We start from the raw sequence: 55,922 nt of genomic DNA, 5'->3' as shown, positions 1-55,922 counted from the left end.
GGCGAGGGGTCCGGTGCCGTGGCGGCGCTGCCGTTGCTGATCTCGGCGGTGAAGGTGCTCGCGGAGATGGCGACGTTCGAGAGCGCCGGCGTGACGAACCGGGAAGACACGACCGCGGAGAACACGGCCCAAGAAAATACGGCGGGGTGAAGCTCGCGTTCTCCTGGCTGACCGTCCTGCCGCTCCGGGTCGACGACGTCGATCGCAAGGCGGCAGGACGGGCCATCGCCACCACGCCCGTCGTCGGCGTCGTGCTCGGCGCGTTCGTCGTCGGCGTGCTGGAACTGCTCGCGATGTCCGATGTATCGGCGCTCGTGGCCGGGTTCCTGGTCGTCGGCGTCGTCGCCCTCGCAACGCGCGGCATGCACCTCGACGGGCTGGCCGACGTCGCCGACGGGCTCGGTTGCTACGGGCCGCCGGAGCGTGCGCTGAAGGTCATGAAGGACGGCGGCGCGGGACCGTTCGGCGTCGTCTCGCTGATCGTGGTGCTGGGTGCGCAGGCCGCGGCGCTCCCCCACGCTCACTGGGGTGTCGTGCTGCTCGCATTCGCTACGAGCCGGGCGGCGTTCGGGATCTGCTGCATGCGCGGCGTGCCCGCGGCACGGCCTGAGGGGCTTGGTGCGCTCGTGGCCGGCACACAGCACCCGTTGCTGGTCATCGGTACGTGGGTGGTGCTCGCTGCTGCGGCGGTTCCGCTCGGGTGGCGTGCGGTCGTCGCCGTCGTCGTCGCGTTCGCGCTCGTGTGGCTGCTGGTGAAGCACACCGGAAAGCGTTTCGGCGGCATCACCGGTGATGTGCTCGGTGCTGCCGCCGAAATCGCGCTTCTGGCCGTGCTGGTGATCGCCTAGGAACGAAGCGTCGTCATCCAGCCGTGGGTGTCGGCGACGTGGCCGTGCTGGAGGCCGGTCAGGCGCTCGCGCAGCTTCATCGTCACCGCGCCGGTGCCGCCGTCGGCGATGTCGAACTCGCCACCGGCGTGCTTGACGTGGCCGACCGGCGTGATGACCGCCGCCGTGCCACAGGCGAAGACCTCGGTGAGCTCACCGGAGGCGTTGGCCTTCTCCCACTCGTCGGTCGAGATGCGGCGCTCCTCCACGGACAGGCCGAGGTCGGCGGCCAGCGCCAGCAACGAGTTCCGGGTGATGCCGGGCAGCAGCGTGCCGGTCAGCTCGGGCGTGACCACCTTGTCCCCGAAGACGAAGAACAGGTTCATGCCGCCCATCTCCTCGACCCAGCGGCGTTCCACCGCGTCGAGCCAGACGACCTGGTCGCAGCCCTTCTCGGCGGCCTGCGCCTGCGCCACGAGGGACGCGGCGTAGTTGCCCGCGAACTTGGCCGCGCCGGTGCCACCGGGGGCCGCGCGGACGTACTCGGTCGAGAGCCACACGCTCACGGGACGGACGCCGCCCGCGAAGTAGGAGCCGGCGGGAGAGGCGATCAGCACGTAGAGGTACTCGGACGCGGGTCGCACGCCGAGGCCCTTCTCCGTGGAGATCATGAACGGCCGCAGGTAGAGGGACTCCTCCTCGGCCGAGGGCACCCAGCGGTCGTCGACCGCGAGGATCTGCCGCACGGACTCCAGGAAGAGCTCGTCGGGAAGTTCGGGCATCGCCATGCGGCGGGCCGAGGCGCGGAAGCGCTCGGCGTTGGCCTCAGGGCGGAAGGACGCGATCGAACCGTCGGGCTGCCGGTAGGCCTTGAGCCCTTCGAAGATCGCCTGGCCGTAGTGCAGCACCATTGCCGCGGGGTCCAGTGCGAGGGTGGAGTACGGGCCGACTTCAGCGTCGTGCCAGCCCTTCTCGCGGTTCCAGCGGATCGTCACCATGTGGTCGGTGAAGTGCTGCCCGAAGCCCGGCTTGGCAAGTACCTCCGCTACGCGCTCCGGGGTCGCCGGGTGCGGGTGGGGAGTCCGGGTGAAAGGCAACTCGCTCGTCATGGGAGCACGGTAACCCGCAGGTGGGGATACGGAAAATCGTCTTCCCAAAACTCGGACGTCCTACTAGTTGAAGCTCGATAGAGTCCCCGGCCATGACCGAGCCGCAACGATCTTCAACGGGTGCCGACGTCCGCACCGTCTTACAGGCAGCACTGCTCGTTCTGGGCACCGGGATGACGCTTCTCGACGGCTGGGTGATCGGGGGTGTCGGTGGTGTGGTCGGCGCCGTGTTCGCCGCCGCGATCTTCCTGGCCTGTTACGGGGCGATCGCCAAGGAGAAGCCGTCCAGCAACGGCCGCGTCATCGGGCTTGCGGTGTGCGTTGCCGTGACGCTGCTCGTTTTCCTCTCAGTGACGCTGTAAGCCCGACAAGCCCCGTGCCCACGCCCAGGCCCGCGATCGAGATGAGCATCGCGGGCACCGGCAGGCTCATGGCCAGCAGCACCGAGAGCCCGAGCCCGAGACAGGCCGTGCGCATGGGCCACGTGCGGTCGTTCTGCAGCAGCACCCGGGCCGACGCGTTCGTGAAGGCGTAGTAGAACAACGTCCCGCAGGCCGCCACGCCCAGCGCCAGCCCCAGCGGCATCAGCACGACGGCGAGCGCGGAAGCGACGACCACGACGAGTGACAGCGCGCCGGGCCTGAGGCGGGTCGGCAGGTCGCCGTCCTCGGCCAGCCCGGTCAGCGTGCGATGCGCGGACGCGAGGACGAAGTGCAACGCGGCCACACCGGCCACCGCCGCGGCGATCTGCACCAGCGGCACCAGCGCGGCCGAGTCCGCCGCGACGAGCGCGTCCCGCAGCGGAGCCGGTGACAACGCGAGGCGCGCGCTGCCGAGCTGACGGAGCAGGCCCGCGCCCACGGCCAGGTAGACGGCGAACGACAGTCCGATCAGGACCGGGATCGCGATCTTCAGCGCGGCCGCCGAGTGCGGCTGCTCGCCGCGGTTCGGTGCGGTGATGCGTTCGAAGCCGGCGAACGCCATGAACATCAGACCGGCGACGCCGACGAGCTCGTTGACGGTGCCCGCCTCCCCCGCCGACGGCACGGGCGCGATCGAGAAACTCGCCGCGACGACCAGCGCCAGCACGCCGAGCACGACCACCGACACCAGCACGCTGACACCGGTGGTGAAGCGGAATCCGGCCGCGCCGAGCAGCGCCGTCGCGACGACGAGGGCCAGCGCGCCGATCATCGGCTGGTCGGGCACCACGTACGCGCCGAACATCAGCGCGACGGCCGCGGCCATGGCGCATCGGCCCAGCAGGTGCGCACTCGCTGTCATCCTTGCGGGCCACACGCCGAGCTGCGCGCGCACGTATCCGTAACCGCCGCCGATGTCCGGATAGGCACGGGACTGGTCAGCGGTCGAGAAGGCCGAGCACAGCGCGGCGAGCGCGGAGATGGCCAGCGCCGGGAGCACCCACCAGCCCGCAAGGCTTGCTGCGGGGGCGAATCCGGCGAAGACCCCCGCTCCGAGCACCGCGGGCAGACCGAGCGCGACCGTCGTGACGATCTCGCGAGGCGTGTGGGTCACGGGTACACGTTCTCAGATGCGGCATCCGGCCGTAACCACCCGGTCGACTGATGCGTGAAACGGGCGACTCGCCACTGTGCGCAACTGTCAACGTCACGGATTGCGGCGATCGTGGCGGGGCTGGGCATTAGTGGGACAGTCCGACCTTTAGCATGAGTCACGATTCCGAGCCACCCTCGCACGCACAACCCTGGAGCAGCACGTGACAGCCCCGAAGCTGGCCCTCACCGAGGGCGACCTGAGCACCACCGCCGCGGACGCAGTCGTCGTGGGCACCCTGCAGGGTGCGGACGGTCTGGAGCTCGCACCCGGTGCCGAAGCTGTCGCCGCCGCGTTCGACGGCGCGCTGCTCGACGTGCTCGGCACGCTGCGCGCGTCCGGCAAGGCGGACGAGCTGGTGAAGGTGCCGACGTTCGGCAAGATCGCCGCTCCGCTCGTGCTGGCCGTCGGCCTCGGCAAGACCGCGGGCGAGGAGCAGGTGCGCCGGGCGTCCGGTGTCGCCGCCCGCGCACTGGGCGGCAAGAAGCGCGCGATCAACACGCTCGCCGCACTGCACGTCGGTGCCGCCGCCGAGGGCACGCTGCTCGGCGCCTACTCGTTCACCGAGTACAAGTCCGACAAGGGCGAGGGCCCGGTCGCGAAGGTCGACCTGCACGCCGCCGGTTCCAAGGAGAACAAGGCCGCGCTGAAGGCCGCCGTCGCGATCGCCGAGTCCGTCGCCATCGCGCGTGACTTCATCAACACGCCGCCGAACGACCTCTACCCCGCCTCGTTCGCCGCCCGCGCGGAGAAGCTCGCCACCGCCGCCGGTCTCGACGTCGAGGTCCTCGACGAGAAGGCCCTCAAGAAGCAGGGCTTCGGCGGCATCCTGGGCGTCGGAGTGGGTTCGACGCGCCAGCCGCGCCTCGTGCGCATCTCGTACAAGGGCACGAAGGCCGTCAAGAAGGTCGCCCTGGTCGGCAAGGGCATCACGTTCGACACCGGCGGCATCTCGATCAAGCCGGCCGCGGGCATGGACGAGATGACCTCGGACATGTCGGGTGCCGCCGCGATCGTCGCCACGATGGTGCTCGCCGCGAAGCTCAAGTACCCGCTGGAGATCATCGCGACGATCCCGATGGCGGAGAACATGCCGTCCGGTGACGCGTACCGCCCCGGCGACGTGCTGACCATGTACGGCGGCAAGACCGTCGAGGTGCTCAACACCGACGCCGAGGGCCGCCTGATCCTGTCCGACGCCATCGTGCGCGCGTGCGAGGACGGCCCGGACTACCTGATCGAGACCGCGACGCTGACCGGCGCGCAGGTCGTGGCCCTGGGCAAGCGCACCTCGGGCGTCATGGGCTCGGACGAGTTCCGCGACCGCGTGGCCGCCATCGGCACCGCCGTCGGCGAGTCGGCGTGGCCGATGCCGCTGCCCGAGGAGCTGCGCGCGGACCTCGACTCGCGCCTGGCGGACCTCGCGAACGTCACCGGGCACCGGTGGGGCGGCATGCTCGCGGCCGGTCTGTTCCTGCGCGAGTTCGTGGCCGAGGGCGTGCAGTGGGCGCACATCGACATCGCCGGCCCGGCGTTCCACACGGGTGGCCCGTACGGCTACACCTCGAAGGGCGGCACCGGTGTTCCGGTGCGGACCATCGCGGCCGTGCTGGCGGACATCGCGGCCAACGGCTGAGTCCTGCTCTTCACTGAACGGGCGGAGATCCTTCGGGGACTCCGCCCGTTCCGCGTCTCAGGGCCACGGGAGCACGGTCAGCTCCGGCCATTGGGCACGCCACCTGGACGTTTTGGTCTCGTAGACGTGGCGGGGAGCCAGTACGGGGTTGGGGCGCACGACGAGGTTGAACACGTCCGCGAGGCCGTGCGGCGCGTAGACCCGCCACCGCCCGTCAGGCTCTGATCGGACGCCGACACAACACGTCGTGGCGGCGAACGAGTCGATGGCCGCTTCCGTCGAGTCGTGGGGCGGGCAGGGCACCCCGAACTTCTCCTCGTACCAGAGGTGGACGCGCGCCTCGTTGCGGATCTCGACGGTCGCGGGCACGCCGGCGAACCGCTCGCGACCGGCCTGGATCACGGCGTCCTCGGCTTCCCAGGACAGGTCGGACGCGTCGAAGTAGAACAGGTCGTAGTCGAGGACGCCCTCGGTAGCGGGCCTGCCGGTCACGACGTTCCACACCGTCTGGAACAGGCACCCCGCCGTCAGGTACCAGCCCGGCAGACGCAGTTCGGCCGCTCCGGCGAGGACCTCGGTCAGCACCTCGTTGTGCCCGAGGACGTCCCGCAACGCCTCGACCTGTTCGTCGACGGGCAACCGGCCGAGTCTCATCCCGGTCCCAAGTAGACGATCATGGTGCACAAAGGAGCGTTCACCCCAATTCCTTGTTCTGCCGAGGGAATGAGCGTCGAAATCCAGTCCGATGTGGACTGTTGCCGACAGGCCCGAAGTGAGAGGAGAATTTCCGCATGGGGACGCATCAGTACGAGGCCGACGTCGTTTGGACCGGGAACACCGGAAGCGGGACCTCCGGGTACAAGTCCTACGAGCGCGCGCACGAGATCCGGATCGAGGGCAAGGAGACGATCCTCGGGTCGTCCGACCCGTCGTTCCGGGGTGACCGCAGCCGCTACAACCCCGAGGAACTGCTGGTCGCGTCGCTCTCGCAGTGCCACATGCTCTGGTACCTGCACCTGGCGTCGACCAACGGCGTCGTCGTGACCGGTTACCGCGACCACGCGACCGGCACCATGGCCGAGCACCCGGACGGGTCCGGCCGGTTCACCGAGGTGCTGCTCAACCCCGTCGTGACCGTCGCGGACCCCGCCACCAGGGAAACGGCGCAGGCGTTGCACGAGAAAGCGCACTCGCTGTGCTTCATCGCGGCGAGCGTCAATTTTCCCGTGCGGCACGAACCGACCGTGGAGATCTAAAGATCGCCCGAGGCTTTTTTGCGCGCCGTGTAGTCGCGCATGCGCTTCGGGTAACCCACGATGCCCGCGTCGTAGATCGGCATGCCGAGTTTGCGCGCGAACGACCTCGCGGCGTCCGGCGACGCGACCCGGCGGCGGGTCCACTCCCCGTCGTGAGCGACCAGGACCACAGTGGTTTCGGTCACCGTGGTCTTCGGCTCCACATAGGCCTCGACGCCGTGACGGCTCTTCGTCCACTGTTCGAGATGACTCGTGTCCTGGCCGGAGGCGGTACGTAGCACACCTGGGCGTGGCTTCCTGCGGAAACGATCGAACAGCCCCATCGAGCACCTCCTGTGCTTCCCTCCACCATGGTGCCAGGTAAGGGTGTTATGAGTAGGTGAATGATCAGGATCGGGCATGGTGTCCCATGCCGGATCACCACGCTCCGGCAACTAGTGACAAGATGGCCGAGTACCTCGCGCGCACCCGCGCGTAGTAAGTAATCCCGAGGAGATCCGAAGTGACTTCGCCGGAACTGGAGTCGGCCACCAACGCCGATCTCGTCATCCTCGGCGGTGGTTCAGGTGGCTACGCCTGCGCGTTCCGCGCGGCAGAGCTCGGCCTGTCCGTCGTCCTGGTCGAGAAGGACAAGCTGGGTGGCACCTGCCTGCATCGCGGTTGCATCCCGACCAAGGCGCTGCTGCACGCGGCCGAGGTCGCGGACAACGCTCGCGAGGGCGACCAGTTCGGCGTGAAGAGCTCGCTCGAGGGCATCGACATCGCCGGCGTCAACTCGTACAAGGACGGCGTGATCTCGCGGCTCTACAAGGGTCTGCAGGGTCTCGCGAAGGCCAACAAGGTCACCTTCGTCGAGGGCGCGGGCACGTTCGTCGGCCCGAACACCGTCGAGGTGAACGGCCAGCGCTACACGGGCCGCAACGTGGTCCTCGCGACCGGTTCGTACGCCCGCAGCCTGCCCGGTCTGGAGATCGGCGGCCGGGTCATCACCAGCGACCAGGCGCTCAACCTGGACTTCATCCCGGAGAAGGTCGTCGTCCTCGGTGGCGGCGTCATCGGCGTGGAGTTCGCGAGCGTGTGGCGTTCGTTCGGCGCCGAGGTGACCATCGTCGAGGCCCTGCCCCGCCTGGTCCCGGCCGAGGACGAGTACGCGTCCAAGCAGCTGGAGCGCGCGTTCCGCAAGCGCGGCATCAAGTTCAAGACCGGCGTGAAGTTCACCGGCGCCACCCAGTCCGACTCGGGCGTGTCGATCACGCTGGAGAACGGCGACGTCCTCGACGCCGACCTGCTGCTCGTCGCGGTCGGCCGCGGCCCGAACAGCGCGGGTCACGGCTACGAGGAGGCCGGCGTCCAGATCGACCGCGGCTTCGTCGTCACCGACGAGCGCCTGCGCACGAACCTGCCGAACGTCTACGCCGTCGGCGACATCGTGCCCGGCCTGCAGCTCGCGCACCGCGGGTTCCAGCAGGGCATCTTCGTGGCCGAGGAGATCGCGGGCCAGAACCCGAAGGTGATCGACGAGGCGGGCATCCCCCGCGTCACCTACTGCAAGCCCGAGGTCGCCTCCGTCGGTCTCTCCGAGGCCGCCGCGAAGGAGAAGTACGGCTCCGCCGAGGTCTTCATCTACGACCTCGCGGGCAACGGCAAGAGCCAGATCCTCAAGACCGCCGGTGGCGTGAAGCTCGTCAAGGCCCCCGACGGCCCGGTCGTCGGGATCACCATGGTCGGCGAGCGCGTCGGCGAACTCATCGGTGAAGCACAGCTGATCTACAGCTGGGAGGCTTACCCGGAGGACGTGGCTCCGCTGATCCACGCCCACCCGACCCAGACTGAAGCCCTCGGCGAGGCCTTCCTCGCCCTGGCCGGCAAGCCGCTGCACGTGCACGGCTGACCGTTCCCCACACAAAGTCAGCCACACGAGAGCACGAGGAGTCAGCGAACAATGGCCTTCTCCGTCCAGATGCCCGCACTCGGTGAGAGCGTCACCGAGGGCACGGTCACCCGGTGGTTGAAGCAAGAAGGCGACCGGGTCGAGGTGGACGAGCCGTTGCTCGAGGTGTCCACCGACAAGGTCGACACCGAGATCCCGTCCCCGGCGGCCGGCGTCCTGCAGAAGATCGTCGCGCAGGAGGACGACACCGTCGAGGTCGGCGGTGAGCTCGCGGTCATCGGTGACGGCGACGCCGCACCGTCCGAGCCCGCGCCCGCCCCGGCCCAGGAGTCCGCTCCCGAGCCGCAGCAGACGCAGCCGTCCGCGCCGCAGCCGTCCGAGGAGGCCCAGGAAGCTCCGGCTCCCGCGGCCCCCGCCCAGTCCAGCGGTCCGGCCGAGGGCACCGACGTCACGATGCCCGCGCTCGGCGAGTCCGTCACCGAGGGCACCGTCACCCGCTGGCTCAAGCAGGTCGGCGACAGCGTCGAGGTCGACGAGCCGCTGCTCGAGGTCTCGACCGACAAGGTCGACACCGAGATCCCGTCGCCGGTCGCGGGCACGTTGCTCGAGATCAGCGCGGGTGAGGACGAGACCGTCGAGGTCGGCGGCAAGCTCGCCGTCATCGGTTCGGGCAGCCCGGCTCCGGCCGCCGCTCCCGCGCAGGAGCCCAAGCCCGAGCCGAAGCAGGAGTCCGCTCCGGCACCGGCTCCGAAGCAGGAGTCCGCACCTGCTCCGCAGCAGGCCGCTCCCGCGCAGCAGCCGGCTCCGGCCGCTCCGGCTCCGCAGTCCACTTCGGACGACGCGAACGGCACGCCGTACGTCACTCCGCTCGTGCGCAAGCTCGCGTCGGAGAACGGCATCGACCTGGGCTCGCTCAAGGGCACCGGCGTCGGTGGCCGCATCCGCAAGCAGGACGTGCTGGCCGCCGTCGAGGCCAAGAAGGCCCCGGCTCCCGCGCCCGCCGCCGCTGCTCCGGCTGCCGCTCCCGCCTCCCGCACCTCGGCTCCGGCCCCGGTCGACAACTCGGGCAAGCGCGGCACCGTGCAGAAGCTCCCGCGCCTGCGTCAGATCGTCGCGCAGCGCACGCGTGAGTCACTGCAGATGTCGGCCCAGCTCACCCAGGTGTTCGAGGTCGACGTGACCAAGATCGCCCGGCTGCGCAACCAGGCCAAGAAGGCGTTCGAGGCTCGTGAGGGCGCGAAGCTCACGTTCCTGCCGTTCTTCGCCAAGGCCGCCATCGAGGCCCTCAAGGCCCACCCGGTGCTCAACGCGTCGATCGACGAGGAGCGCAAGGAGGTCACCTACCACGGTGCCGAGCACCTCGGTCTGGCGATCGACACGGAGCGCGGCCTGCTCAACGCCGTGATCCACAACGCCGGTGATCTGAACCTGTCGGGCATCGCCCACAAGATCGGTGACCTGGCGGCGCGCGCCCGCTCGAACAAGCTCACGCCGGACGAGCTCACGGGTGGCACGTTCTCGCTGACCAACCTCGGCAGCAACGGCGCGCTCTTCGACACCCCGATCATCCAGCAGCCGCAGGTCGGCATCCTGGGCGTCGGCGTCGTCAAGAAGCGCGCGGTCGTCATGACCGACGAGGACGGCAACGACACCATCGCGATCCGCTCGATGATGTACCTCGCGCTCACCTACGACCACCGCCTGGTCGACGGTGCCGACGCGGGCCGCTTCCTCACGACGGTCAAGAACCGTCTCGAGGAGGGCGCGTTCGAGGCCGACCTCGGTCTCTGAACGCGGAGCAGCACTGATATCCGATATATTGGATATCGACTGATCGTGTGACCTGAAGGCCACCCCGGTTTGCCGGGGTGGCCTTCGGCACATCCTGGGTCAGTTGTGCCAAGTGTGGCTGTGCACGCGGTGCGTGAGTGGGGAACGATCTATCTATGCGAGTCGTCATCGCGGGATCGTCGGGCTTGATCGGAACGAGCCTGGTGGCGTCCATGCGCGCCGCCGGCCACGAGGTGCTGCGGCTGGTGCGCCGCAAAGCCGCCGCACCCGACGAACGCGGCTGGGACCCGTACGCCGGGCGCATCGACGACGGGACGTTCGACGGCGTCGACGCCGTCATCAACCTGTGCGGCGCGGGCATCGCCGACAAGCGGTGGGACGACGCGCGCAAGCAGGTGCTGCACGACAGCCGGGTCGTGCCGGCCGAGGTGTTGTCGGCGGCCTGCGTCGAGCACGGGGTGCCGGCGCTGGTGAGCTCGTCGGGCGCCCACTTCTACGGCGACACCGAGTCGCGCCTCGCGGACGAGGAAGCGCCGGGCGGCCACACCTTCATGTCGCGGCTGACCCAGGACTGGGAGGCGGCGACGTCCGTGGCGCAGGAAGGCGGTGTGCGGGTCGTGCTCATGCGCACCGCTGTCGTCATCTCTCCCTCGGGCGGTGTGTTCGGCCGGTTGAAGCCGGTGTTCCAGTTCTTCCTGGGCGGCAAGCTCGGCAGTGGCGAGCAGTACTTCCCGTGGGTGTCGCTGGACGACGTCGTGTCCGCCTACCGGTTCGTCGTCGAGCACGACGAGATCCGCGGGCCGGTGAACGTCGCGGGCCCGGCTCCGGTGACGAACGCCGAGTTCACCAAGGCGGTCGCGACGGCGCTGAGCCGGCCGGCGCCGTGGACGGTGCCGGCGTTCGCGCTCAAGACGTTGCTCGGCGGTGAGATGGCGCAGGAGCTGCTGCTCAGCGGTCCGGGCCTGACGCCGAAGACGTTGGAGCGGCACGGGTTCCACTTCCTGCACCCCACGCTGCCGGCGGCCCTGAACGCGGCGGTCGCATGACGCGTGCGGTGGCGGCGGTGCTGGTCATCTCGTGGATCCTGCTGGGACTTCCCGAGGTGACCGGGCTCGACGTGTGGGTGCACGACGAACTGCCGCGACCCGAGTGGCTGCGCACGACGGCGTTCGCGGTGAGCCTGGTGATGGGACCGACGATCGGCTGGGCGTTCGCGGCGGTGTTGTTCGTGCTGGCCTGGCGGCGGCGGGACCCGCGGTTGTGGAAGGCCCTGGCGTTGCACGGGCTGTGCTGCGCGACCTTGCTGACGCGGTTCCTGTTCGACCGCGTGCGGCCCGTCGAGTACCACCTGCCGAGCTACCCGAGCGGGCACACGGTGGCGGTCGCGTCGGTCGGTTTCACGATGGTCGTCCTCCTGAGGCGCGGTGTGCTGTGGGCGGTGCTCGCGGTGCTGGTGGCGGGGTTCGCGAGGATCGTCCTGGAGATGCACTGGGTCACCGACGTCGTCGGCGCCGTGCTGGGTGTGACCGGCGTCGGACTTTTGGCGGCCATGGTCCTGGGGTTGGTAACGTCGGGTCGTGAACTCGTGCCGGACCTCGTCAGACCCCGTCGTCATCCGTGAGCTGGGGCTCATCGACTACATGGCGGCGTGGGACCTCCAGAAGGAGATCGCGGAGGCGCGCGCGGCCAGCGGTGGTACCGGCACCGGCCCGGACACCCTCCTGCTGCTCGAACACCCGCCCGTCTACACCTGCGGCCGGCGCACCCTCGACGAGGAGCGCCCGCGCGGTGGCGACACCCCGGTCATCGACGTCGACCGCGGCGGCAAGATCACCTGGCACGGACCGGGCCAGCTGGTCGGCTACCCGATCGTCAAGCTCGCCGATCCGATCGACGTCGTGGAGTACGTGCGTCGCGTCGAGCAGGGCCTGATCGACGTGTGCGACCGGCTCGGCGTGCACACCGGCCGGATCGAGGGCCGCAGCGGCGTGTGGCTGCCCGCCGACGACCGCGGCCCGGAGCGCAAGGTCGCCGCCATCGGCATCCGCGTGCAGCGCGGAGTGACCATGCACGGCTTCGAGATCAACTGCAACGCGAGCCTCGACGCGTTCGGCGACATCATCCCGTGCGGCATCAAGGACGCGGGCGTCGCTTCCCTCTCGCACGAGCTGGGCCGCGACGTCACCGTCGCCGAGGTCCTGCCGCTCGCCCGTGACGCTGTGCTCGCGGCGCTCGACGGAACGCTCCCCCTGACGGACCGCACTTTGGCCCGCACTGGCCCCGTCGCTCCGGGTATCACCTTCGCTAGCATTCCGTAGCCCCGCGGCGGGAACCTGCGGGAATTCGGAGGAGGGTGCGTCGTGAGGTTGTCCCGACGCCAGTTGTTCACGGCTGCCGGCATAACGGCGCTGGCAGGTGGAATCAGTTCGAACGGAGCGGTGGCGGCGGCCGCTCCGGTGCGGACGTGGAGCGGTGAGATCCAGGTCAGCGACTGGGAGCAGTACTACCTCGGCCTGGACGGCGGAGCGCACCAGAAGGCACTGAGCGCATTGGGCATCGCACATCGCGATGGCGTCCGTGCCGACGAGCAGTACCTGATGGTGCCGGTCGAGTCCGTGCGGCGGGCCGCGCTGGAGTTCGGCGACCACGCGGCCGCCGACGTGGTGCGGGCCCGCTTCGGCCTCGACTCCCCGTCGATGCTCGGACGTGGGTTGAAGCTGGTGCTCGGGCAGGGCGGGCTGGAACAGCGCTACCTCGACGAGCCCGCGCTGCAGCTCCGGTACATCGGACATCGGCGGCGGTTCGCGAACTACGTCCTGCCGATGCCGTCAGCAGTTCGCAAAGCGCTCGCCTGATGTCCAGTACGCGACAGATCAGAGTTGGGGCGCCACGTCCGACGCGATCTCGGTGATGTGGTCGAGGTCGGACAGGTCCAGGACCTGCAGGTACACCCGCTGCGCACCGGTCGCGTCACGCCACGCGCCGATGCGGTCGACGACCTCGGCGGGAGTGCCGGCCAGACCGTTCTCCTTGAGCTCGCCGACCTCGCGGCCGATCGCGGCGGCACGGCGGGCGACGTCGGCGTCGGTGCGGCCGACGCACGCGACGAGCGCGACCGAGCGGATGATCTCCTTCGGGTCGCGGTCGATCTCCTCGCACGCGGCGTCGACGCGGGCGAACTGCTCGACGGCGGCGTCGATGCCGACGAACGGCAGGTTGAACTCGGTGGCGTAGGACGCGGCCAGGGCAGGGGTGCGCTTGGCGCCCATGCCGCCGATCAGCACCGGGACGCGCTCCTGCGCCGGCTTCGGCAGCGCGGGCGAGTCGGTGAGCGTGTAGTGCTTGCCCTCGAACGAGAAGGTGCCGCCGACCGGGGTCTCCCACAGGCCGGTGATGATCGCGACCTGCTCCTCGTAGCGGTCGAAGCGCTCCCCCAGCGGCGGGAACGGGATGCCGTACGCGCTGTGCTCGGCCTCGTACCACCCGGCGCCGATGCCGAACTCCACGCGGCCGCCCGACATCTGGTCGACCTGGGCGACGCTGATGGCCAGCGGTCCGGGGTGGCGGAACGTCGCGGCGGTCATCAGCGTGCCCAGGCGGATCGTGGACGTGTCGCGGGCCAGCCCGGCGAACGTGATCCACGGGTCGGTCGGGCCGGGCAGACCGTCGGCCGAGCCCATCTGGAGGTAGTGGTCGGAGCGGAAGAAGGCGCCGTAGCCGGCGTCCTCGGCCGTCCTGGCCACCCGGAGCAGGTCGTCGTAGCTCGCCCCCTGCTGGGGCTCGGTGAAGATGCGCAGTTCCACGAACCTGAATCTAGTCCGCGGAAAAGCGTGGTGCAGGCACGGCCGCCCCTTCGGAGGTGAACACCCCGCGCGCGACCAGGTGCGGATGTGAGGCCGCCTCCTCCAAGCTCAGCACCGGGGTCACACAGGCGTCGGACGACGCGAACACCTCCGACCACTCGTCGCGCGTGCGGGTCAGGAACGCCTCGGCGAACGTCTTGCGCAGCAACGGCCAGGAGTCCCGGTCCATCTGCTCGGGCAGATCCGCGGCGGTCAGGCCCAGACCGGCCAGCAGCAGGGCGTAGAACTGCGGCTCCAGCGATCCCACCGCGACGGACCGGCCGTCCGCGCACTCGTAGATCGAGTAGAACGGGCACCCGCCGTCGAGCAGGTTCGAGTCCGGCGCGTCCTCCCACACCGACTGCGCCTTCATCGACCAGATCATCTGCGCGAGCGACGCCACCCCGTCTACGATCGCCGCGTCGACGACCTGGCCGAGTCCGGTGCGCTGCCGTTCCCACAACGCCGCCAGCACGCCCAGCACCAGGTAGAGCGAGCCGCCGCCGAAGTCGCCGACCAGGTTGAGCGGCGGCTTGCCGATGGCGTGCAGCACCCCGGTGACCGACAGGTAGTTGATGTCGTGCCCGGCGCGCTGGGCCAGCGGACCGTCCTGGCCCCACCCGGTCATCCGCGCGTAGATCAGGCCGGGATTGACCGCCAGGCAGTCGGACGGCCCGAGCCCGAGCCGTTCCAGCACGCCGGGGCGGAAGCCCTCGATCACCACGTCGGCCGACGAGATCAGCGCCAGGACCGAGGACCGTCCCTCGGGGGATTTCAGGTCCGCGGACACCGAACGCCTGCCGCGCAACAGGAAGTCACGGGATGCGTCCGGCACCACGGACAGTCCGCCGGACGGACGTTCGACGCGCACGACCTCCGCGCCGAGGTCCGCCAGCAGCATCGCGCCGTGCGGGCCGGGGCCGATGCCGCCGAACTCGACGACCTTCAGCCCGCCGAGAGGCCCCATCAGGCTTCGGCGGAGGCTTCGAACGACAGGCGCGGGTTGAAGATCGCACCCGTGGACTCGGCCAGGCCGCGCATCGCCTTGGCGTGGTTGCCGAAGTCCGGGTGGGCCAGTGCCGCGCGCAGGGCGTCGGCGCTCTCCCACAACGCGATGTTGATGTACGACGCCGGGTCGTCCAGCTGCCGCGAGAGCGTGTACTTGATCAGGCCCGGCTGCTCGCGCAGGAACGCCGCCGTCTCGTCGAAGGCCTTCTCGAACTCCTCGGGGTCACCGGTGAGCGTGAAGCGGTTGAGGAAGGTGATCATGAGGTGGCTCCTCCAGAAACGGTGTCAGGCCAGTGGTGTGGCCCGGCGACCTTCTGGGCCACACCACTGAAAAACCATGCCCACCGCCTCTTGAGACGTGCTCAAGGAACGCCCGCCAAGCTCTGTTTCATGCGCATCATCGATCTGTCTTCCCACATTGACGCATCCGCGTACGAAGCGGACCCGGTGACGCACGAGGTGCTCACGGCCGCCCAGGGTGCCGAACACATGGCCGAGCAGCTCAAGGCGCGGCTCGGCATCGAGTTCGACGTCTCCGTGCTGCGGGACTCCGAGTTCCTGACGCTGGACCGGATCAGCCTGACCTCGCACACCGGAACGCACGTCGACGCGCCGTCGCACTACGGCTCGAAGACCACGTACGGCAACGGAATCCCGCGCCACATCGACGAGATGCCGCTGGAGTGGTTCCACAACCCCGGCGTGAAGCTCGACGTCCGCGGCCACGGCACCGGCGTCATCGGCGTGGAGGTGCTGGAGAAGGAGTTCGCCCGCATCGGCTACACGCCGAAGCCGATGGACATCGTCATCCTCGACACCGGCGCCGCCGAGCACGCGGGCACCCAGACCTACTTCACCGACTACACCGGACTCGACGGTCCCGCCACGAACTTCCTGCTGGACCTGGGAGTCAAGGTGATCGCCACCGACGCGTTCAGCCTCGACGCGCCGTTCCCGGACATCGTCAAGCGCTACCTGGCGACCAAGGACGAGAGCGTGCTGTGGCCCGCGCACTTCGCCGGCCGCGACCGCGAGTACTGCCAGATCGAGCGCCTCGCGAACCTGGAGGCGTTGCCGGACTTCGGGTTCACCGTCGTCGCGTTCCCCGTCAAGATCAAGGGCGCCGGCGCCGGTTGGACCCGCGCGGTCGCCCTGCTCGACGACTGGTGCTCAAGTGAGAGCTGAATCACCGTACTTACCTTCGCAGGTATGGAAAACAGCGATTGGCCACCGGAGAACGAAGACCACATCGTCCGCGGCATCGACTAGAAGCAGTTAAAGGGCCGCCCTCCAGGAGAGGGCGGCCCTTTTATATCGCCGAGTCACACCAGACGAGCACGGGCGGCGTCGACGGTGTCCGAGGAATCCAGCAACGGCAACACCTGCGAGGCACCGGACCGCACGGCCTTTGTGCGGCGCGCGAACGATGTCAGGGTCTGGCCGGGTCCGGCCTCCACCAGCAGCACGTCGTACATCGCCACGAGCTCGTTCAGCGCCGGTCCGAAGTAGACGGCGTCGGTGAGCTGACGCGTCCAGAACCGCGCGGACAGCGCGTCCTCCTCGGTCATCAGCTTGCCCGTGTAGCCGGAGTACAGCGGCATCCGCGGTGCGCGGGGCGAAGCACTCCACGACGCCAGCGCCTCGTCCACGGCGGGCTGCATCGCCGGGCTGTGGAACGGCGTCGACGCCGGCACCGTCACGACGATGTACTCGTCGGCCTCCAGCCGCGCCCGCACACGGGCCAGCGGCTCGTCGGACCCGGCCAGCATCGTCTGCCGCGCGGAGTTCACCGCGGCGATCGCGACATCGCCTTCCAGGTACGGCAGCAGATCCGCCTCGGAGGCAGCCGCGGCCAGCATGCCGCCGGACGGGATCGGCACGGCCGACAGCACCCGGTCCCGCACCAGGGAAACGGCTTCCTCCAACGAGAACACGCCCGCCAGCGTCGCCGCGACGACCTCACCGGCGGAGTGCCCGATCAGCGCCACCGGCTCGACGCCCCACGACAGGACGGTGCGTCCCAGCGCGTAGTCGACCGCGAACAGCAACGGCTGCGCGCGGGACACGTGGTCGATGTCGGCACCGGCGAGCCAGTCCTCGCAGGCGACCGAGCCGACCTCGCCGAACAGTTCGAACACCTCGTCGATCACCGAGGTGAACACGGCATCCGTGCCGTACAGGGACGCCGCCATCCGCGGGTACTGCGATCCCTGGCCCGGAAACATCAGTGCTACGTCCACAACACGCCTCCAGAAACGGCTCAAGGCCGTGAAGGGAACACCTTCACGGCCTTGAGGCATGACATCACCTGTATTCGCGGACCACCATGGCGGAGTTGTAGCCGCCCTTGCCGCGACCGAGCACCAGAGCGGCCTTGATCTTGCCGTGCCGCGCCTCGTTCATCACGAGGTCGAGCTCGTACTCCGGTACGAGGTTCTCGACGTTGACGGTCGGCGGGATCGCGCTCCAGTAGATGGAGAGGATCGCCGACGCCACGTCCAGGGAGCCACCACCGGCGAACAGGCGCCCGGTCATGGTCTTCGGCGCCGTCACCGGCACGCCGTACGGCCCGAAGATGCCCTTGATCGCCTCGGCCTCGGCCTTGTCGAGCTCGGGGATGCCCGCCGCGTCGGCGAACACCACGTCGATCTCCGAGGCGTCCATGCCGGCGTCGCGCAGCGCCAGCTCGGCCGCCCGCTTCAGACCCGGTTCCCGTGACGGCATCTTCGAGTCGAACGTCGCGGCGTACCCGACGATCTCGCCGTAGATCCTCGTACCGGGACGCCCGGCCGCCGACTCCGGCGTCTCGACGACCATGATCGCGCCGCCCTCGCCCGCGACGTACCCGGAGGCGTCGCGGTCGAACGGCAGGTACGCGCGCTTCGGGTTGTTGTTGCGGGACAGGCAACCCGAGGCCTGGTGCGCCACCCACGCCCACGGGCAGAGCGACGAGTCCATGCCGCCCGTGAGGGCGAGCTGGACACCCTTGCGCAGCTGGCGCCGGGCGTGACCGATGGAGTCGATGCCACCGGCCTGCTCGGACACCACCACCGCGCCGGGACCGCGCGTGCCGTGGCGGATGGAGATCTGGCCCGTGTTGACCGCGTAGAACCACGCGAACGACTGGTACGCCGAGACGTACTCCGGGCCCTGGTGCCACAGCTTCTGCAGTTCGCGCTGCCCGAACTCGTACCCACCGGCCGTCGCCGCGGTGATCACCGCGATGTCGGTGTCGGGGATGTCGTTCGGCTGCACACCCGCACCACGCAACGCCCAGTCCGTGCCGACGAGTGTCAGCCGCGTCATGTGGTCCGTCTGCGGCAGCAGGCGACCCTGCAGGTGCCGCCCTGCCTCGAAGCCAGGCACCTCACCGGCGATCTTCGCCCAGTAGTTGGCGCTGTCGAACCGGGTGATCGGCTTGATCGCCGCCTCCCCGTGCAGGGTCGCCCGCCAGTACGCGGTCGGCCCCAAACCGTTGGGAGACGCGATGCCGATTCCCGTCACCACTGCCCGAGTCACCGGCCTGCCCCTTCCACCTTTTTGAGCACCATGGCGCTCTGGAATCCACCGAAACCACTGCCCACGGTCAGGAGGGTGTCGACCTTCTTCTCCCGCGCCACCAGTGGCGTGTAGTCGAGGTCGCACTCGGGGTCCTGCTCGTGGAGGTTCGCCGTCGGCGGGATGAGGTCCTGCTCGAACGCCAGCAGCGAGCCGACGATCTCCAGCGAACCGATCGCGCCCAGCGAGTGCCCGATCATCGACTTGAAGCCGGAGACCGGGGTCTTGTAGGCGTGCGCACCGAGGCTGCGCTTGAACGCCGCCGTCTCGTGCAGGTCGTTCTGCTTGGTGCCCGACCCGTGCGCGTTGATGTAACCGACGTCCGTGGCATCCGCACGCGCCTGCTTCAGCGCGATGTTGATGGCGTCGGACATCTCGATGCCCTCGGGGTGCAGGCCCGTCATGTGGTAGGCGTTGCACCGCGAGGCGAAGCCGGCGACCTCACCGTAGATGTGGGCACCGCGAGCGCGGGCGTGCTCCAGCTCCTCGAGCACGATGATCGCGCAACCCTCGCCCAGCACCAGGCCGTCGCGGGTCTTGTCGAACGGCCGGCACGCCGTTGTGGGGTCGTCGTTGCGGGTGCTCGACGCACGGATCACGTCGAAGCAGACCACGGTGATCGGGGAGAGCGGGGCCTCGGTGCCGCCGGTGACGACGACGTCCGCGGAGCCCTCCATGATCAGCTCGGCGGCGTAACCGACCGAGTCGAGACCCGAGGTGCAGCCCGTGGAGACCACGGAGACCGGTCCTTCGGCGCCCACCGTCCACGCCAGCTCCGTCGCCATCGAGGACGGCGTGAAGTAGTCGTAGAGGTGCGGGACGGCGTAGGACTGGTCGACCTCCCAGTACTTGCCCCGGTCGGAGCCGACGATGAACTCGCGCTCCAGCGAGGTCGTGCAACCGACCGCGGTGCCGAGCGAGACACCGATGCGGCCGGGGTCGAGCTGGTCGAACTCGATGCCGGAGTCGGACATCGCCTCACGACCCGCGACGACCGCGAACTGCGCGGCCCGGTCGAGACGGCGGATCTCCTGCGGCGTCAGGCCTTCGCGCACTGGATCGAAATCTGCTTCCCCCGCCATGCGGGAGCGGTACGGAGACGCGTCGAAGTGCGTGATGTTGCGAGTCGCCGTACGCCCTTCGGACAGCAGTTTCCAATACGCCTTCGTTCCGATGCCACCAGGTGCGACCACGCCCACCCCGGTGATGACGGCGCGACGACTCATCGGACACCTCCAATCGCCTTCTGTGCGGACACGGTCTGCTCCAATCTCGGACAGGGCACGGGAGCGATACCTGTCTCTGCCGAATGAACCGATGGTGAATCGGTCCGATCGAGGCCACCTCGAACGACGGCGTAGGACCCCTGTACGAGTCCGGCCCCCGCATCGGCGGCGAACAGCTGCTTCGCGGCCGTTCCTCCGTCGTCGTGACATCCAAATCCAAGGGGCACACCGGTTTCCGCGACCGACTCGACGATCTCGCCGATCTGGTCCGGCCACAGCTTGCCCGCTGTGTCGTGCAGCAACACGGTTTCCGCCCCAGCCTCCGCGGCTGTCAGCACGACCTCCAAAGCGTGTTCGGGGTCGATCAGCCAGCCGTCGAAGAAGTCCCGCGCCTCGACGATCACTCGTCTTTCGGCGCGCACGAGTTGACGCACGGCCTCCCGGACCACCGAGATGCCGTGCCCTTGGACAACTATTGCCACCGCGGGGGTTTCCGCGGCCATCAGTGCGTCGAGGTCCTCCGCACCGCCTGAAGCGATGAGGGTGGCGACCCGCAACCGGAGTTCGATCGCCGCCCGGTGGTAGAACGACCGGGCGGGCCTGCCTCCGTCGACGAACGCGACTCCGAGCGCGTCGAGGCGCCGCGCCGCGACCAGTCTGTCCGAGATGGACAGGCTGGTGCGACGCAGCGAGATGTCGTAGAGCATCATCTGAGAACCCCTCGCGCTTCGACTTTCAGAAGCCCGACAGCAGCACTCGGGAAGCCTCGATCTCGTAGGCGCAGGGAGCCACGTCCGAAGAAGGACAACCCTGACGCTGGTGCTCGACCGCGGCTTTCTCCAGGTACATGGAGACCACGTAAAGTCCGTTGCGGCTTGCAGCGCGTGCTGCGGCGGTCAACAAGTCCGCGCCACCCAACCCCATCGCGGTCACCTCATCCGTTCTCGGCGAATTCCTTCGCGTGCCGGAGCGTCGTGAGGCTGTTGGTGCCCAGCGCGTGACGGATGAGCTCGCGAGCGCGCTCGATCGTCCCGTCCGCCCCCAGCACGTCGGGGATGACCTCGGGCCGGATGACGACGGTGTGGTGTGACGTCGCCTCGATGCCGGCCTCGATGCCGTCGCCGATGTCCCTGAACGTCCACCGGCCGACGTGCGCCGCCATGATCGGCGGTGTGTGCGTCTGCTTGTAGACGATGCCGTCGTACGGGGTGCAGACCCGCACCGAGTGCGTGGTGTGGATCGACCCGTCCGGGCTGCGCGTGTCCATCTCCATGGACTGCACGCCGGTGACGGCTTCGGTGAGGTCCAGCCGCGCGACGTGCGGCAGGCGCTCCGGCCACAGGTCGGAGCGGTACAGGAACTCGTAGACGTCCTTGCGGCTCGCGTGGATCGTGATGCTGTCGGAGAACGACAGCACCAGCTTGTCGTAGTCGTCGCCGTACTCGGCCGCCCGCTTGAGAGCGGCGAGCTCGGCGTCGCTGTTGTTGTTGACGGCGTTCAGGATGAGGTCGACCGCCTCGGGCTGCGCCGCGGTGAAGTGGTGGAGCAGATCGACCCGGGTCGCCGAATCGGCGATCGGGACGATCCGCCACTCCCCGCCCATCGTCTTCACCGGTGCGGCCGAGCGCTCCTGCTCGAACTTGATGTGCAGGTTCGCCGGGTCGAGCTCTCGCCGGGACGTCCACGTGCGCACGTCACCGTTGGCGAACGCGTGCAACCGCAACCGTTCCGTCGAGCCGTCCCGTTCGAACACCTCGGCCTGAACCGTGGGTCCGAAGATGTACGGCCAGGTCGTCACGTCCGCGACCAGGTCGTACACCACCTTGGCGGGAGCCCCGATCATGACCGTGTGCGTGGTGGTGTGCGTCATGTCCGTCTCCGTATCCGAGTCGCCGGCGTCAGGCCGCGATCTGTCCGTTGACCTTGTCCAGCAGCTGACGCGGCGTCTGGATGTACGCCATCTCGTCGTCGGCGATGGAGACCCCGTGCTTGCGCTTGATCAGCGCGACCGTCTCCAGCAGGGCGAGGGAATCGAAGCCCAGCTCGAGGAACGGGAGGTCGAGAATGTCCTGGCCCGGCTTGAACGAGTCGTCGTCGCCCGCGGCCTCGTTGAGGATCTCTTTGAGGCCCTCGATGGTCAGTGCGCTCACGGCTAGCTTCCTTTCCTCCAGCGGGCGGTTTCCGCGCGCCCACGACTGAGGTTGTCACCGCGCACCTGTAATCCACTGGAGAGATTCTCGAAGAAACCGTTGCCCGACAAGCAAAAACGGCCCGCGCCACAGTGTGGCGCGGGCCGCTGGAGCATTTTCCTAAGCCAGGAGTCGTTGCAACTGACGGGTTTCGGCGCTGTCGAGGCGCGGATCGGACGTCAGGATCGCGTGCTGCAACGACTGCAGGCGCGACGAGGGCTCGACACCGAGCTCCTCGATCAGGGTGTTGCGCAGGGCTTTGAACGAGTCCAGCGCCTGCCACTGCCGGCCCGCGCGGAACAGCGAGATCATGTACTGCGCGCACAGGTTCTCGTTCATCGGGTTCTGCACGGTCAGCACGGACAGCTCGCTGAGCAACGCCTTGTGCTTGCCCATCCGCAGCTCTGCGTCGATGCGTGCTTCGAGCACGCCCAGCCGTGCTTCCTCCAGGCGCACGATCTCGATGCCGAGCGGCATGCCGGGCCGCACGTCCACGACCGCGGCGCCGCGCCACATCTCGAGCGCCTGGCGCAGCAGCCGGGAGGCCGAGGCGTAGTCCTCGACGTCGTAGGCCTGCTGGCCCGCGCGGGAGAGGCGTTCGAACTCGTGCACGTCGACGGCCTCCGGCGGCACGTCGAGCAGGTAGCCGCCGTACCGGGTGACGAGCACTTCCTTCGCCTCCCCCTCACCGGACGTCGCCAGCGCGTCGCCGATGAGCTTGCGCAGCTGCAGGATGTAGGTCTGCAGGGTGGTGCGGGCGCTGCGCGGCGGACGGTCGCCCCACAGCTCCTCGATCAGAGTGGGAACGGACACCACCTGACCGGAATGCAGCGCGAGCAGCGCCAGGATCTGCCGTGGCTTGGCCGCGGTTGGCGTCACCGAGCGACCGTTCACCTTGGCCTCGACGGGCCCCAGGACCTTGATCTGCATCGTGACCCCTCCTTCGGTTCCAAGCACGGGATTAGTCTGCTCGGCCCAACGGCGGGGCGTTAGTGCACAGGCCATCGATGTCAGGTGAGTTCTGCCCGTGCCGGGTATGAAAACTTCATACGAAGGCGCATTAGCCGGTAACTACCGATCCATTAGCGCTGGTCCGCATCATTACCCACAACAAATCACACGCAAACATCGGAGCTGAACATGTACCCCACCGTCACCGTGGAGCACTTGTCTTCCGTCACCACCACCATCGACGACTCCGACGACATGAAGATCTACCAGTTCGACCGTGAGGCCTCGGCGGACTTCGCAGTCGACTTCGCCTGGACCTCGTGCCGCCCCGGCACGTTCTGCGAGTCCGCCGAGGCTCTCGCGGCATGAGACCCGAACTGGCCGAACCGGACGAGCGACGCATCGGTTTCCGACGCCACCTGAGGCCGCAGATCGTGCGCGGCGAGGCCGTGTACCTGATCGGCGAGTCCGGGGTCACCGCGATCCAGGGCACGCACGTCGAGTCACTGGCTCCGCTGCTCGACGGCACGCGTGATCTCGCCGCCGTGCTGCGGGACCTGCCCGCCGGGCTGACCGAGGACACGGTCAGCCGCATGCTCACCAAGCTCGCCGCGGCCGGCCTGATCGGGCGGCGCTGCGAGGAGGACGGTTCGGCCACGACCGAGGCCACGCTCGCGTACTGGGACGCGGCCGGCCTCGACCCCGCGGACGCGGTGTCGGCGACAACGACGTCGCTGATCTCCGTCGCCGCGATCGGGGACATCGACCGGGACGCGCTGGTGGACGCCCTGCACCGCAACGAACTCACGGTCACCTCGGGGAGTGGTGACCTGACGGTCGTGGCGTGCACCGACTACCTGGCGCCCGAGCTCCGCGACATCGACGACGCCCACCGCACCGCCGGCAAGCCCTGGCTGCTGGTCAAACCCGTGGGCGCGGAGGTGTCCGTCGGTCCCTTCTTCACGCCGGGCGACGGCCCGTGCTGGCGTTGCCTCGCGGCCAGGCTGTCCGCCAACCGCAAGGCGGAGGCGCACGTGCGACGCAGGTGCGGGCAACGGGGTCCCGCGCCGCGGCCGCTCATCGGACTGCCGTCGCTCACCGCGATGGCGCTGGAGATCGCGGCCGTGGAGACCGCCAAGTGGCTCGCCGGCATCAGGCATGACACGCAGCGCTCCATCTGGAACTACGACAGCCTGACCATGAGGGTCACGCAGCACGAGGTGCGGGTCCGCCCGCAGTGCTCGGGCTGCGGTGACCCCGACACCGTCGCGCGCAGGGCGTTCGAGCCGGTCGAACTCGCCAGTCGCGTGAAACACTCCTGCGACGGCGGCGGCCACCGGTCGTCGCCGCCGCAGGAAGTGCTCGACACCTACCGGCACCTGATCGGTCCGGTCACCGGGATCGTGAAGGAGATCCGCCGCAACGACACCGGTCCCGACTTCTTCAACTCGTTCCGGTCCGGCTCGAACATCGCCGCCGGGGAGGGCATCGAGGGGCTGCGGTCGGCGTTGCGCGCGGACACCGGCGGCAAGGGCGTGACACCGCTCGACGCCCAGGTCGGGGCCTTGTGCGAGGCCGTGGAACGACGCAGCGGCGCGTTCGTCGGCGAGGAGGCGCGGGTCTCCGGCAGCTACCGGTCGCTGACGGACCGGGCGATCCACCCCGACACCGTGCAGCAGTACCACCCGCGCCAGTTCGCGGGCCGCGACGGGTGGAACGCGGCGCACTCGAACTTCCAGCACGTCACCACGCCGTTCGACGAGGACGAGGTGATGGACTGGACGCCGCTGTGGTCGCTCACCGAACGACGGCACAAGCTCCTGCCCACCGGCATGCTGTACTTCGGCGCCCCCTGCCCGCCGAGCGTGACAGCCAACTCCAACGGGTGCGCGGCCGGCAGCAGCCTCGAAGACGCCGTGCTGCAAGGACTTCTGGAGCTCGTCGAACGCGACGCGGTCGCCATCTGGTGGTACAACCGCACTCCGATGCCGGGCATGGACCTGGACTCGTTCCGCGACCCGTGGATCACCCAGAACCGCGACGTGCACGCGGGCCTCGGCCGCGAGGTGTGGCTGCTGGACGTCACGGCGGATCTCGGTGTGCCGGTGATGGTCGCGGTGTCGCGCCGCACCGGCGGACCGCGAGAGGACATCATGCTCGGCTGCGGGGCGCACCTGGACCCGCGGATCGCCGCACGACGGGCGCTCACCGAGCTCAACCAGTGCATGCCGATGGTGTGCGGGGCCTCCGACCTGAACGGCCTCGACGTCGACGTCCGGAACTGGTTCGAGAACACCAGGATCGCCGACCACCCGTGGCTCGCTCCCGATCCCGCCCGGCCGGCGCGCGACGTCCTGCACCACGGCTACACCCACCGGGCGGACCTCGTGGACGACGTCCGCGCCATCCAGAGCACTCTCGAAGCCAAGGGGATGGAGGTGCTCGTCCTCGACCAGACCAGGCCGGACATCGGGCTTCCCGTCGTCCGGGTGGTCGTCCCGGGACTGCGGCACTTCTGGTCGAGGTTCGCTCAAGGGCGCCTCTACGACGTGCCTGTACAACTGGGGAGACTGCCCAGGCCACACAGGTTCGACGAGCTCAACCCCATCCCACTGTTCATGTGACTGCCCAGAGCGGAGGCGCTGTGGTGCCCACCCAGTCGCACATCCCGGCCGGCCGGCCGCTGTGGTCGTTGCTGGAGGACACGTTCGTCGACGAGGGGACGGAGCACCTCACCGTGTACGGGAGGTGGGGCGCGATCGAGATCGCGGACACCAGTCCTCTCGTGCGCGAGGCGTTGCACCGCATGAGCCTGGGCCCGGTGGCGCTGGAGAACATCTCCGCGCTGCACGAGAACTTCGTGCGCTGGAAGACGGGCTCCGGGCCGTGCCTCATCTGGCGCAAGCTGAAGAGCACCCTCGACCAGCTGGGTGGCTGCGTCGTGCCGTCGCTCGGGCTCAACGACGGCGCCGGGCCGATCCTGTCGGTCGTGGCCGTCACGCGTGACGCCGTGTTCGCGTTGCCGCACATCGAGGACGACGAGGTCGTCACCATGCGGCCGCGCACCGAGATCGAGCGGCTCAACGGGGACCAGGCGCTCGCCTGTCCCGGACTCGCCTACCAGGCGATCCTGCACAGCGCCCCGGCGACGGAGATAGCGAAGTCGTTGCTGCACACCGAGACCACGGTCACCCAGGTCGCGGATGCGTTGCAGGTGGAGAAGACCCTGGTGGGGGATGTCGTCGCCTACCTCGCCGGAGCCGGACTCGCCGTCGTCCAGAGGCGTTGAGCCGCCGCCATGTTGCTCCGATCGAGGATCGCAAAACACGAGACTTCCCAGGAAGCGCCCGTATCATGGCCGCGTCCCGACCCTCGTGTGGGAGCTGCCGCTGTGACGCTACGACAGGAACACTCGTCCGTGTCCCGTCGTTTGGCATACGTCGTCATCAGCGTGGTCTTCGCCAACTACCTCGGCAACGCCTTCTCGTACGTGCTGCAGGCCGGCGCGACCCCCGTGCGCATCGCGACCTCGCTCGCCTGCCTGATCACGATCGGGTTCCTCCAGCTGGGGGTCTTCAGCCGGCCGGGGTCGGACCTGCGCTCGGGCAGGGCGTACCTGGCGCTGGGCGTGATGGCCGGACTGGTGTACGTACCGTTCTCCTTCTTCCCGAACGCCTGGCACGGCATGCCGGGGTTCCTGGCGGGCAGCGCCTTGCTCGTCCTGCCGGGCCGCGTGCGGTGGTTCGTGTTCGCGGCGGTGGCCCTCAGCAACGGCCTGATCAGGGCGCAGTACGTCGACGACCCCGCCCAGCTGGCCTACTACGTGGTGTCGGCGATGGTCGCGGGCATGGTCGTCTACGGCCTGTCCCGGCTCCCGTCGCTGGTCAAACAGCTGGAGACGGCCCGCTCGGAGCTCGCCGACCTCGCGGTGTCGCAGGAACGGCTGCGGTTCGCCCGCGACCTGCACGACCTGCTCGGCTTCAGCCTGTCGGCGATCACGCTGAAGGTCGAACTCGCCATCAGGATGCTCGGCACCCAGACCGAACGCGCCACGCGGGAGCTGGTCGAGATCCTCGGCATCGCGCGCGATGCCCTGGCGGACGTGCGCGCGGTGGCGTCGAGCTACCGCGAGCTGTCGCTGTCCGACGAGATCGAGTCGGCGCGGTCGGTGCTCACCGCCGCGGGCGTGCGGGCCACGATCGAGGCGGACCGGCTCGATCTCTCACCCCGGTCCCGCACAGTGCTCGCGACCGTGCTGCGCGAAGGCGTGACGAACCTGCTGCGGCACAGCGAAGCGACCCGCTGCACGATCACGATCTCCGGCACGGACCGGCTGGCGTCGATCGACATCGTCAACGACGGCGCCCCCGCCGAGGCCGGTGCCGAGCGCGGCAGCGGCCTGACCAACCTGGCCACCCGCGCCACCGCCATCGGCGGATCCCTGCTCGCCCAGACGGCCTCGGGCGGCGGCTACCGGCTGCACGCCGAGGTGCCGGTCGACCCGGCACCGGAGAAGCCGGCGAAACCACCGCGCTTCGCGGGACCGCTGATCGCGACGCGGTTCGCCCAGGTGCTGCTCACGGCCGTGGTCATCGGGTACGCGGCGATGGCGATGACACTCGTGACGTACTACCCGATCGGTGTCGCCGGCATCGAGGCCGCGGCGGCCGGCATCGTCGGCACCGTCGCGCTCGTGCTGGGCGTGGTGGTCCGCCCGCACCTGCGGCTGAGCCTGCCGCTGCGCGCCGGGGTGCTCGCCGGGCTGGCGGTGTGCGTCTACGTGCCCCCGCTGGTGTTCGGCAACCCCTACCTCGCGGGCGTGCCCGGATTCCTCGCCGGAGCGGGAGTGCTGCTGCTGCCCCGCCTGGCCGGGTGGATCGCGTTCTTCTCCGTCGTCGTCCTGCAGGGAACGATCTACAGCCTGCTCGGTGAGAACACCGTGGCCATCTTCTACGCCGTGATCGCGACGACGAACCACGGCCTCGTGCTGTACGCGCTCACCCGGTTGCGGTCCATGGTGAACCAGCTGCACGAGGCGCGCGAGGAGCTCGCGACGGCGGCGGTGACGCAGGAACGCCTGCGGTTCGCCCGCGACCTGCACGACCTGCTCGGCTACAGCCTCTCGGCCATCACGCTCAAGAGCGAGCTCACGCACCGGCTGGCCACGATCGACCCCGACCGGGCGCGGCAGGAGCTCACCGAGGTCCTGGAGATCTCCCGGCAGGCGCTCGCGGACGTCCGCTCGGTGGCCCTGAGCTACCGCGAACTGTCCTTCGACGAGGAGACCCAGTCGGCGCAGGCGCTGCTGTCCGCGGCGGACATCGACGTCACCGTCCGGATCGACGCGTGCGACCAGTTGCCCACGGAGGTGAAGGTGACGCTCGCGACCGTGCTGCGCGAAGGCGTCACGAACCTCCTGCGGCACAGCAAGGCCGAGCACTGCGAGATCGTGCTCTCCAGCTCGCGGCACCTCGTCACCATGGACATCACCAACGACGGCATCCCCTCGATCGAGCGGAAGTCCCGTGACGGCAGCGGAATCGGCAACCTGACCACCCGCGTCCGCGCGCTCGGCGGCGACCTGCAGGCCGGGCTCACGCCCGAGCACACCTACCGGCTGCGCGCCGAGATCCCGTTGCCGCTCAACTGAGGTCCCCGAGCGCCACCTGAGTGCCATCATGCGCACTCGTGGGGGCCGCGGAGGTGACGCGACGGCAGGGACACTCGTCGGTGTCCCGTCGTTTGGCGTACGCCGTCATCAGCGTGGTGTTCGTCAACTACCTCGGCAACGCGTTCATCTACGTCCTGGGGGCCGGCGCCACGCCCGCGCGGATCGCCGGCTCACTCGCCTGCCTGTTCGCGATCGGCTCCCTGCAGCTGGGGGTGTTCTCCCGGCCGGGCACCGACCTCAGGTCTGCCGGGACGCACCTGGCGCTGGGCGCGCTGGCGCTGCTGGTGTTCGTGCCGGTGCCGTTCTTCCCCAACGCCTGGGGCGGTATGCCCGGCTTCCTCGCGGGCAGCTCCCTGCTGGTGCTGCGCGGCCGCGTGCGGTGGGCCGTGTTCGCCGCGGTGGCGCTGGCCAACCCCGCGACCAAGCTCGGGTACGGCATCCCTCCCGGTGTGCTGGCCTACTACATGGCGTCCTCCGCGACCGCGGGCCTGGCCGTCTACGGCCTGTCCCGGTTGCCCTCGCTGGTGGGGCAGCTCGAGGCCGCCCGCTCCGGGCTCGCCGACCTCGCGGTGGCGCAGGAGAGGCTGGGGTTCGCCCGTGACGTGCAGGACCTGCTCGGCGTCAGCCTCGCCACGATCACGCTGAAGGCGGGCCTGGCCCGCGGGATGATCGGTGAGCACACCGGCAGGGCGTTGCGGGAGCTCACGCGGATCCTCGGCATCTCCCGCAAGGCCCTGGCGGACGTGCGCGCGGTGGCGTCGAGCTACCGCGAGCTGTCGCTGGCCGACGAGATCGACTCGGCCCGGTCCGTGCTGACGGCGGCGGGCGTCGCGACCGCGGTCGAGGTGGACGACGGCGACCTGTCCCCCGGGACGCGGACCGCGCTCGCGAAGGTGCTGCGCGAAGGGGTCACGACCCTCCTCCGGCACAGCCGGCCGACCCGCTGCACGATCGTCATCGGCAACACCGGCCGGCTCGTGTCGATCGACATCGTCAGTGACGGCGTGCCTGCCGAGGTCTCGCCGGACGGCACGTACCGGCTGCACACCGAGGTGCCGGCCTTCCCAGCGGAACCGCTGCGGTTCTCCGGTCCCCCGATCGCCACGCGGTTGCTGCTCACGGCGGTGGTGATCGGGTACGCCGTCATGGCGACGCTGCTGGCGTCGTACGACCTGACGACCGGTCTCGACGAGCTCGCTGTCTGCGCGGTGAGCGGTGCGGTGATCGCGACCCTGGTCCTGGGCGTCGTGAGCCGCCCGCGCGTCCGGCCGGCGTTCGGCCGCGTGGCGCTCGCCGGAATCGCCGTCTGCGTGTACGTCCCGCAGTTCGCGTTCCAGGACCCCTTCCTGGGCGGTGTCCCCGGCTTCCTCGCGGGTTCCGCGCTGCTGGTGCTGCCCCGGTGGCCCGGCTGGGCCGCGTTCGCCGCGGTCGTCGCCGGGCAGGGCGTCCTGCAGGCCGTGTGGGGCTTCCCGCCGACCGACGTCGTGTGGGGCGTGATGGCGGCGATGAACCACGGGCTCGTGCTGTACGCGCTGACGCGGCTGCTGTCGATGGTGGCCGAGCTGCAGGAGGCCCGCGAGGAGCTGGTGACGGCGGCGGTGACGCGGGAACGGCTGCGGTTCGCCCGCGACCTGCACGACCTGCTCGGCTACAGCCTGTCCGCGATCACGTTGAAGACCGAGCTCGCGCACCGGCTGGCCACCGTCGACCCCGGCCGGGCACGCCGGGAGCTCACCGAGGTCGTGGAGATCTCCCGGCAGGCGCTCGCGGACGTCCGGTCGGTGGCCCTGAGCTACCGCGAGCTCTCGTTCGACGAGGAGACCCGGTCGGCGCAGGCGTTGCTGTCCGCGGCCGACATCGAGGTGACGGTCCGGATGGACACCTGTGACGAGCTGCCCACGGAGGTGGAGGTGACGCTCGCGACCGTGCTGCGCGAAGGCGTCACGAACCTCCTGCGGCACAGCAAGGCCGAACACTGCGAGATCGCGCTCTCCGCCTCCGCGCACCTCGTCACGATGGACATCGTGAACGACGGGATCCCCGCCATCGAACGGAAATCTGGCGACGGCAGCGGAATCGGCAACCTCACCGCGCGCGTCCGGGATCTCGGCGGCGACCTGCAGGCCGGGCTCACGCCCGAGCACACCTACCGGCTGCGCGCCGAGATCCCGCTGGCCGTCACAGCATCTCGATGACCGCGCAACCCCAGCTGTACCCGGCGCCCACACCGAACATCACGATCCGCTGACCGGACTTCGCCTTGCCGGTCTGCACGAGGTGGTCGAAGCTCGCGAACTGGTCGCCGGCGCCGAGGTGCCCGACCGTGCGGCTCCACGCCCACGTCGTGCGCTCCGGTTCGATGTCGTACGGGCGCAGGTAGTTCACGTCCAGCCGGCGGCGGCCGAAGTGCGGCAGGATGATCCAGTCCGCGTCACCGATCTTCATGTCGGCGTCGGACAGCGCCTGCTCGACGGCGAGAGCCTGGCCCGCGTTGGCCTTGTTGATGCCGTAGGAGAGCCCGAACTCGCGGCTGAACGTGTGCTTGGCCTCCTCGAAGTCCACCGGGATGCGGTGCGAGAACGGTGCGAGGCCGAACGGCACGTCGCCGCGGTGCAGCGGCTCCAGGTCGGAATCCGCATTGATCGCCAACGAAAGCAGTTTCGCGTAACCGCCGCGAGTGGACAGCACGAGAGCCGACGCGCCGTCGCCGTAGGGCGTTCCGGGGTCGGTCCTCCAGCGGTCGATCCCGGGCAGGCAGAAGCGGTCTGAGGACGTGAGGAGGGCATCCCTGCCGGGACGGGCGACCAGGTAGGACACCGCGAGGTCCATCGCGGCCAGTCCTCCGTTGGACATCTGCCGGATCTCCAGCGCCAGGCAGGAGTTCCGCACCGTCTCGCGCTGGATGTAGGAACCGACCGGCCACAGGTCCTGGCCCTGGTGGTAGGTGGTGGCGTGCAGGATCAGGTCGACGTCGTCGGGCGCGGATCCCGCCCGTGCCAACGCGACCCGTGCCGCCTCGACCGCCATCTCGGCCGCCGACTCGTGCGGGGACACGGACACGGACTCGACGTCCGTCCGCGCGACGAGCTTCGGCTCGCACTCCCCCGACGCGATCGCGTCCGCGACGTTCAGCGTCGAGGGCAGGCGCACGCCGCTGCCATTGACGAAAACATCCTTCACTCGCACCGCGGTCAGACCTCCTTCAGCGCGCGTGCCACGCGCACGACGCGTTCCGCCTGGATCTGGGCCGCCTGCAACGCGATCTCGTCGACCGGCACGTTGCCCGCGCCCAGGACGTGAGAGGTGCCGTAGGGATTCAGGTCTCCTCCCGGCGGCACGATGATCCCGCCGAAGTGGCAGACCATGTTGTAGATCGACACGAGCGTGGTCTCCATGCCCCCGTGCAGGCTGCCGCCGGAGGTGAAGGCGCTGTACACCTTGTCGGCGAGCAGGCCGCTGAACCAGGCGGGCCCCAGCGTGTCGATGAACTGCTTGAGCTGCGCGGACACGTTGCCGAAGCGGGTCGGCGTGCCGAAGACGACGGCGTCGGCCCACAGCACGTCGTCGACCGAGGCGACCGGGACGTCCGCGGTCTCCTCCAGGTGCGCCGCCCAGGCGGGCCTGGACCGCCACGCCGCCTCGGGCGCCAGCTCCGCAGCCCGTACCAGCCGCACCTCGGCGCCGTGCTTCTCGGCCGTCTCGGAGATCTCCGTGGCGATCCGGTGAATCGTTCCCGTCGAGGAGTAGTACACGACTGTCACGTTGACGCTGCGTTCCATGACGCATCCCTTCGCGAGGCAGCTCGGTTCACCCTTGCCGGGCCGCCTTGATGTGGCGTGGAGCGCGACATGAACGTTGGGAGATATGGTGTCGCGCGGAGGGGCGCGATGATCAGGGTTCTGCTCGCGGAGGACATGCACATGGTGCGCGGTGCTCTCATCGCGCTGCTCAACCTCGAACCGGACATCGAGGTCGTGGCCGAGGTGAGCTCGGGCGACAAGATCGTGCCGGCGGCGCGCCAGCACGGTCCCGACGTCTGCGTGATCGACATCGACCTGCCGATCCTCGACGGGCTGAGTGCCGCGTCGACGATTCGCGAGACGATGCCGCAGATCAGGACGTTGATGCTGACGTCGCTGGGCCGTCCGGGGACGTTGCGCAGGGCGCTGGCGGCCCGCGTGGACGGGTTCCTGCTCAAGGACGCGCCGCCGACGGAGCTCGCCGACGCGATCCGCAGGGTCGCCGCCGGGGAACGGGTCGTGGACAGCCAGCTCGCCCTGGCCGCGTGGGACCGAGGCGAGTGCCCGCTGACCGACCGCGAGCTGGAGGTCCTCCGGCTCGCGGCGAACGGCTCCGACGCACCTGACATCGCTGTCGCGCTGTCGCTTTCGGTCGGCACCGTCCGCAACTACATGACGACGATCATGACCAAGCTCAACGGGCGCAACCGGGTGGACGCCATCCGCATCGCCGAGGAAGCCGGCTGGCTCTGACGGCTCTGCGGACGGCATCGGTCAGGCCGCCTTCTGCTGGCTGGCGCGCAGGTCGAAGCCCGGCTGGGCGACGATCTCCGGGGTGAGCGCGTTGCCGCCCTCCAGGATCCGGCGCCCCATCAGGAAGTCGATCGGCCGGTTGTAGGCCTCGATTCCAATCAACCTGTCATTTTTGAAGCAGAACACCGAGAACCGGCCCTCGGCCGGGTCGCCGACGGTGACCGTGCGGTCGTGGCCGTTGGTGAGACCCGCGGTCTGCAGCTTCACGTCGTACTGGTCGCTCCAGAACCACGGCAGGGCGGTGTAGGGCTCCGCGCTGCCCATGATGGCCGCCGCGACCGTGGTGCCCTGGTCCGTGGCGTTCTGCACCGATTCCAGGCGGATCAGTCCGCCGGCGTGCGTGCTGGCGAACCGCGCGCAGTCGCCGACCGCGTAGACGCGCGGGTCGACCGTGCCGAGGTGGGCGTCGACGACGATGCCGTTGTCGACGGTGAGCCCGGCGCGCTGGGCGACCTCGGTGTTCGGGATGACGCCGATGCCCGCGACCACGAGGTCCGCGACGAGCACCGTGCCGTCCGTCAGTTCCACCAGGCCCTCCCTGACCGCGGCGACGCCCGTCCCGGTGAGGATCTGGACGCCTTCGCTGCGGTGGCGGCTGACGAGGTGCTGGGCCGTCTCCGCGGACACTGCCCGTTGCATCACCTGCGGCTGCGCCTCGACGACGGTCACCTCGTGGCGCAGTTTTCTGACCACTGCGGCGAATTCCAGGCCGATGAACCCGCCGCCGATGACGACGACGTCGAGCCCGATCTGGCCGTCGAGCCGCTGCCGGATGGCGTCCGCGTCGGCGACCGTGCGCAGGTTCAGCACGTGCTCGGCACCGGGGATGGGCAACGGCCGCGGCCGCGCGCCCGTCGCGAACACCAGGTGGTCGTAACTGACCGTCCGGGCACAGCCCAGCACGGCGACCCGCGCCTGGCGGTCGACCCCGATCACCCGCTCGTTGCGCACGAGCTTGATGCCGTGGTCCTCGTAGTAGGAGTCCTGCCTGAGCACCAGCCCGGCGAGGTCGGTCTCCCCCGCCAGGTAGGCCTTGGTGAGCGGTGGCCGCTGGTACGGCGCCGCCTGCTCGTCACCGATGAGCGTGATGGGGCCGCGGTGTCCCTGCTCGCGCAGGGACACCGCGACCTGGCAGCCCGCCTGCCCGGCCCCGACGACGACTACCGACTCGCCGCGCATGTCAGTAGTTGCCCAGCCCGCCGCAGACGTTGAGCGCCTGTGCGGTGATCGAGGACGCGGTGTCCGTCGTCAGGTACGTCACGAGACCGGCGACCTCTTCCGGCGTGCTGTACCGACCCAGCGGGATCTTGGCGTTGAACTTCTCGAGGACCTCTTCCTCGGTGACACCCCAGTGGTTCGCGTACCCCTGGCGCACCCGGCCGGCCATCGGCGTCTCGACGTAGCCGGGGCACACCGCGTTGACGGTGATGCCGGACTTCGCGAGCTCGATGCCGACGGCCTTGGTGAAGCCGACGACACCGTGCTTGGACGCCGAGTAGGGCGCGGCGAACACCACGCCCTGCTTGCCGCCGGTGGAGGCGATGTTGATGATCCGGCCCCAGGTCTGCTCGACCATCTTGCCGGTGGACAGCACCTCTTTGGTGAAGCGGAAGACACCGTTGAGGTTGGTGTCGATGACGTCCAGCCAGAGGTTCTCGTCCAGCTCGGCGGTGATGCCGCCGCCACCGCGTCCGGCGTTGTTCACGAGGATCTCGATGGGCCCGAAGACGTCGACGGCCTTCTGGACCGCGGTGCGGATGTCCTCTGTGGACGTCACGTCGGACGCCGCACCGTCCGCCTCGATGCCCTCTTCACGGAGCTGCTTGACCGTGGTCTGGACGTTCTCGGCGTTGCGGGCCACGACGAAGACCGCGTGCCCCTCCTTGCCGAGGCTGCGCGCGACCTCGAGACCGATTCCACTGGTGGCGCCCGTGACCAGGGCGACCCGTCGCTGGCTCATGCTTCTTCTCTCCCTCAGAGTTGCTTCTCAGGCATGTGCACGACGAGCCCGTCCTGCTCCTCGGTCACGGGGATCTGGCAGCTCAGCCGGCTGTTCTCCTTGCGCTCACAGGCCGTGAAGTACAGGAGCTCGTCCTCGACCTGGTGCATCTGCGACAGCGGCTTGGTGTTCTCGGGGTCGACGTACACATGGCACGTTCCGCACGAGGCGCCACCGCCGCACTGGGCGACGATTCCCTTGATGCCGTTGAGAACCGCGCCGCGCATCACGGTGTCGTCCTGGGCAACGTCGACAACGGTCTCAACCCCGTCGTGCGCTACGTAAGTGATCTTTGGCATGGCAGTTCTCCCACGGATCTGCGGCTCGCCGGACGTGGTTCACCTTGAACGGCGGCGCTTTGCACGTGGTGGAGGCCACCTTGAGCGTTTCCGGGGGTTGTCGGCGCGGCGATTCGTCGTGGTTCCGCCAGGGCTGGTGGCAGCCCCTGGCTGGTCGTTTCTGGTGTCACCGCCAGGCCCGGTCCCAGCGCGGTCCCAGCGCGGTTCGCATCACTCGAACGGGTGGTCCTCGTCCGGATTCACGCCTGACGCCGTCTGGTGGATGTCACGAAAACATGGTCATCTTCGCCGCCGCAAAAGGAAGGCGCGGCCAAGGCAGGCACGATCGGGGCAGGCGCGGTCAGGGTAGGCACGGTCTCGACAGGCACGGTCGAGGGCATGACGAGGTGCTCTGCACGACAGGCCGTGGACGAGGTTCGCTGGAAGCTCGTCCACGTGACCAGGAAGACCGGTTCGCACGCCGGGCGTTCGGGGCGCGAGAGGTGCGAGGCACGCGGGGTACGAGAGCCGCGGGGCAAGCGGGGCAAGCGGGGCGCGAGGCACGGGGCATTCCGGGGCGCGAGGCACGCGGGGTACGAGAAGCGCAGAGCACGCGCGGCACCCGGCACGCGGCACGCGGCACCCGGCACCCGGCACCCGGCACCCGGCACCCGGCACCCGGCACCCGGCACCCGGCACCCGGCACCCGGCACCCGGCACCCGGACATCATCGCGAACTCCCGGCGGTTCCACCGTGCGCTGAGCCCCGTGTTCCAGGGGCGTTCGAGGGGGTCTTGCGACTCTGCGGTGTCGGCGTACACCCACACGCGGAGGTTCCACCGTGCCCCTCAAGGAGTTCTACGACCAGCAGGTGAACTGGTCACCGCCGTTCGAGGACGGCCTTGAACGCGCGACGGTCGTCGTGCCACGCGACTATTCCGACCCGGACGGTCCGAAGCTCACCATCGCCCTCGCCCGCCTCAAGGCGACGGACCCGTCGCAACGCCGCGGCGTCCTGCTGGCCGTCAACGGCGGCCCCGGCGGCGACGGCGGCGACGGCCTCGGGCTGATCAAGCGCCTCGGCAAGCGGGTGCGGACCGCCTACGACCTCATCGGGTTCGACCCGCGCGGGTACGGCGAGTCCACCAAGCTGTACAGCGAGGTGACGATTCCCAAGGCGCCCTTCGACTCCCGGCCCCCGGACTCGTTGTTCGACCAGCTGGCCGAGGACATGCGCCTGCGCGAGCTCGGCTGCCAGAAGGGCGGCGGTGAGCTGCGCCCGCACATCACGACGCGCAACACCGCCCGTGACATGGACCTGATCCGGGTCGTGCTGGGCGAGGAGAAGATCTCGTTCGTCGGGTACGCGTACGGCACGTACGTCGGCGCCGTCTACGGCACGATGTTCCCGGAGAACCTCGACCGCACGGTGCTCGACTCGTGCATCAATCCACAGTGGACGTGGCGCGAGCAGTTCGTCACGCAGGCGGAGGCGGTCTACCGCAACGTCGCGCTGTGGGCGGACTGGACCGCGGAGCGCGACGGGCACTTCCACCTCGGCACCAGCTCCGAGCAGGTCATCGCCGAGATCGAGGCGGTCGTCGAGAAGCTCGAGGAGGGCGACCAGATCCACCTCCGCACGCTGCTGGACGGCGCGGTCGGCACGAGGTCCACGGACCGGGCGCAGTGGGACTCGCTGGGTTACCTCGTCGGCGACCTGCGGACGGCGTTGCAGGACGGCGACTTCGACAAGGCGCGGACGCTGATCGTCGGGCAGGGCACGTGGCGGCCGCAGGACCAGGAAGGTGACCTGCGGGTCGGCGTGCTGGAGGCCATCACGCTGGAGACCTACTGGCCGCAGGACCTGGAGGTCTACTACGACGACGTCCGCAAGCACCGCGCCCAGCACCCGTACGGCTACGGCGTGCTGCGCGCCCAGCCGTGGGTCGGCGCGTTCCGGACGTTCGAGAGCCTGGAGCCGCCGACGAAGCTCGCGCAGCCGGGTTACCCCAAGGGACTCGTGGTGCAGGCGGACGGCGACCCCATGGACCGCTACGAGGGTGGCGTCGTGCTGGCCGAACTGCTGGACCACCCGCTGGTCGTCATCGAGGACTCCGGCGACCACGAGGTGTACGCGCTGGCGGGCAACGAGGTTCTCGACGCCCTGGTCGACGACTACCTCGTCGACGGCGTGCTGCCGGCGGAGGCACGAGTCACCGTCCCGGGCCACGTCAAGCGCCCGGACATCCCGAAGGACTGACAGCACGACGCAAAGGGGCCCCGCACCGAAGTGCGGGGCCCCTTTGCGTACCAGAACTCAGTCCTCCGCGGGGATGTCCCAGGTGACCGGCAGCTCCCAGAGGCCGTAGATCACGGCGCCCTCCTTGCGCGGGATCTCCAGGAACGGCTTCGCGAGCCGCAGCGACGGGATCCGCTGGAACAGCGTCGACCACACGAGCTGCATCTCCAGGCGCGCGAGGTCGGCACCGATGCAGTGGTGCAGGCCGTGCCCGAACCCGAGGTGCTTGCGGGTGCCGCGCTCCAGGATCAGCTTCTCCGGCTCCGGGAAGATCTCCGGGTCGCGGTTGCCGTTGAGGCCCAGGCACAGGATGCCGTCGCCGGCCTTGATGGTCTTGCCGCCGATCTCGATGTCCTCCAGCGCGACGCGCGGGATGGCGGTGTCGCCGATGGTCGCGAGGCGCACGAGCTCCTCGACGGCGGGCTCGATCATGCCCTCGGGGTCGTCCAGCAGCAGCTTGAGCTGGTCGGGGTTCTCCAGCAGCGCGGCGGTGCCGAGCGACAGCATCGAGGCCGTGGTCTCGTGGCCGCCGTTCATCAGCAGGCGGATCATGTTGAACAGGTCGCGGCGCGTGTACTCCTCGCCGGACGCGGCGTACTCGGCCATCGCGCGGCTGAGCAGGTCCTCGCCGGGTTCCTTCTCCTTCAACGTGATCAGCTTGTCGACGTAGGCGTTCACCTCGACGATCGCGGCCTGGCGCTGCTCCGGCGTCGAGTGCCCGCCCAGGAGACACGTGCCGTGCTCGATGAAGAAGTCGTGCTCGTCCTGCGGGATGCCGAGCAGCTCGCAGATGACCGTCATCGGCACGGCGAGTGAGAACTCGCGGTGGAAGTCGATCGGCGGCGTCATCGTGAGGATCTTGTCGATGTACTCGTCGACGATCTCCTGGATGCGCGGGCGCAGACGCTTCACCTGGCGGTTGGTGAACGTCACCGCCGCCTTGCGCCGGGTCTTGGTGTGCTCCGGGTTGTCGTAGCCGATGAACGACGTCTCGGTGCGGAACTCCGGCGGCGCGATGAAGTAGAACGGGAAGTTGTCGTGCTTGCGCGACGCGCTGATCCGCGGGTCCGTCAGGAGCTGCTTGATCGTGTGGTAGCCGCTGATCGTCCAGATCCGCAGACCGGAGCCGGTCAGCGTCACCTCGACGACGTCCTCCTCGGCCATCTGCGTGTACTGCGCGGGCGGCGTGAACGGGCATGTGCGCTTGTACGGGAACGTGTCCACACCTGGCTCGGTGGCGCTGCTGGTCATCTGGGTCTTCCTCCTAGTCGAGAAGTTGGCTCACGCCAGGTCAGCGCCGCCATCGAGCGTGATGACTTGACCGGTGACCCACGAGCTCGCGGGCTCGGCGAAGCGGGTGATCCACGGAACGACGTCGTCGACCTCGCCGGTGCGCCCCAGCGGCGTCTGCGAGGCCTGGAAGCCGAAGTAGCCCTCGACCTCCTCGGGGCTCAAACCGTTGGCCGCGTAGACCTCCGTGCGCACTGCGGCAGGGGCGACCGCGTTGACGCGGATGCCCTGCGGGGCCAGTTCGAGGGCCCAGCTGCGCACGAGGCTGTCCACGGCCGCCTTGCTGGCGCCGTACACGCCACCGCCCGGCACCGCGATGTGCCCGGCGTTGCTGGAGACGAACACGATGCTGCCGCCGGGCGAAGTCAGCTGCGGCAACAGCTTGGCGGTCAGCACCAGCGGGCCGACCAGGTTGGTCTCCAGCACGTCGCGCGCGGTGGCGAGGTCGAACCCGGCGACCGGCGTGAAGCGGAAGATGCCGGCGTTGTGCACCAGCACGTCCACCTTGCCTCCGCCCAGTTTCACGGCGTCGGCGACCTTCTTCGCGCCTTCGTCCGTCGTCACGTCCGCGACGACGGCGGTGATCGCGGGGTGCAGGGCGACGACCTCGGTCAGCCTGCTCTCACGACGACCTGTGATGATCACGTTCGCGGCGCCGAGGTCGGCGAACGCCAGCGCCGCCGCGCGGCCGATGCCGGTTCCCCCACCCGTCACGACGACCTGCTGTCCGGCAAATGGTGCGTCCGACATGACGCCTCCAGCTTCTTTCCACTCGGTAGGGCAGTCGGTGACAACCCTGCTCGGTGAACCTTGAGTCCAGGTCTAGCTGGGGCGGAAACCCTGGGGAGCATGGGAATTCTTGCGGTGGGCAGGTGGCGCGCACGGGTCGGCAGACCCGGCGGCGACACGGAGAGCGAGTTCGAGTTCGCGCGCGACGGCACAGCGGCGCTGGTCGTGGGCGGCAAGGGAGCCGGGACGTGGACCCAGACGGGGCCCGACACGTTCAGCTACCGGATCCAGGAGGAACTGACCGAGGCACCGGGCACGATCGAGATCGCGCAGGACGCCGTGCTGCGCGGCGACGAGTTCGTCAGCAACGGCAACGCGGTGGTGCGCCTCGCGAACGGCACGACAGCACGCGAGGCCGCGATCCGGATCACGGCACAAAGGCTCGGATGACCTCGAAGGGGGCGCCAGGAAAGGCGCCCCCTTCTACAACACGCGCGTCAGGAGAACTTGACCGTCACGTTGCCGGTGTACTTGCCCGCCAACAGCGAGAGCAGCGCCTGCGGCGCGGTCTTGACCCCACCCTCGTCGACGATGGTGTGCGGGAAGACGAACTTGCCCTCCTGCAGCCACTGTCCGAAGTGGACGACCCAGTCCTGGATCTGCTCCGGCAGGTGGTAGCAGGCGAACGGGCGGATCTCCAGGTGCTTCGTGATCGCCGTCATCAGGTCGATCCGCGGGTGCTCGGCCGTGCCGTCGTTCTGGTTGGCGAGCGCGCCGCACAACGCGAAGCGGGCGTGCGGGCGGGCCGCCTGGATCGCCGCCTCGAACTGCTCGCCGCCCACGTTGTCGAAGAACACGCTGATGCCGTCGGGGGCGAGCTCGCGCAGCCGGTCGGCCACGGGGCCGTCCTTGTAGTTGAACGCGGCGTCGAACCCGAGCTCGTTCACCAGCCAGTCGACCTTCTCCTGGCTGCCGGCCGAGCCGATCACCTTGGCGCCACGGGCCTTCGCGATCTGCCCGGCGAGCGACCCGACGCCACCCGCGGCACCGGTGACGAACACGACGTCACCCTCGCCCGCCTGCGCGATGGTCGCCATGCCGTAGTAGGCCGTCGGCCCCTGCGACAGGAAGTAGACCGGCGAAGGCACGTAGTGCGGGTTCTGCTTGATGAACTGCTGCGCCGGCCCGGACCAGTACTCCTGCCACGGCCCGAACGACTGCACCAGGTCCCCGACCTCCAGGTCCGGGCTGTTCGACTTGACCACGGTGCCCACACCACCGGCACCGGCCGGCTCGCCGACCTTCCACGGCGGCACACCGGGAATCTGGCAGTCGGACCTCATGAACTCCTTGAAGGCGGCGGCCACCGACACGTAGTCGACGCGCACCAACACCTCGCCGTCGCCGGGCTCGGGGACGGCCACCTCGACGACGTCGAAGTGCTCGAGGGTCAGGTCGTTCTCGACGTGCTTGGCGAGCCTGACCTCCCACTGCTTCTCGGGGATGCTCATGGCTCTCCTTCTGTCTATCCCCAGGTGACGGGGAGGCTGACGAGTGAGTGGTTGATTTCGCCCTGGTGCCACTTCAAGTCCTCGTAGGGCACCGCGAGCCGGAGGTCCGGGAAACGGCGGGTCAGACCTTCGATGGCGATCGCCATCTCCATGCGCCCCAGCTGCTTGCCGAGGCAGTAGTGCACGCCGTGCCCGAACGCGATGTGCGGGTTCGAGGCGCGGTCGATGTCGAGCTGCTGCGGGTTGTCGAAGACGTCCTCGTCGCGGTTCGCCGAGGACAGCACGAAGAACACCGCGTCACCCTTGGCGATCTTCTGCCCGCCGAGCTCCAGGTCCTCCGCCGCGATGCGGTGGAAACCCGTGGTGTCGGTGGCGAAGAGGTTGACGTGCCGCAGGAGTTCCTCGACGGCCGCGGGGATCAGCGACGGGTCGGCGACGAGCCGCCGCCACGTGTCCGGGTGGTCGTGCAGCAACGCGAGCACCGAGTTGGAGATCTGGTTCGCGGCGGTGTCGAAGCCGGCGCCGATGAGGGTGAACGCGAACGTCACCAGCTCCTGCTCGCTCAGCTTGTCGTCGTTGTCCCGCGCGGAGATCAGGTCGGACAGCATGTCCTGGCCGGGCTTCTCGCGCTTCTGCGCGATCAGGCCCATGACGTACCCGGCGAGCCGCCCGAACGCCCGCATCGGCGCCTCGGGGTCGTTCTCGTCGAACGTCGCGAACGCCCGCGCGTCGGTCTCGAAGATCTTCAGGTCCTCGGTCGGCACGCCGAGCAGATCACCGATGATCGTGAGCGGCAGCGGAACGCAAAGCGCCTCGACGAGGTTGACCGGCGCGCCTTTGAGCTCGATGGCGTCCAGCAGCTCGTCGGCCACCTTCTGCACACCCGCACGCATGGCCTCGACCTTGCGGACGGTGAACGCGCCCATCACCAGCTTGCGCAGCCGGGAGTGCTCCGAGCCGTCCAGCGAGATGATCATCTCGGGTGTGGTGGTCATGGCGCCGCCGACCTGGGGAGCACCTTCGACGCACGTCAACGCGCGGCTCAGCCTGGAGTCGGCGAGCCCGGCGCGGACGTCCTCGTACTTGGTGATCACCCAGGTCGGCGTGCCGGAACCGGTAGGTACCTTGGCCACCGGGCACTCCGCCCGCAGCCGGTCGTACTTGGGATCCGGGCCGCGGTAGGAGGAGCCGGTGAACGGGAACTCCTCGTCCAGTTCAAGGGGCTGCACGCAGAACACCTCCGGGGTAACTTCGGCCTGGCCTCGCGCCGAACAGTGCTACGCACACCTCGAAGGCGGCTCGAAACCTGAATGTCGACCGGGATTTGAGCCCCCGTACCTACCTTCGCGCCATGGACACTGCACTCGTGCCGTTCCGGGTCGAGGTTCCCGACTCCGAACTGGCGGACCTCACCCGGCGGCTGGCAGCGACCAGGTGGCCGGACGCGGAGACCGTGGACGACTGGTCGCAGGGCATGCCGCTGGCCTATGCCAAGGAACTGGCCGAGTACTGGGGAAGCGTCTACGACTGGCGCGCCACCGAGGCACGGTTGAACGCCATCCCCCAGTTCAAGACCGAGATCGACGGTGTCGGCATCCACTTCCTGCACGCGAGGTCGCCGCACCCCGACGCGAAGCCGTTGCTGCTCACGCACGGCTGGCCCGGATCGGTCGCGGAGTTCCTCGACGTCATCGAGCCGCTGACCAACCCGCCGGACCCGGCCGACGCCTTCCACGTCGTCGCGCCCTCGTTGCCCGGCTACGGTTTCAGCGACAAGCCGACCGGAACCGGTTGGACGCTGGAACGCATCGCCCAGTCGTTCGTCACGCTGATGGGCCGCGCCGGCTACGACAGGTTCTACGCGCACGGCAACGACTGGGGCTCGTTCATCACGGGGATCCTCGGCCACATCGCGCCGGACCACGTCGAGGCGATCCACCTCGTCATGCCGTTCGCCTCCGCACCCGAGGCCGAGGTCCAGCTGACGCAGGAGGACTACAAGGGTCTCGGTGCGCTCAAGGAGTTCGCCGCCAAGGAGTCCGCGTACGCGGCGGTGATGAACACCAAGCCGCAGTCGCTGGCGTACGGGCTGACCGACTCCCCCGTCGGCCAGCTGGGCTGGGCCGGCGAGAAGTACTGGTCGTGGAGCGACCACGACGGCGACGCGGAGAAGATCATCTCCCGCGACCGGATCCTCGACATGGTCTCGGTGTGCTGGTTCACCGCCACGGCCGCGTCGTCGGGCCGGTTGTACTGGGAGAGCTACAACAAGTCGCCGCTCACCCAGGTCGACGTGCCGACGGGCTTCTCGGTGTTCCCCGCCGACGCGCGCATGCCCAAGGCGTGGGCCGAACACCGGTTCACCGATCTGCGCTACTGGAAGGAAATGCCGTCCGGCGGCCACTTCCCCGCGCTGGAGAACCCCGTCGTCCTCGTGGAGGAGCTGCGGACGTTCTTCCGCCTGGTGCGCTCATGACGGCCACGCTCAGCAAACCGGGCAGCAAGCTCGGCCTGGTGCTGGCCGTGTGCTGCCTGGCGCAGTTCATGAACGTGCTCGACGCGTCGGTCATGAACGTCGCGCTCCCCTCGATCTTCGAGGAGCTGCACTTCGAGCGGCACGACCTGCAGTGGGTCAACAGCGCGTACACGATCGCGGTGTGCGGCTTCCTGCTGCTGGGCGGCCGGCTCGCCGACCTCTTCGGGCAGCGCCGGGTGTTCCTCTTCGGTGCCGCCCTGTTCACGGTCGCGAGCGCCGTCGGCGGCATGGCAACCTCGCCCGGCACCCTGATCGCGGCCCGCGGGTTCCAGGGCCTGGGCGCGGCCGTGATGGCACCGGCGTCGCTCACGGTCCTCGGCACCACGTTCACCGATCCGACCGCCCGCGCCAAGGCGTTCGGCTGGTGGAGCGCCGTGTCCGGCACGGGCGGAGCGGTCGGCGTGCTGCTCGGCGGCATCGTCACCGAGTCGCTCGGCTGGCGCTGGGTGCTGCTGATCAACGTGCCGCTCGGCATCGCGCTGGTCTCCATGATCCGCGGGGCCGTGCCGGAGACGCCGAGCAACGGCGGCCGCAAGAGTCTCGACGTGCCGGGCGCGATCACCGTGACGATCGGCCTGATGGCACTGGTCTACGGCATCGCGCAGTCGCACGAGCTCGGCTGGGGTTCCTGGCAGGTCGCCGGTTCGCTGACGCTGGCGCTGATCCTGTTCGCGATCTTCCTGCGCCAGCAGACGGTGTCCGACCACCCGCTGATGCCGCTCGGCATCTTCCGCAACCGGGCGGTGACGGCGACGAACATCGTGGCGTTCTTCGCGATCGCGGCCCTGTTCAGCACCTTCTACTTCCTGACCCTGGTGCTGCAGCAGGTGATGGGCTTCAGCGCGCTCGCCACCGGCGTCGGCTACCTGCCGTTGTCGATCGGCATCGCGCTGGGCGGGTTCGGCGTGGCGCGGATCGTCCCGAAGATCGGCCCGCGGCCGGTGCTGATCGGCGGCCTGCTCACGGCGACCGTCGGGCTGCTGTGGGTGTCCACAGCGGACGAGACCTCGACGTTCCTGGGCTCGATCCTCGTCCCGACCACGTTGCTGGGACTGGGAATGGGTGCGGTCCTCAACGCGACCACGAACGCCGCCACGTCCGGTGTGCCGCGTGAGCAGGCGGGTCTCGCGTCCGGTCTGCTCAACACGATCCGCCAGATGGGCAGCGCGATCGGGCTGGTCGTCCTCGCGACGATGTCGTCGGCCCGTGCGGACTCGTTGCTGGCTCAGGGCGAACCGCTGCGGCACTCGCTCGGTTCCGGTTACGGGCTCGCGTTGCTCGGCGCCGCCGCCTTCACGTTCTGCGGCGCGCTGGCAGCACTCGCCGTGCCCCGCAAGAAGTAGTCCGCACAGCAGAAGGCCCCCGGTCGTCCCGGGGGCCTTCTGCGTTTCAGAAACCCTTGCCGTGCAGGTCGACCGGCAGCGCGACGAGCCGGTGGTTCATGTCCGCCTTCTGCCACTCCAGTTCCTCCTCGGCGACGGCGAGCCGTGCCGCCGGGAAACGCCGGGTCAGTTCCTCGAACGCCGTGGTCAGCTCGATGCGCGCGAGCGGGGCACCGAGGCACCGGTGGATTCCGTACCCGAACGCGAGGTGCGCGTTGTCGGTCCGCGTGAAGTCGAGGGCGTCGGGGTCGGTGAACAGCGTCTCGTCCCTGTTCGCCGAGTTCGTCGACACGAACACCGCGTCCCCCTTGGGGATCGTGACCCCGAACAGCGTCACGTCCTCCGTCGCGATCCGCGGCAGGCCGGTCGTGTCGTTGGTGGACAACGTGATCCAGCGCAGCAGTTCCTCGACCGCCGCCGGCACCTCGTCCGGCCGCTCCCCCAGCCGCACCCAGACGTCGCGGTGGTGCCCCAGCAGCGTCAGGACCGAGCTGGCCAGGTGGCAGGCCGTGGAGTCGCCGCCGGCGCCCAGCAACGTGTATCCGAGGCCGATGAGTTCGCCGACCTCCAGCTTGTCGTCACCGATCCGGGCCTCGGTCAGCGCCGACAGCACGTCGTCGCCGGGCGCGGCCATCTTCCCGAACACCAGCCCGGCCATGAACTCGCCGAGCTGCTCGCCCGCCGCGGCCGCCAGTTCCGGCGCGTCGACGGCGGCGAACTCGCGGATCAGCCGTGCGAACGTGTCGCGGTCGCCGGCGGGCACACCCAACAGGTCGCTGATCGCGATGACGGCCAGGGGGAACGTGAACTCACCGAGCAGGTCAACCGGCCCTTCGAGGGCGTCGGAGTCCGCTCGGTCCAGCAACTCTGTCACGAGCTGCTGGATTCTCGGTCGCATGGACTCGATGCGGTCGACCGAGAACGCCTGCGAGACGAGATCGCGCAGCCGGGTGTGCGCGGGCGGGTCGAGCGAGATGATCATTCCTGGCGGCGCCTGGAACAGTCCGGGGAAGGTCGGCGCCGTCGGTTCATAAGACGCCGCACGGGAGAACCGGACGTCGTCGAGCACCACGCGGACCGAGTCCTGCGTAGTGGCGATCCAGCAGTGACCGCCGCCGTTCGCGGGCAGGCGCACGACAGGACTCGACGCGCGGAACCCGGCGAACTCCGGCGCCGGACCGCGGTAGCTGGATCCGGGAACGGGAAAGGAAACCACCGTGCGCTCCTCGCGACTCTGGGGATTGTTTCCGCAGGTTAGGAGCCTTGACCTGAAGCCCGATCTAGTGCCGTTCGAGTGACCGGGTGAACGCTGAGCGTGATCGGCCATCCAGGCGAACCACCCAGTACGGGAGATTCACATGACCATCCTCGTCACGGGGGCGCGCGGCAACGTCGGCCGCCGCGTGCTTCAGCGGCTTTACGCGGCGGGTCACAGCCTCCGCGCGTCCGGCCGAAATCCCGCGGAACTCGACGTCCCAGAAGGTGTGGAGACCGTCGCGCTCGACCTCAACGACCCGGAGACGTTCGTCGCGGCCCTCGCCGGTGTCTCCAAGGTGCTGCTCTACGCGGAGCCCGAGGGCATCAACGCGTTCCTGGACGTCGCCGACAAGGCGGGCGTCGAGCACATCGTGCTGCTGTCGTCTGACACGCTCTACCTCGACGACGTGGAGAGCGACCCGCTGGCACATCACCACAAGATCGTGGAGGACGCGCTGATCTCCTCCGGTCTGCCGTACACGATCCTGCGGCCAGGCGCCTTCTGCACCAACGCGTTCCTGTGGAGCCACGCGCTCAAGGCCGGCGACACGATCGACCAGGTCTTCGCCGAGTCGCAGGTCGCGCCGATCCACGAGGACGACATCGCGGACGTCGCCGTGGTCGCGCTGACCGAGAAGACGCTCGAGAACGAGATCTTGCACCTGACCGGTCCCGAGTCGCTGACGTTCCGGCGGGAGCTGGAGATCATCGGAGAGGTTCTCGGTCGTGACATCGTCGTCAACGACCTCACCCGCGAGGAGGGCCACGCCGCGATGAGCCCGTTCGTCGAGGCGGACATCCTGCGTTCGCTGCTGAACCAGTGGGAAACCGGCGTCGGCGTCACTGCCGTCACGAGCGCGACCGCCGAGCGGATCACGGGCAAGCCGGCTCGCACGTTCCGCGAGTGGGCCGAGGAGTACGCGCAGTACCTCGTCGCTTGACAGCTCTGGTGCGGGGGAGGCCAGGGTGCTGGCCTCCCCCACGGGGGTCAGCCGACCCTGGTCATCGTGAACGTGACGGTCGCCGCGTCGAGCAACGTGCCGTCCGCCAGGTAGAACGAGGACGGACCGGAGCTCGTGAAGTCGTCCGGTCCACTTTGGACTGCGTCCTGGTCGAAGTCGACGTAGGCGAAGTAGGCGCCGTTCTCGTCGTAGACCTTCTCGCCGCGGACGCGGATGTGGAAGGTGTTCGTGCCGGTCTTCCACCACTTGCCCTTCGTGGTGGTGTTCTGCTCGTTGGTGATGAAGAACGTGCCATCGGCCTTGAAGACGTGCTTGCTCGGATGGTCCCCATCAGCCCGTGTGTTGACACCGTTCCACTTGCCGACCGGTGAATACCCGGTTCCGGCGGTGGCGGTGGTACTCAGCCCCGCCAACGTGATCAGGATGATCGCCACGACCCCGCCGATCCGCTTGAGCCCTTGCATCCCCTGCTCCAATCCCGCTGTTCGTGCGACAGACGCGGGAACCTTGGGTCAGGGCTCTGCAGAACGACTTCATTTCGGCTCGAACGCCCTGCTTCTGGTCGTGCCCAAGCGGGTTTCAACTTGAATGTCGCATTGTTCCGGTGACTCGTGAGCTCACCGGGAGGACACCGTGACTGAGCAGGAAACACAGCTCTGCGACCTGTTCGCGGACATCCTCGGCGTGCCGGGGATCGATCCCCTGGACAACTTCTTCGACCTGGGTGGTCATTCCCTGCTCGCGTCCAAACTGGTCAAGCAGGTCCACGAGCGCTTCGGCGTCCGGATCAGCCTGCGGAGCTTCTACGAGAACCCGACGGCTGGTGCCGTCGCCAAACACGTAGATCAGGCAGCCTAGTCACAGGGGACCTTCCGATGCGCTGGAACAACTTGTACGTCGCCGGGGTGGGCACATACTTACCGGCTCAGGTGGAGACCGTCGACGAGGCCATCGCCGCCGGGCGTTACACCGAAGAGAAGAAGGCCATGAACGGCTACCGGGAGCTGCGCGTCGCGGCCCCCGGCGAGACCGGTCCGGTGATGGCAGTGAACGCGGGACGGCAGGCGGTCGAGCGTTCCGGGGTGAACCTGCTCGACTTCGGCCTGACCGTGCACGCCTCCCTGTCGCACCAGGGCCTCGACCTGTGGACCCCGGCGAGCTACGTGCAGGCCGGCACGGTCGGCGGCAGCGGTCCGGCGTTCGAGGTCAGGCAGGGCTGCAACGGTTTCATGGCCGGTGTCGACCTCGCGGCCTCGTACCTGGCCTCACACCAGGACTTCTCGGCCGCGCTGGTCACCGCCGGCGACGCGTTCCACCTGCCCTACTTCGACAGGTGGAGCTCCGAAGAGCAGAACGTCAACGGCGACGGCGCGGGTGCGCTGGTGCTGTCGAACAGGTCCGGGTTCGCCCGAATCCGGTCGATCTACTCCCACGCCGACCCGACGCTCGAGCAGATGTCGCGCGGTTACGCGGAGTGGACCACGGCGCCGTTCCACGACGGCCGGACGCTGCAGCTCAGCAGCGGGGTCGAGGATTTCCTGAGAAACCCGGACGTCGACCTCGACGACATGATCGCGCGGATCGGCGGCGGGGTGCGGCACTCGCTCAAGCAGGCCCTGTACGAGGCCGAGATCGAGCTGGCCGACGCGCGGTTCTTCCTGCACCAGCAGCTCGCGGAGACCATCGTGCAGCACGGCATCTGCGGCCTGCTCGGGGTCGACCGCTCCTCGACCACCTACGACTGGGCCAAGAAGTACAGCATGGTCGGCACCGCGGACATCGCGCTGGGCCTCGACCACGTGCTGGCCGAACGCGACCCGAAGCCGGGTGACCTCGTGGTCCTGCAGTCCTCCGGCGCCGGCTACGTCTGGACGGCCGCCGTCCTGGAAATCCTCGAGGTCCCTTCCTGGGTCTGACGTAGTTTTGAGGGGAGCCTTCACAACCTGTCGTGAAGGCTCCCCTCATCTCTTTTCAGAGGTAGAGGGACTTCGAGGCCCAGTCGGGTTCGGGGAGGGCCTTGCGGTCGGTCTTGCCGTTCGAGGTGATCGGCAGCTCGGGCACCACGACGAACCCGGCCGGCACCATGTGCTCCGGCAGGCCCGCACGCAGGTGGGCGCGCAACGACCGCTTGTCGAGCTCCTCGCCCACCGGCACGACCCACGCCACGAGCCTGCGGTCACCACTGGGGTGCGTACGCACGCCGACAGCCGCGGTGCGGACCTGTGGGTGTTCGGTCAGCGCGTTCTCGACCTCGCCCGGTTCGATCCGGAAGCCGCGCAGCTTGAACTGGTCGTCCATCCTGCCGAGGAACTCGACGACGCCGTCGGCACGTTTGCGCGCCTGGTCCCCGGTCCGGTAGTAGCGCTCGCCGTTCCAGCTGCCGCGAACGAACTTCTCCCCGGTCAGATCCGGGCGTTTCCAGTACCCGCGCGCCACCTGGGCTCCACCGACCCACAGCTCGCCGGGTGTACCGGCCTGAACCGGCAAGCCCTGCGGATCGACGATGACGACCTCGACGTTCTGCAACTGCGTGCCGATCGGCACCGTGCCGCCGAGGTCCTCGTTCGCACCGATGCGGTGGCACGTCGCGAACGTCGTGGTCTCGGTCGGCCCGTAGCCGTTGACGATCTGCAGTTCCGGCACGGCCTCGCGCAACGCCCGGATGTGCGGCACGGAGAGCACGTCACCGCCGGCGAGCACGGTGTGCAGGCCCTTGAACGCGTCCACGTCGACGTCGATCTGCCGGTGGAACAACGCCGCGGTCAGCCAGAGGATGCTGATCTCGTTGAAGCGCAACAGGTCGCCGAGCTCCTCGGCCTGCACGACACCGGGCGGGGCGAGCACCAGCCGTGCGCCGTTGAGCAGCGCGCCCCAGATCTCCAGCGTCGCCGCGTCGAACGCGACGGGAGCCAGCTGCAGGAACCGGTCCTCCGTCGTGATGTCGAGAAAATTCGGCTCGGTCACCAGGTTCGTGATGTTGCGGTGCTCGACCATGACCGACTTCGGCTTCCCGGTCGAGCCGGAGGTGTACATCAGGTAGGCGAGATCCGAAGGCGCCACCTCCGGCAGTTCGACGTCCACTTCGGACCCCCGCTGTGGCGGCACCTTGATCGTGATGTGCCCGGCGGCGAACTGGCCGACCACGACGGAGACCTGGGCGTCCGACAGCATCATCTCGACGCGCGACTCCGGGTCCTCCGGGTCGATCGGCACGTACGCCGCACCCGCCTTAAGTATCCCCAGGAGGGCCACGACGAGCTGTGCGGAGCGTTCGACGCGCACCGCGACCCGGTCCCCCGGGCCCACTCCCGCGGCGCTCAGCTCGCCCGCCAGGGCGCCGGACCACCTGTCGAGCTCGGCATAGGTCACCGAGTTCCCTCCGGCTGTCAACGCCACTGCCTCAGGCGACCTGGCCACCTGGACACCGAACGCCTCGGTCACCGATCTGGACATGTTCGGCTCCTCCCTTTTCGTAAAAGGGTCGGTAAACCTCCTCGTGTCACCCTCGACTGCGGGCGCAACCCGCTCTGCGGCCGAGTTCGAGCCGTCCTGCGCAGACTCAGCGCGTCCCTTGCCCCGCCATGCCCCAACGGAGGCGTAATCCCATGTCAGTTGCCAAGAAGGCGCTCACCGCAGCGGCCGCCGTGGCCCTCGCCGCACCCATCGCCATCGCCGCTTCGAGCACCGCGGGCGCGAAGTCCGAGGCCGCGATCATCGGCAAGTGGGACGTCGTGGTGAGCGTCCACGTCACGGAGCCGCCGGTGGAGATGCCGCAGACGTGCGACTTCACCGCGGACCACAAGATCTACTGCATCACCAAGCCCGGCCAGGAACCGTTGGAGGGCAACGGCATCTGGCAGCTGGACCGCAGCGGCGTGTTCAGCTTCTGGGTCACCCACCCCGACCCCAACGGTGAGATCAACGCGACCCACCTCGGCAGGATCGAGCGGAACAGGTTCACCACCAAGGCCACCGCGTACATCTACGCGCCCACCGGCGCCGCGATCATCGGCCCGGTGACGGTCGGCTCCAAGGCCAAGCGCATCTGAACGTTCCCGGAAAGGCCCCTTGCGCACAGCGAGGGGCCTTCTTGCGTGCCGGGGAAAAGCACCGAGGCCCCAGGCGGATCGCCTGGGGCCTCGGGTTTCCAGCAGAGGAGGACTACGCCTTGGCGGTGTCCTCAGCGCCCTCTTCCGCACCTTCCTCGGCGGGTGCGCCCCACTCCTCCTGCTTCAGCCAGCGAGGCAGGAAGGAAGCCAGCAGCAGCGCCAGAGCGGCGAAGCCGAAACCCACGTACAGGGTGGTGCGGAATGCGTCCGTGAAGGACTGGCCGGCTGCCTGGTGCGTGAACTTGTCGGCAATGGCCTTGGACTGCGGGTCGGCCTGCACCGCCGCACACGCCGCGGCCCCGGTCTCCGGGGTGCCCGCGAACGTGCTCGTGGCACAGGTCTGGAAGGCACTCGCGAGCTCGCCGGCCTTGGCGTCGGAGACACCGGCGGCCTCCAGCTCCTGGCGGACCTGCGGGGTCAGCGACTCCGCGTTGACCGCGCCGTTGGAGGCCAGCGGCGCGAAGAACGCCAGCGTGACGAGCGAGATACCGATCGCGAAACCGAGCTGCTGCTTGGTGTTGATCAGGCCCGACGCCGCACCCGCGTCCTCGTGCGGCACCTCCTGCAGTGCGAACAGCGCGATCGGGGTGGCCGTCATGCCGAAGCCGAGGCCGATCAGCAGCAGCCCGGGCACGAGGCCCCAGCTGGTGATCTCGGGGCTGATCGAGAGCAGCAGCACCGCGACACCGGCGGCGATCACGACGGCACCGACCTGCAGGACGGCGCGGCCGAACTTCGGCACCAATGCGATGACCGAGGCCGACGCGGTGATGAAGGCACCGATGCAGAACGCCAGCAGCGTGACACCGGTCCGCAGCGGCGAGAAGCCCAGACCCTCCTGCAGGAACAGGTAGAGGGCCAGCATGAACATGCCGGTGAAGGTGAACATGCCCAGCATCAGCGCGAGGGCCGCGGAGAAGCTGCGGGACTTGAACAGGCTCAGCGGAACCAGCGGCATGCCGTCCTTGCGCTGCTTGGCGCGCTCGTAGGCGATGAAGCCGATGAAGCCGACGACCGAGGCCGCCATCAACACGAAGCCCCACGCCGGCCAGTGCAGCTCGCGGCCGAAGGTGAGCGGGAACAGCAGAGCGGTGAGGCTGAAGGTCGCGAGGACGACGCCGATCAGGTCGAGACGGATCTTGTACGGCGCCTTGGACTCGTTGATGTACTTCCAGCCCAGCGCGTAACCGATCAGACCGATCGGGACGTTGACCAGGAAGATCGTCCGCCAGTCCCATCCGAAGATGTTCCAGGCGACGAGCACGCCACCGACGAGCGGTGCGATCGTGGCGGCGAGACCACCGATGGTGCCCTGGATCGCGAAGACCGCGCCCTTCTCCTTGTCGGGGAAGGTGACGTGGATGATCGACATGACCTGCGGGACCATCAGGCCGGCCGCAAGACCCTGAGCCAGACGGGAGATCACGAGCATCTCGGGGTTGACCGCGATGCCGCACAGGAACGACGTGACGACGAAGCCGAGCACGCCGAGCTGGAACATCTTGCGACGCCCGTAGATGTCGCCGAGACGGCCACCGGTGATCAGCGTGAGCGCGAACGCGAACACGTAACCGGCGGTGATCCACTGCAGCTGCACGAAGCTCGCGCCCATGCCGTGCTGGATCGCGGGCAGTGCGACGTTGACGATGCTGCCGTCCAGCATGTCCATGAACGTCGCGACGGTCATGATGATGAACGCGATCCAGCGACGCGGATCGGCCGCCGGCGCGTCAACGACCGGAGCCGCCTGCGCGCCGGCAGTCGCCGACGGCGACTCCAGGTCGTGGTTGGTGTTGGTGGAGGTCACGATTTCTCCTCAGAGGACTTGATTTCGCTGCGCACGACAGGCGATGGCCCAGGACTACTCGTTGTGGCGAAATGCCGTTCGAGTTGAACGAGGTCCCACCTCCTGCCTGAAAACGACTGCCGGTCGATGACCTTCAGGGTGGTCCCCTCCGCTTGAGTCCCGGTCAGGTCGCGGCGGAGCGTTTCGGGCGCATGCCGAAGGCCCTGGTGCCGGGGAGGTGGGCACCAGGGCCTTTCGCTTCCGGTCAGCCGTACAGCGACGCCGGATAGGTGCGCACGGACGCGGTCTCGTACCGCAGCGCGACGTGGCTGGAGCAGCTCACCACGTCACGCCAGAACCGTTGCAGCGCACCGCCTTCCGCGAGTCCGCTGGTGCCGGCGGCCCGCACCAGGCCGCCGACCGCGTCGACCAGGACCTCGGCCGCGTAGGCGACGTTGCGCTCGTTGCGCGCCATCGCGGCCGGGGTGAACTCGCGGTCGTCGAGCACCTTGGCGTTCTGCTGCACGAGCAGCTTCGCCGACTCGACCTGGCCCGACGCGCGGACCAGGTCGACCGCGGACGTCACGGACTGCTTCTTCCCCGACAGCACCGCGGCGCACGCGTCAAGTGCCCCCATCGCCGCTCCCACGGCCGGAGCGGCGAACGTGAGGCCGCCGACCGCCTGGAACGGGACGTTGTGGCTCGGCACCGGCGACCAGCTGGTGCCGGTGATGAGATCCGCCCGGCCGAACGAGAGGTGCGAGGGCACGAAGACGTCGTCCACCACGACGGAATGGCTGCTGGTGGCCTTCATCCCGACGCTGTCCCACGTTTCGAGGACGGTGAAGTCCTTGCGCGGCAACGCGAAGAACCGGCCCTCGTCGCCGACCATGCCGCACAGCAACGCCCAGTCGGCGAAGTCCACGCCGCTGACGTAGATCCACCGGCCGCTGAGCCGGTGCCCGCCGTCCACCGCGGTGCCCTTGCCCATGGGCGGCTGGCCGGTCACGACGAACGTGTCGGGGCCGGACGCCCAGATCTCGTCGTGGCCCTGTTCGGGCAGCAGGCCCGCGAACCTCGACGAGAACGCCGACAGCGACGCGCACCACGCCGCGGCAGAACAGCCCTGGCCCACGCTGAGGACGGCCTCGGTCAGTTCCGCGAACGTCCCTTCCGAACCACCTCGTTCGGCTGCGACGAAGTGCCGCGCGAACCCGGCTTCGCGCAGTGCCTCCACGACCTCGGGAGCCAGCCTGCGGGTGGCGTCGGCCTCGGCCGCGTGTTCCGCGGCGATCAGCTTCACCTTCTCCGCGGCTGCGGCCAGCCCGGTGTATTGAGCAGTCACCTCGTCACCTCCTGATGAGCTTCACGCAGCCTGAACAGGCAGGTCGCGGTGAATCGTGCGGGACTTGGTGTAGAGCTTCCCGTCGATGCGCACGAGCACGTCCTCGATGGAGAAGGTCGGCTCGAAGCTGACCACGCCCTCGGCGGTAGTGCGGGTGACGAGCGACGCGTAGCTGACGTTCAGGGTGTTCTCGTCGACCTCTTCGATCAGGTAGTGGTCGTTCCAGTGCCGCACGGCGACGCCCTTGTAACGGGGCAACGCGGCGCTGGCGCCGGCGATCAGGGCCGCCCGGCCCTCGACCTTCTCGCTCCGGTGGGCGTGGTCGGTGACCCCGTCCTCGGTGAACGTCTGGGCGTAGCCCTCCACGTCCAGCGCGTCGAGCAGCCGCATCTGCTGGGCGTAGAACGTCTGGACCTCGATGTGGACCGCAACATTGACTGGGGACACGACAACTCCTCGGTCTGCCGGTTTCGCTACCCGGGAATATGGGTGCGGGCGCTGGACATCCGGTCGAGCCGTCCTGGTTCGACCCCGGTTCCAGGTGGCGTCGAGACGAACCGGGCACGGTCTGAGGCGACATCAACCCTTTTATTCGCGAGGAGGGCCACATGGCCTCAACTCCCGATGTCGCCAAGTCGGTGACGGTCGAGGCGACGATCGAGCAGGCGTTCGCGATCTTCGCGTCGAAGCCGATCGAGTGGTGGCCGGAGTCGCACGTGTTCGTGAAGGACCGGCAGGCCATCACGATCGAACCGTTCGTCGGCGGGCGCTACTTCGAGCGCGGTGCGGACGGCGAGGAGATCGCCTGGGGCACCATCACCGAGTGGGACCCGCCGAAGCGCCTCGTGATGACGTGGCGGGTCGGCCCCTACTGGCAGCCGATCTTCGACGACGAGAAGGCCTCGTTCATCAAGGTGGACTTCGAGGTCGTCGGCCCGACGACGACGAAGGTCACGCTGACCCACGCCGACCTGCACCGCCACGGCGACATCGCCGAGGGCATCCACAAGGCGCTGGACGGTCCTTCGCCCGGCGAGACGCTGGAGACGTACGCCCGCGTCATCGAGAAGCACATCCCGAAGGCTGCCTGAGCAACCCCGGAAGTTCCTCAGGCACAAAAGAGAAACGGCCGCCCCAAGCCTCCGGGGCGGCCGTTTCTTCGTGCGTTCTAGGCGCCGAGTTCGAGCGCCTCGTCCTGCGTGCGTTCGAGGACGTTCTTGACGTCCACGACGCGGCCGAGCTGCTTGATCAGCTGGACGACGGTGCGCCCCGGCTGCAGGCCGACGACGACGTCGAGGCGGGAGAGGTCACCCCGTTCGACCGGCGCGAGGCTCAGCGACTCGACGTCGACACCCC

Annotated in this window: 58 protein-coding genes (2 of these 58 running past the window's edge); 27 read left to right on the top strand and 31 right to left on the bottom strand. The window is 69.0% G+C overall.

What is annotated here, in order from left to right:
* Together cobT and cobS are read left to right on the top strand one after the other, a co-directional pair.
* A protein-coding gene (cobT, locus tag SK571_RS12660; protein WP_319984230.1) for a nicotinate-nucleotide--dimethylbenzimidazole phosphoribosyltransferase crosses the window boundary here: on the top strand, positions 1-150 show its 3' end. The gene continues 936 nt to the left of window position 1, outside the view; 150 of the gene's 1,086 nt are visible here — the last part of the coding sequence; its start codon lies off the left edge, out of view; its stop codon occupies positions 148-150.
* Positions 147-848 carry an adenosylcobinamide-GDP ribazoletransferase gene (gene cobS, locus SK571_RS12655; RefSeq protein WP_319984229.1) on the top strand — a complete coding sequence of 234 codons (702 nt, stop codon included), beginning with the start codon at positions 147-149 and terminating at the stop codon, positions 846-848. Before cobT ends, cobS begins: the two co-directional genes overlap by 4 nt.
* Here the strand turns inward: cobS and SK571_RS12650 are convergent.
* Positions 845-1,936: a branched-chain amino acid aminotransferase gene (locus SK571_RS12650; RefSeq protein ID WP_319984228.1), complete on the bottom strand. Its 1,092-nt coding sequence runs from the start codon at positions 1,934-1,936 to the stop codon at positions 845-847. The genes cobS and SK571_RS12650 overlap by 4 nt on opposite strands.
* Positions 1,937-2,028: 92 nt before the next feature.
* On the opposite strand from SK571_RS12650, the gene SK571_RS12645 reads away from it, so the two are divergent.
* Positions 2,029-2,298, top strand: coding sequence for a hypothetical protein (locus SK571_RS12645; protein WP_319984227.1), 270 nt, complete (start codon positions 2,029-2,031; stop codon positions 2,296-2,298).
* On the opposite strand, the gene SK571_RS12640 is transcribed toward SK571_RS12645, so the two are convergent.
* The gene (locus SK571_RS12640; protein ID WP_319984226.1) at positions 2,237-3,472 is read right to left on the bottom strand and encodes an APC family permease; all 1,236 of its coding nucleotides are present in this window, start codon (positions 3,470-3,472) and stop codon (positions 2,237-2,239) included. The two genes, SK571_RS12645 and SK571_RS12640, sit on opposite strands and share 62 nt — an antisense overlap.
* Positions 3,473-3,674: 202 nt before the next feature.
* Here SK571_RS12640 and SK571_RS12635 point away from each other — a divergent pair, with 202 nt between their 5' ends.
* Positions 3,675-5,147 (top strand): leucyl aminopeptidase, encoded by a 1,473-nt coding sequence (locus SK571_RS12635; protein ID WP_319984225.1) that lies wholly within the window; start codon positions 3,675-3,677, stop codon positions 5,145-5,147.
* A 57-nt stretch (positions 5,148-5,204) separates the two neighbouring features.
* Here the strand turns inward: SK571_RS12635 and SK571_RS12630 are convergent, their stop codons facing one another.
* Entirely contained in the window at positions 5,205-5,786 is a 582-nt protein-coding gene (locus SK571_RS12630) for a nucleotidyltransferase family protein (protein ID WP_319984224.1), read from the bottom strand.
* 152 nt (positions 5,787-5,938) lie between these two features.
* Between SK571_RS12630 and SK571_RS12625 the strand changes: the two genes are divergently transcribed.
* Positions 5,939-6,403 carry an OsmC family protein gene (locus SK571_RS12625; protein WP_319984223.1) on the top strand — a complete coding sequence of 155 codons (465 nt, stop codon included), beginning with the start codon at positions 5,939-5,941 and terminating at the stop codon, positions 6,401-6,403.
* On the opposite strand, the gene SK571_RS12620 is transcribed toward SK571_RS12625, so the two are convergent.
* Positions 6,400-6,726, bottom strand: coding sequence for an oxidoreductase (locus SK571_RS12620; RefSeq protein ID WP_030474592.1), 327 nt, complete (start codon positions 6,724-6,726; stop codon positions 6,400-6,402). The genes SK571_RS12625 and SK571_RS12620 overlap by 4 nt on opposite strands.
* A 179-nt stretch (positions 6,727-6,905) precedes the next feature.
* Here SK571_RS12620 and lpdA point away from each other — a divergent pair, with 179 nt between their 5' ends.
* The 6 genes from lpdA (at position 6,906) to SK571_RS12590 (ending at position 12,940) form a co-directional block, all read left to right on the top strand.
* Positions 6,906-8,294 carry a dihydrolipoyl dehydrogenase gene (gene lpdA / locus SK571_RS12615; RefSeq protein WP_319984222.1) on the top strand — a complete coding sequence of 463 codons (1,389 nt, stop codon included), beginning with the start codon at positions 6,906-6,908 and terminating at the stop codon, positions 8,292-8,294.
* A 51-nt stretch (positions 8,295-8,345) separates the two neighbouring features.
* Entirely contained in the window at positions 8,346-10,085 is a 1,740-nt protein-coding gene (sucB, locus tag SK571_RS12610) for a 2-oxoglutarate dehydrogenase, E2 component, dihydrolipoamide succinyltransferase (protein WP_319984221.1), read from the top strand.
* Between the two features lie 155 nt (positions 10,086-10,240).
* Entirely contained in the window at positions 10,241-11,131 is an 891-nt protein-coding gene (locus SK571_RS12605) for a TIGR01777 family oxidoreductase (protein ID WP_319984220.1), read from the top strand.
* Positions 11,128-11,706, top strand: a complete 579-nt coding sequence (locus SK571_RS12600; RefSeq protein ID WP_319984219.1) for a phosphatase PAP2 family protein — start codon at positions 11,128-11,130, stop codon at positions 11,704-11,706. Before SK571_RS12605 ends, SK571_RS12600 begins: the two co-directional genes overlap by 4 nt.
* The gene (lipB, locus tag SK571_RS12595; protein WP_319984218.1) at positions 11,663-12,403 is read left to right on the top strand and encodes a lipoyl(octanoyl) transferase LipB; all 741 of its coding nucleotides are present in this window, start codon (positions 11,663-11,665) and stop codon (positions 12,401-12,403) included. Before SK571_RS12600 ends, lipB begins: the two co-directional genes overlap by 44 nt.
* A gap of 42 nt (positions 12,404-12,445) precedes the next feature.
* A complete protein-coding gene (locus SK571_RS12590; protein WP_319984217.1) occupies positions 12,446-12,940 on the top strand; it encodes a hypothetical protein in 495 nt (164 codons plus the stop codon).
* An 18-nt stretch (positions 12,941-12,958) separates the two neighbouring features.
* Here SK571_RS12590 and SK571_RS12585 read toward each other — a convergent pair whose 3' ends face one another.
* From SK571_RS12585 to SK571_RS12575, 3 genes are read right to left on the bottom strand one after another with little or no spacing between them, the layout of a single operon-like run.
* A complete protein-coding gene (locus SK571_RS12585; RefSeq protein WP_319984216.1) occupies positions 12,959-13,888 on the bottom strand; it encodes an LLM class F420-dependent oxidoreductase in 930 nt (309 codons plus the stop codon).
* 10 nt (positions 13,889-13,898) lie between these two features.
* Positions 13,899-14,897, bottom strand: a complete 999-nt coding sequence (locus SK571_RS12580) for a CaiB/BaiF CoA transferase family protein (protein ID WP_319984465.1) — start codon at positions 14,895-14,897, stop codon at positions 13,899-13,901.
* A complete protein-coding gene (locus SK571_RS12575; protein ID WP_319984215.1) occupies positions 14,894-15,196 on the bottom strand; it encodes an antibiotic biosynthesis monooxygenase family protein in 303 nt (100 codons plus the stop codon). Before SK571_RS12575 ends, SK571_RS12580 begins: the two co-directional genes overlap by 4 nt.
* Positions 15,197-15,325: 129 nt before the next feature.
* Between SK571_RS12575 and SK571_RS12570 the strand changes: the two genes are divergently transcribed.
* Entirely contained in the window at positions 15,326-16,120 is a 795-nt protein-coding gene (locus tag SK571_RS12570) for a cyclase family protein (protein ID WP_319984214.1), read from the top strand.
* 137 nt (positions 16,121-16,257) lie between these two features.
* Here the strand turns inward: SK571_RS12570 and SK571_RS12565 are convergent, their stop codons facing one another.
* The 8 genes from SK571_RS12565 to SK571_RS12530 all read right to left on the bottom strand — a co-directional run bounded on the left by SK571_RS12565 (position 16,258) and on the right by SK571_RS12530 (position 22,838).
* Positions 16,258-17,175 (bottom strand): acyltransferase domain-containing protein, encoded by a 918-nt coding sequence (locus SK571_RS12565; RefSeq protein WP_319984213.1) that lies wholly within the window; start codon positions 17,173-17,175, stop codon positions 16,258-16,260.
* 64 nt (positions 17,176-17,239) lie between these two features.
* Positions 17,240-18,454, bottom strand: a complete 1,215-nt coding sequence (locus SK571_RS12560; RefSeq protein WP_030474580.1) for a ketosynthase chain-length factor — start codon at positions 18,452-18,454, stop codon at positions 17,240-17,242.
* A complete protein-coding gene (locus SK571_RS12555) occupies positions 18,451-19,719 on the bottom strand; it encodes a beta-ketoacyl-[acyl-carrier-protein] synthase family protein (RefSeq protein WP_030474579.1) in 1,269 nt (422 codons plus the stop codon). Before SK571_RS12555 ends, SK571_RS12560 begins: the two co-directional genes overlap by 4 nt.
* Positions 19,716-20,429, bottom strand: a complete 714-nt coding sequence (locus SK571_RS12550) for a beta/alpha barrel domain-containing protein (protein ID WP_319984212.1) — start codon at positions 20,427-20,429, stop codon at positions 19,716-19,718. The genes SK571_RS12555 and SK571_RS12550 overlap by 4 nt, the downstream gene beginning before the upstream one ends.
* Positions 20,430-20,454: 25 nt before the next feature.
* On the bottom strand, positions 20,455-20,643 hold the full coding sequence (locus SK571_RS12545; protein WP_319984211.1) for a hypothetical protein: 189 nt from the start codon (positions 20,641-20,643) through the stop codon (positions 20,455-20,457).
* Between the two features lie 10 nt (positions 20,644-20,653).
* Positions 20,654-21,589, bottom strand: a complete 936-nt coding sequence (locus tag SK571_RS12540; RefSeq protein WP_030474576.1) for an aromatase/cyclase — start codon at positions 21,587-21,589, stop codon at positions 20,654-20,656.
* 28 nt (positions 21,590-21,617) lie between these two features.
* On the bottom strand, positions 21,618-21,869 hold the full coding sequence (locus SK571_RS12535; protein WP_030474575.1) for an acyl carrier protein: 252 nt from the start codon (positions 21,867-21,869) through the stop codon (positions 21,618-21,620).
* A gap of 159 nt (positions 21,870-22,028) precedes the next feature.
* Positions 22,029-22,838, bottom strand: coding sequence for an AfsR/SARP family transcriptional regulator (locus SK571_RS12530; RefSeq protein WP_090071069.1), 810 nt, complete (start codon positions 22,836-22,838; stop codon positions 22,029-22,031).
* Positions 22,839-23,048: 210 nt separating this feature from the next.
* Here SK571_RS12530 and SK571_RS12525 point away from each other — a divergent pair, with 210 nt between their 5' ends.
* The 5 genes from SK571_RS12525 (at position 23,049) to SK571_RS12505 (ending at position 30,725) form a co-directional block, all read left to right on the top strand.
* Positions 23,049-23,228: a hypothetical protein gene (locus tag SK571_RS12525; RefSeq protein ID WP_319984210.1), complete on the top strand. Its 180-nt coding sequence runs from the start codon at positions 23,049-23,051 to the stop codon at positions 23,226-23,228.
* On the top strand, positions 23,225-25,483 hold the full coding sequence (locus tag SK571_RS12520; protein WP_319984209.1) for a TOMM precursor leader peptide-binding protein: 2,259 nt from the start codon (positions 23,225-23,227) through the stop codon (positions 25,481-25,483). The genes SK571_RS12525 and SK571_RS12520 overlap by 4 nt, the downstream gene beginning before the upstream one ends.
* 20 nt (positions 25,484-25,503) lie before the next feature.
* Positions 25,504-26,148 carry a hypothetical protein gene (locus tag SK571_RS12515; RefSeq protein WP_319984208.1) on the top strand — a complete coding sequence of 215 codons (645 nt, stop codon included), beginning with the start codon at positions 25,504-25,506 and terminating at the stop codon, positions 26,146-26,148.
* Positions 26,149-26,277: 129 nt separating this feature from the next.
* Positions 26,278-28,509 carry a sensor histidine kinase gene (locus SK571_RS12510; RefSeq protein WP_319984207.1) on the top strand — a complete coding sequence of 744 codons (2,232 nt, stop codon included), beginning with the start codon at positions 26,278-26,280 and terminating at the stop codon, positions 28,507-28,509.
* An 80-nt stretch (positions 28,510-28,589) separates the two neighbouring features.
* Positions 28,590-30,725: a sensor histidine kinase gene (locus SK571_RS12505; protein ID WP_319984206.1), complete on the top strand. Its 2,136-nt coding sequence runs from the start codon at positions 28,590-28,592 to the stop codon at positions 30,723-30,725.
* On the opposite strand, the gene SK571_RS12500 is transcribed toward SK571_RS12505, so the two are convergent.
* Together SK571_RS12500 and SK571_RS12495 are read right to left on the bottom strand one after the other, a co-directional pair.
* A complete protein-coding gene (locus tag SK571_RS12500; RefSeq protein WP_319984205.1) occupies positions 30,709-31,716 on the bottom strand; it encodes a ketoacyl-ACP synthase III family protein in 1,008 nt (335 codons plus the stop codon). The two genes, SK571_RS12505 and SK571_RS12500, sit on opposite strands and share 17 nt — an antisense overlap.
* Positions 31,717-31,721: 5 nt before the next feature.
* On the bottom strand, positions 31,722-32,309 hold the full coding sequence (locus tag SK571_RS12495) for a flavodoxin family protein (RefSeq protein ID WP_266043471.1): 588 nt from the start codon (positions 32,307-32,309) through the stop codon (positions 31,722-31,724).
* A 108-nt stretch (positions 32,310-32,417) separates the two neighbouring features.
* Between SK571_RS12495 and SK571_RS12490 the strand changes: the two genes are divergently transcribed.
* Positions 32,418-33,023: a response regulator transcription factor gene (locus SK571_RS12490; RefSeq protein ID WP_319984204.1), complete on the top strand. Its 606-nt coding sequence runs from the start codon at positions 32,418-32,420 to the stop codon at positions 33,021-33,023.
* 21 nt (positions 33,024-33,044) lie between these two features.
* Here the strand turns inward: SK571_RS12490 and SK571_RS12485 are convergent, their stop codons facing one another.
* Genes SK571_RS12485 through SK571_RS12475 form a run of 3 tightly spaced genes read right to left on the bottom strand, consistent with a single transcriptional unit; the run spans position 33,045 to position 35,381 of the window.
* Complete coding sequence (locus SK571_RS12485) at positions 33,045-34,262, bottom strand: NAD(P)/FAD-dependent oxidoreductase (protein WP_319984203.1); 1,218 nt, start codon at positions 34,260-34,262, stop codon at positions 33,045-33,047.
* Between the two features lies 1 nt (position 34,263).
* Entirely contained in the window at positions 34,264-35,043 is a 780-nt protein-coding gene (locus tag SK571_RS12480; protein ID WP_319984202.1) for an SDR family NAD(P)-dependent oxidoreductase, read from the bottom strand.
* 14 nt (positions 35,044-35,057) lie between these two features.
* The gene (locus tag SK571_RS12475) at positions 35,058-35,381 is read right to left on the bottom strand and encodes a 2Fe-2S iron-sulfur cluster-binding protein (RefSeq protein WP_030474564.1); all 324 of its coding nucleotides are present in this window, start codon (positions 35,379-35,381) and stop codon (positions 35,058-35,060) included.
* A gap of 820 nt (positions 35,382-36,201) precedes the next feature.
* Between SK571_RS12475 and SK571_RS12470 the strand changes: the two genes are divergently transcribed.
* Complete coding sequence (locus tag SK571_RS12470) at positions 36,202-37,620, top strand: alpha/beta fold hydrolase (RefSeq protein ID WP_319984201.1); 1,419 nt, start codon at positions 36,202-36,204, stop codon at positions 37,618-37,620.
* A gap of 57 nt (positions 37,621-37,677) precedes the next feature.
* Here the strand turns inward: SK571_RS12470 and SK571_RS12465 are convergent, their stop codons facing one another.
* Positions 37,678-38,910 (bottom strand): cytochrome P450, encoded by a 1,233-nt coding sequence (locus SK571_RS12465; protein WP_319984200.1) that lies wholly within the window; start codon positions 38,908-38,910, stop codon positions 37,678-37,680.
* Positions 38,911-38,940: 30 nt separating this feature from the next.
* Positions 38,941-39,699 carry an SDR family NAD(P)-dependent oxidoreductase gene (locus SK571_RS12460; RefSeq protein ID WP_319984199.1) on the bottom strand — a complete coding sequence of 253 codons (759 nt, stop codon included), beginning with the start codon at positions 39,697-39,699 and terminating at the stop codon, positions 38,941-38,943.
* 99 nt (positions 39,700-39,798) lie between these two features.
* On the opposite strand from SK571_RS12460, the gene SK571_RS12455 reads away from it, so the two are divergent.
* On the top strand, positions 39,799-40,128 hold the full coding sequence (locus SK571_RS12455) for a hypothetical protein (protein WP_143086925.1): 330 nt from the start codon (positions 39,799-39,801) through the stop codon (positions 40,126-40,128).
* Between the two features lie 47 nt (positions 40,129-40,175).
* Here the strand turns inward: SK571_RS12455 and SK571_RS12450 are convergent, their stop codons facing one another.
* A complete protein-coding gene (locus SK571_RS12450) occupies positions 40,176-41,189 on the bottom strand; it encodes an NADP-dependent oxidoreductase (RefSeq protein WP_319984198.1) in 1,014 nt (337 codons plus the stop codon).
* A 14-nt stretch (positions 41,190-41,203) separates the two neighbouring features.
* Positions 41,204-42,418, bottom strand: a complete 1,215-nt coding sequence (locus SK571_RS12445; protein WP_319984197.1) for a cytochrome P450 — start codon at positions 42,416-42,418, stop codon at positions 41,204-41,206.
* A gap of 122 nt (positions 42,419-42,540) precedes the next feature.
* Here SK571_RS12445 and SK571_RS12440 point away from each other — a divergent pair, with 122 nt between their 5' ends.
* The gene (locus SK571_RS12440) at positions 42,541-43,665 is read left to right on the top strand and encodes an epoxide hydrolase family protein (protein WP_319984196.1); all 1,125 of its coding nucleotides are present in this window, start codon (positions 42,541-42,543) and stop codon (positions 43,663-43,665) included.
* Positions 43,662-45,068 carry an MFS transporter gene (locus SK571_RS12435; RefSeq protein WP_319984195.1) on the top strand — a complete coding sequence of 469 codons (1,407 nt, stop codon included), beginning with the start codon at positions 43,662-43,664 and terminating at the stop codon, positions 45,066-45,068. Before SK571_RS12440 ends, SK571_RS12435 begins: the two co-directional genes overlap by 4 nt.
* A gap of 46 nt (positions 45,069-45,114) precedes the next feature.
* On the opposite strand, the gene SK571_RS12430 is transcribed toward SK571_RS12435, so the two are convergent.
* The gene (locus tag SK571_RS12430; protein ID WP_319984194.1) at positions 45,115-46,323 is read right to left on the bottom strand and encodes a cytochrome P450; all 1,209 of its coding nucleotides are present in this window, start codon (positions 46,321-46,323) and stop codon (positions 45,115-45,117) included.
* 142 nt (positions 46,324-46,465) lie between these two features.
* Here SK571_RS12430 and SK571_RS12425 point away from each other — a divergent pair, with 142 nt between their 5' ends.
* Entirely contained in the window at positions 46,466-47,305 is an 840-nt protein-coding gene (locus SK571_RS12425; protein ID WP_319984193.1) for an NAD(P)H-binding protein, read from the top strand.
* 47 nt (positions 47,306-47,352) lie between these two features.
* On the opposite strand, the gene SK571_RS12420 is transcribed toward SK571_RS12425, so the two are convergent.
* On the bottom strand, positions 47,353-47,790 hold the full coding sequence (locus SK571_RS12420) for a hypothetical protein (RefSeq protein WP_319984192.1): 438 nt from the start codon (positions 47,788-47,790) through the stop codon (positions 47,353-47,355).
* A 169-nt stretch (positions 47,791-47,959) separates the two neighbouring features.
* Between SK571_RS12420 and SK571_RS12415 the strand changes: the two genes are divergently transcribed.
* Positions 47,960-48,184 carry an acyl carrier protein gene (locus SK571_RS12415; protein WP_319984191.1) on the top strand — a complete coding sequence of 75 codons (225 nt, stop codon included), beginning with the start codon at positions 47,960-47,962 and terminating at the stop codon, positions 48,182-48,184.
* A 17-nt stretch (positions 48,185-48,201) separates the two neighbouring features.
* The gene (locus SK571_RS12410; protein ID WP_319984190.1) at positions 48,202-49,242 is read left to right on the top strand and encodes a ketoacyl-ACP synthase III family protein; all 1,041 of its coding nucleotides are present in this window, start codon (positions 48,202-48,204) and stop codon (positions 49,240-49,242) included.
* 55 nt (positions 49,243-49,297) lie between these two features.
* Here SK571_RS12410 and SK571_RS12405 read toward each other — a convergent pair whose 3' ends face one another.
* A complete protein-coding gene (locus tag SK571_RS12405) occupies positions 49,298-50,779 on the bottom strand; it encodes an amino acid adenylation domain-containing protein (protein WP_319984189.1) in 1,482 nt (493 codons plus the stop codon).
* A 152-nt stretch (positions 50,780-50,931) separates the two neighbouring features.
* Between SK571_RS12405 and SK571_RS12400 the strand changes: the two genes are divergently transcribed.
* Positions 50,932-51,375, top strand: a complete 444-nt coding sequence (locus tag SK571_RS12400) for a hypothetical protein (protein WP_319984188.1) — start codon at positions 50,932-50,934, stop codon at positions 51,373-51,375.
* A gap of 112 nt (positions 51,376-51,487) precedes the next feature.
* Here SK571_RS12400 and SK571_RS12395 read toward each other — a convergent pair whose 3' ends face one another.
* From SK571_RS12395 to SK571_RS12385, 3 genes are all read right to left on the bottom strand, one after another.
* On the bottom strand, positions 51,488-53,242 hold the full coding sequence (locus SK571_RS12395; RefSeq protein WP_319984187.1) for a DHA2 family efflux MFS transporter permease subunit: 1,755 nt from the start codon (positions 53,240-53,242) through the stop codon (positions 51,488-51,490).
* Between the two features lie 244 nt (positions 53,243-53,486).
* On the bottom strand, positions 53,487-54,566 hold the full coding sequence (locus tag SK571_RS12390) for an acyl-CoA dehydrogenase family protein (RefSeq protein WP_319984186.1): 1,080 nt from the start codon (positions 54,564-54,566) through the stop codon (positions 53,487-53,489).
* Positions 54,567-54,587: 21 nt separating this feature from the next.
* Positions 54,588-55,013, bottom strand: coding sequence for a nuclear transport factor 2 family protein (locus tag SK571_RS12385; protein ID WP_036013177.1), 426 nt, complete (start codon positions 55,011-55,013; stop codon positions 54,588-54,590).
* 161 nt (positions 55,014-55,174) lie between these two features.
* On the opposite strand from SK571_RS12385, the gene SK571_RS12380 reads away from it, so the two are divergent.
* Positions 55,175-55,657 carry an SRPBCC domain-containing protein gene (locus SK571_RS12380; RefSeq protein ID WP_051768599.1) on the top strand — a complete coding sequence of 161 codons (483 nt, stop codon included), beginning with the start codon at positions 55,175-55,177 and terminating at the stop codon, positions 55,655-55,657.
* Positions 55,658-55,734: 77 nt separating this feature from the next.
* Here the strand turns inward: SK571_RS12380 and ilvN are convergent, their stop codons facing one another.
* Positions 55,735-55,922, bottom strand: partial view of an acetolactate synthase small subunit gene (ilvN, locus tag SK571_RS12375; protein ID WP_319984185.1) — the 3' portion only. It continues 79 nt past the right edge of the window; 188 of the gene's 267 nt are visible here — the last part of the coding sequence; its start codon lies beyond the right edge, outside the window; it ends in the stop codon at positions 55,735-55,737.

This window comes from Lentzea kristufekii, from assembly GCF_033949925.1.
Classification (GTDB): domain Bacteria; phylum Actinomycetota; class Actinomycetes; order Mycobacteriales; family Pseudonocardiaceae; genus Lentzea; species Lentzea kristufekii.
This window is presented reverse-complemented; position numbering and strand designations above follow the sequence as displayed.

Bases quoted from the DNA above. Each gene is read 5' to 3' on its own strand.
- SK571_RS12645 (WP_319984227.1), top strand. From the start codon at position 2,029: ATGACCGAGCCGCAACGATCTTCAACGGGTGCCGACGTCCGCACCGTC.
- SK571_RS12545 (WP_319984211.1), bottom strand. From the start codon at position 20,643: ATGGGGTTGGGTGGCGCGGACTTGTTGACCGCCGCAGCACGCGCTGCA.
- SK571_RS12410 (WP_319984190.1), top strand. From the start codon at position 48,202: ATGCGCTGGAACAACTTGTACGTCGCCGGGGTGGGCACATACTTACCG.
- SK571_RS12575 (WP_319984215.1), bottom strand. From the start codon at position 15,196: ATGATCACCTTCCTCAACCGCTTCACGCTCACCGGTGACCCCGAGGAG.
- SK571_RS12570 (WP_319984214.1), top strand. From the start codon at position 15,326: ATGCGCATCATCGATCTGTCTTCCCACATTGACGCATCCGCGTACGAA.
- SK571_RS12460 (WP_319984199.1), bottom strand. From the start codon at position 39,699: ATGTCGGACGCACCATTTGCCGGACAGCAGGTCGTCGTGACGGGTGGG.
- SK571_RS12525 (WP_319984210.1), top strand. From the start codon at position 23,049: ATGTACCCCACCGTCACCGTGGAGCACTTGTCTTCCGTCACCACCACC.
- SK571_RS12480 (WP_319984202.1), bottom strand. From the start codon at position 35,043: ATGAGCCAGCGACGGGTCGCCCTGGTCACGGGCGCCACCAGTGGAATC.
- SK571_RS12450 (WP_319984198.1), bottom strand. From the start codon at position 41,189: ATGAGCATCCCCGAGAAGCAGTGGGAGGTCAGGCTCGCCAAGCACGTC.
- SK571_RS12435 (WP_319984195.1), top strand. From the start codon at position 43,662: ATGACGGCCACGCTCAGCAAACCGGGCAGCAAGCTCGGCCTGGTGCTG.
- sucB (WP_319984221.1), top strand. From the start codon at position 8,346: ATGGCCTTCTCCGTCCAGATGCCCGCACTCGGTGAGAGCGTCACCGAG.
- SK571_RS12425 (WP_319984193.1), top strand. From the start codon at position 46,466: ATGACCATCCTCGTCACGGGGGCGCGCGGCAACGTCGGCCGCCGCGTG.
- SK571_RS12520 (WP_319984209.1), top strand. From the start codon at position 23,225: ATGAGACCCGAACTGGCCGAACCGGACGAGCGACGCATCGGTTTCCGA.
- SK571_RS12495 (WP_266043471.1), bottom strand. From the start codon at position 32,309: ATGGAACGCAGCGTCAACGTGACAGTCGTGTACTACTCCTCGACGGGA.
- SK571_RS12605 (WP_319984220.1), top strand. From the start codon at position 10,241: ATGCGAGTCGTCATCGCGGGATCGTCGGGCTTGATCGGAACGAGCCTG.
- SK571_RS12380 (WP_051768599.1), top strand. From the start codon at position 55,175: ATGGCCTCAACTCCCGATGTCGCCAAGTCGGTGACGGTCGAGGCGACG.
- SK571_RS12555 (WP_030474579.1), bottom strand. From the start codon at position 19,719: ATGAGTCGTCGCGCCGTCATCACCGGGGTGGGCGTGGTCGCACCTGGT.
- SK571_RS12440 (WP_319984196.1), top strand. From the start codon at position 42,541: ATGGACACTGCACTCGTGCCGTTCCGGGTCGAGGTTCCCGACTCCGAA.
- SK571_RS12625 (WP_319984223.1), top strand. From the start codon at position 5,939: ATGGGGACGCATCAGTACGAGGCCGACGTCGTTTGGACCGGGAACACC.
- SK571_RS12485 (WP_319984203.1), bottom strand. From the start codon at position 34,262: ATGCGCGGCGAGTCGGTAGTCGTCGTCGGGGCCGGGCAGGCGGGCTGC.
- SK571_RS12420 (WP_319984192.1), bottom strand. From the start codon at position 47,790: ATGCAAGGGCTCAAGCGGATCGGCGGGGTCGTGGCGATCATCCTGATC.
- SK571_RS12600 (WP_319984219.1), top strand. From the start codon at position 11,128: ATGACGCGTGCGGTGGCGGCGGTGCTGGTCATCTCGTGGATCCTGCTG.
- SK571_RS12405 (WP_319984189.1), bottom strand. From the start codon at position 50,779: ATGTCCAGATCGGTGACCGAGGCGTTCGGTGTCCAGGTGGCCAGGTCG.
- SK571_RS12475 (WP_030474564.1), bottom strand. From the start codon at position 35,381: ATGCCAAAGATCACTTACGTAGCGCACGACGGGGTTGAGACCGTTGTC.
- SK571_RS12490 (WP_319984204.1), top strand. From the start codon at position 32,418: ATGATCAGGGTTCTGCTCGCGGAGGACATGCACATGGTGCGCGGTGCT.
- SK571_RS12400 (WP_319984188.1), top strand. From the start codon at position 50,932: ATGTCAGTTGCCAAGAAGGCGCTCACCGCAGCGGCCGCCGTGGCCCTC.
- SK571_RS12550 (WP_319984212.1), bottom strand. From the start codon at position 20,429: ATGATGCTCTACGACATCTCGCTGCGTCGCACCAGCCTGTCCATCTCG.
- SK571_RS12465 (WP_319984200.1), bottom strand. From the start codon at position 38,910: ATGACCAGCAGCGCCACCGAGCCAGGTGTGGACACGTTCCCGTACAAG.
- SK571_RS12540 (WP_030474576.1), bottom strand. From the start codon at position 21,589: ATGACGCACACCACCACGCACACGGTCATGATCGGGGCTCCCGCCAAG.
- SK571_RS12620 (WP_030474592.1), bottom strand. From the start codon at position 6,726: ATGGGGCTGTTCGATCGTTTCCGCAGGAAGCCACGCCCAGGTGTGCTA.
- SK571_RS12455 (WP_143086925.1), top strand. From the start codon at position 39,799: ATGGGAATTCTTGCGGTGGGCAGGTGGCGCGCACGGGTCGGCAGACCC.
- SK571_RS12530 (WP_090071069.1), bottom strand. From the start codon at position 22,838: ATGCAGATCAAGGTCCTGGGGCCCGTCGAGGCCAAGGTGAACGGTCGC.
- SK571_RS12650 (WP_319984228.1), bottom strand. From the start codon at position 1,936: ATGACGAGCGAGTTGCCTTTCACCCGGACTCCCCACCCGCACCCGGCG.